This window comes from Pantoea hericii (assembly GCF_014155795.1).
Lineage (GTDB): Bacteria > Pseudomonadota > Gammaproteobacteria > Enterobacterales > Enterobacteriaceae > Pantoea > Pantoea eucalypti.
In genome coordinates this window covers 57,174-114,844 of record NZ_SCKV01000005.1, presented here as the reverse complement: position 1 = coordinate 114,844, position 57,671 = coordinate 57,174, and the positions used below count along the sequence as shown (strand labels likewise).

Annotated in this window: 46 protein-coding genes and 3 tRNA genes (2 of these 49 cut by a window edge); 35 read left to right on the top strand and 14 right to left on the bottom strand. The window is 55.8% G+C overall.

The features are described from left to right. Together H7K52_RS12385 and mutH are read right to left on the bottom strand one after the other, a co-directional pair. Nucleotides 1-619, bottom strand: the 5' portion of a protein-coding gene (locus H7K52_RS12385; RefSeq protein WP_003853954.1) for a TerC family protein. 92 nt of this gene lie to the left of the window's left edge; only the first 619 of its 711 coding nucleotides appear in the window; its start codon is at nt 617-619; its stop codon lies beyond the left edge, outside the window. Between the two features lie 99 nt (nt 620-718). Further along, nucleotides 719-1,396 carry a DNA mismatch repair endonuclease MutH gene (mutH, locus tag H7K52_RS12380; protein WP_078804927.1) on the bottom strand — a complete coding sequence of 226 codons (678 nt, stop codon included), beginning with the start codon at nt 1,394-1,396 and terminating at the stop codon, nt 719-721. A 684-nt stretch (nt 1,397-2,080) separates the two neighbouring features. On the opposite strand from mutH, the gene rppH reads away from it, so the two are divergent. From rppH to recD, 12 genes are all read left to right on the top strand, one after another. Next, on the top strand, nt 2,081-2,608 hold the full coding sequence (gene rppH / locus H7K52_RS12375; protein WP_003853952.1) for an RNA pyrophosphohydrolase: 528 nt from the start codon (nt 2,081-2,083) through the stop codon (nt 2,606-2,608). 12 nt (nt 2,609-2,620) lie between these two features. Further along, the gene (ptsP, locus tag H7K52_RS12370) at nt 2,621-4,867 is read left to right on the top strand and encodes a phosphoenolpyruvate--protein phosphotransferase (protein WP_003853951.1); all 2,247 of its coding nucleotides are present in this window, start codon (nt 2,621-2,623) and stop codon (nt 4,865-4,867) included. 142 nt (nt 4,868-5,009) lie between these two features. Next, nucleotides 5,010-5,891 (top strand): prolipoprotein diacylglyceryl transferase, encoded by an 882-nt coding sequence (gene lgt / locus H7K52_RS12365; RefSeq protein ID WP_003853950.1) that lies wholly within the window; start codon nt 5,010-5,012, stop codon nt 5,889-5,891. Beyond that, nucleotides 5,888-6,682, top strand: a complete 795-nt coding sequence (thyA, locus tag H7K52_RS12360; protein WP_008925655.1) for a thymidylate synthase — start codon at nt 5,888-5,890, stop codon at nt 6,680-6,682. The genes lgt and thyA overlap by 4 nt, the downstream gene beginning before the upstream one ends. Before the next feature lie 191 nt (nt 6,683-6,873). Then, nucleotides 6,874-7,344: a prepilin-type N-terminal cleavage/methylation domain-containing protein gene (locus H7K52_RS12355; protein WP_182630097.1), complete on the top strand. Its 471-nt coding sequence runs from the start codon at nt 6,874-6,876 to the stop codon at nt 7,342-7,344. Continuing rightward, nucleotides 7,335-7,868 carry a prepilin peptidase-dependent protein gene (locus H7K52_RS12350; RefSeq protein WP_008925653.1) on the top strand — a complete coding sequence of 178 codons (534 nt, stop codon included), beginning with the start codon at nt 7,335-7,337 and terminating at the stop codon, nt 7,866-7,868. Before H7K52_RS12355 ends, H7K52_RS12350 begins: the two co-directional genes overlap by 10 nt. After that, nucleotides 7,865-8,269 carry a DUF2509 family protein gene (locus H7K52_RS12345; protein WP_182630096.1) on the top strand — a complete coding sequence of 135 codons (405 nt, stop codon included), beginning with the start codon at nt 7,865-7,867 and terminating at the stop codon, nt 8,267-8,269. The genes H7K52_RS12350 and H7K52_RS12345 overlap by 4 nt, the downstream gene beginning before the upstream one ends. Next, nucleotides 8,220-8,555: a prepilin-type N-terminal cleavage/methylation domain-containing protein gene (locus H7K52_RS12340; protein ID WP_105099873.1), complete on the top strand. Its 336-nt coding sequence runs from the start codon at nt 8,220-8,222 to the stop codon at nt 8,553-8,555. The genes H7K52_RS12345 and H7K52_RS12340 overlap by 50 nt, the downstream gene beginning before the upstream one ends. Before the next feature lie 99 nt (nt 8,556-8,654). Further along, nucleotides 8,655-12,032: an exodeoxyribonuclease V subunit gamma gene (gene recC, locus H7K52_RS12335; RefSeq protein ID WP_182630095.1), complete on the top strand. Its 3,378-nt coding sequence runs from the start codon at nt 8,655-8,657 to the stop codon at nt 12,030-12,032. A gap of 106 nt (nt 12,033-12,138) precedes the next feature. Next, entirely contained in the window at nt 12,139-15,030 is a 2,892-nt protein-coding gene (ptrA, locus tag H7K52_RS12330; RefSeq protein WP_008925650.1) for a pitrilysin, read from the top strand. Beyond that, nucleotides 15,027-18,566, top strand: a complete 3,540-nt coding sequence (gene recB / locus H7K52_RS12325) for an exodeoxyribonuclease V subunit beta (protein ID WP_008925649.1) — start codon at nt 15,027-15,029, stop codon at nt 18,564-18,566. The genes ptrA and recB overlap by 4 nt, the downstream gene beginning before the upstream one ends. Then, nucleotides 18,563-20,404: an exodeoxyribonuclease V subunit alpha gene (gene recD, locus H7K52_RS12320; protein WP_182630094.1), complete on the top strand. Its 1,842-nt coding sequence runs from the start codon at nt 18,563-18,565 to the stop codon at nt 20,402-20,404. The genes recB and recD overlap by 4 nt, the downstream gene beginning before the upstream one ends. 49 nt (nt 20,405-20,453) lie before the next feature. Here the strand turns inward: recD and argA are convergent, their stop codons facing one another. Beyond that, nucleotides 20,454-21,782: an amino-acid N-acetyltransferase gene (argA, locus tag H7K52_RS12315; protein ID WP_003853937.1), complete on the bottom strand. Its 1,329-nt coding sequence runs from the start codon at nt 21,780-21,782 to the stop codon at nt 20,454-20,456. Nucleotides 21,783-22,014: 232 nt separating this feature from the next. Between argA and amiC the strand changes: the two genes are divergently transcribed. Further along, the gene (amiC, locus tag H7K52_RS12310) at nt 22,015-23,259 is read left to right on the top strand and encodes an N-acetylmuramoyl-L-alanine amidase AmiC (RefSeq protein WP_003853935.1); all 1,245 of its coding nucleotides are present in this window, start codon (nt 22,015-22,017) and stop codon (nt 23,257-23,259) included. 111 nt (nt 23,260-23,370) lie between these two features. Here amiC and H7K52_RS12305 read toward each other — a convergent pair. The 3 genes from H7K52_RS12305 to H7K52_RS12295 form a co-directional block, all read right to left on the bottom strand. Further along, nucleotides 23,371-23,447: transfer RNA gene (locus H7K52_RS12305), tRNA-Met, on the bottom strand. Nucleotides 23,448-23,501: 54 nt separating this feature from the next. Beyond that, nucleotides 23,502-23,578 (bottom strand) — tRNA-Met (locus H7K52_RS12300). Between the two features lie 65 nt (nt 23,579-23,643). Next, nucleotides 23,644-23,720 (bottom strand) — tRNA-Met (locus H7K52_RS12295). A 203-nt stretch (nt 23,721-23,923) separates the two neighbouring features. On the opposite strand from H7K52_RS12295, the gene mltA reads away from it, so the two are divergent. Both mltA and tcdA read left to right on the top strand, forming a co-directional pair. After that, complete coding sequence (gene mltA / locus H7K52_RS12290; RefSeq protein WP_003854646.1) at nt 23,924-25,072, top strand: murein transglycosylase A; 1,149 nt, start codon at nt 23,924-23,926, stop codon at nt 25,070-25,072. A gap of 48 nt (nt 25,073-25,120) precedes the next feature. Then, nucleotides 25,121-25,933 carry a tRNA cyclic N6-threonylcarbamoyladenosine(37) synthase TcdA gene (gene tcdA, locus H7K52_RS12285; RefSeq protein WP_003854645.1) on the top strand — a complete coding sequence of 271 codons (813 nt, stop codon included), beginning with the start codon at nt 25,121-25,123 and terminating at the stop codon, nt 25,931-25,933. Here tcdA and csdE read toward each other — a convergent pair. Then, nucleotides 25,912-26,367 carry a cysteine desulfurase sulfur acceptor subunit CsdE gene (csdE, locus tag H7K52_RS12280; RefSeq protein WP_182630093.1) on the bottom strand — a complete coding sequence of 152 codons (456 nt, stop codon included), beginning with the start codon at nt 26,365-26,367 and terminating at the stop codon, nt 25,912-25,914. The two genes, tcdA and csdE, sit on opposite strands and share 22 nt — an antisense overlap. 2 nt (nt 26,368-26,369) lie before the next feature. Further along, nucleotides 26,370-27,578, bottom strand: a complete 1,209-nt coding sequence (gene csdA / locus H7K52_RS12275; protein WP_105099867.1) for a cysteine desulfurase CsdA — start codon at nt 27,576-27,578, stop codon at nt 26,370-26,372. A 209-nt stretch (nt 27,579-27,787) separates the two neighbouring features. On the opposite strand from csdA, the gene H7K52_RS12270 reads away from it, so the two are divergent. The 4 genes from H7K52_RS12270 (at nt 27,788) to rlmM (ending at nt 30,802) form a co-directional block, all read left to right on the top strand. Then, nucleotides 27,788-28,009 carry a YgdI/YgdR family lipoprotein gene (locus tag H7K52_RS12270; protein WP_003854643.1) on the top strand — a complete coding sequence of 74 codons (222 nt, stop codon included), beginning with the start codon at nt 27,788-27,790 and terminating at the stop codon, nt 28,007-28,009. 336 nt (nt 28,010-28,345) lie between these two features. After that, nucleotides 28,346-29,263 (top strand): transcriptional regulator GcvA, encoded by a 918-nt coding sequence (locus H7K52_RS12265; RefSeq protein WP_003854641.1) that lies wholly within the window; start codon nt 28,346-28,348, stop codon nt 29,261-29,263. A 50-nt stretch (nt 29,264-29,313) separates the two neighbouring features. Then, nucleotides 29,314-29,709, top strand: coding sequence for a DUF423 domain-containing protein (locus tag H7K52_RS12260; RefSeq protein ID WP_003854633.1), 396 nt, complete (start codon nt 29,314-29,316; stop codon nt 29,707-29,709). Beyond that, entirely contained in the window at nt 29,702-30,802 is a 1,101-nt protein-coding gene (gene rlmM, locus H7K52_RS12255; RefSeq protein WP_140034066.1) for a 23S rRNA (cytidine(2498)-2'-O)-methyltransferase RlmM, read from the top strand. The genes H7K52_RS12260 and rlmM overlap by 8 nt, the downstream gene beginning before the upstream one ends. A gap of 24 nt (nt 30,803-30,826) precedes the next feature. Here rlmM and xni read toward each other — a convergent pair whose 3' ends face one another. The 3 genes from xni to queF all read right to left on the bottom strand — a co-directional run bounded on the left by xni (nt 30,827) and on the right by queF (nt 33,996). Next, nucleotides 30,827-31,582, bottom strand: coding sequence for a flap endonuclease Xni (xni, locus tag H7K52_RS12250; protein ID WP_182630092.1), 756 nt, complete (start codon nt 31,580-31,582; stop codon nt 30,827-30,829). A gap of 34 nt (nt 31,583-31,616) precedes the next feature. Beyond that, on the bottom strand, nt 31,617-32,981 hold the full coding sequence (gene ppnN / locus H7K52_RS12245; RefSeq protein ID WP_003854629.1) for a nucleotide 5'-monophosphate nucleosidase PpnN: 1,365 nt from the start codon (nt 32,979-32,981) through the stop codon (nt 31,617-31,619). Between the two features lie 169 nt (nt 32,982-33,150). After that, a complete protein-coding gene (gene queF / locus H7K52_RS12240; RefSeq protein WP_003854628.1) occupies nt 33,151-33,996 on the bottom strand; it encodes an NADPH-dependent 7-cyano-7-deazaguanine reductase QueF in 846 nt (281 codons plus the stop codon). 62 nt (nt 33,997-34,058) lie between these two features. Between queF and syd the strand changes: the two genes are divergently transcribed. From syd to H7K52_RS12220, 4 genes are all read left to right on the top strand, one after another. Then, nucleotides 34,059-34,607: a SecY-interacting protein gene (syd, locus tag H7K52_RS12235; RefSeq protein ID WP_033743633.1), complete on the top strand. Its 549-nt coding sequence runs from the start codon at nt 34,059-34,061 to the stop codon at nt 34,605-34,607. Nucleotides 34,608-35,194: 587 nt separating this feature from the next. After that, the gene (locus H7K52_RS12230) at nt 35,195-35,524 is read left to right on the top strand and encodes a YqcC family protein (protein WP_008927120.1); all 330 of its coding nucleotides are present in this window, start codon (nt 35,195-35,197) and stop codon (nt 35,522-35,524) included. Next, nucleotides 35,524-36,303, top strand: coding sequence for a tRNA pseudouridine(65) synthase TruC (gene truC, locus H7K52_RS12225; RefSeq protein ID WP_078804918.1), 780 nt, complete (start codon nt 35,524-35,526; stop codon nt 36,301-36,303). The genes H7K52_RS12230 and truC overlap by 1 nt, the downstream gene beginning before the upstream one ends. 12 nt (nt 36,304-36,315) lie before the next feature. Further along, nucleotides 36,316-36,762: a flavodoxin gene (locus tag H7K52_RS12220; protein WP_008927118.1), complete on the top strand. Its 447-nt coding sequence runs from the start codon at nt 36,316-36,318 to the stop codon at nt 36,760-36,762. 67 nt (nt 36,763-36,829) lie between these two features. On the opposite strand, the gene garD is transcribed toward H7K52_RS12220, so the two are convergent. Next, nucleotides 36,830-38,389 carry a galactarate dehydratase gene (garD, locus tag H7K52_RS12215; RefSeq protein ID WP_039660765.1) on the bottom strand — a complete coding sequence of 520 codons (1,560 nt, stop codon included), beginning with the start codon at nt 38,387-38,389 and terminating at the stop codon, nt 36,830-36,832. Between the two features lie 574 nt (nt 38,390-38,963). On the opposite strand from garD, the gene H7K52_RS12210 reads away from it, so the two are divergent. From H7K52_RS12210 to H7K52_RS12185, 6 genes are all read left to right on the top strand, one after another. Beyond that, on the top strand, nt 38,964-40,325 hold the full coding sequence (locus H7K52_RS12210) for an MFS transporter (RefSeq protein ID WP_003854623.1): 1,362 nt from the start codon (nt 38,964-38,966) through the stop codon (nt 40,323-40,325). Beyond that, entirely contained in the window at nt 40,322-41,668 is a 1,347-nt protein-coding gene (locus tag H7K52_RS12205; RefSeq protein WP_033763209.1) for an enolase C-terminal domain-like protein, read from the top strand. The genes H7K52_RS12210 and H7K52_RS12205 overlap by 4 nt, the downstream gene beginning before the upstream one ends. Before the next feature lie 10 nt (nt 41,669-41,678). Further along, nucleotides 41,679-43,010 carry a glucarate dehydratase gene (gene gudD / locus H7K52_RS12200; protein WP_008927115.1) on the top strand — a complete coding sequence of 444 codons (1,332 nt, stop codon included), beginning with the start codon at nt 41,679-41,681 and terminating at the stop codon, nt 43,008-43,010. 45 nt (nt 43,011-43,055) lie between these two features. Beyond that, nucleotides 43,056-43,826 (top strand): 2-dehydro-3-deoxyglucarate aldolase, encoded by a 771-nt coding sequence (gene garL, locus H7K52_RS12195; protein WP_003854622.1) that lies wholly within the window; start codon nt 43,056-43,058, stop codon nt 43,824-43,826. Between the two features lie 19 nt (nt 43,827-43,845). Further along, nucleotides 43,846-44,730: a 2-hydroxy-3-oxopropionate reductase gene (garR, locus tag H7K52_RS12190; protein ID WP_003854621.1), complete on the top strand. Its 885-nt coding sequence runs from the start codon at nt 43,846-43,848 to the stop codon at nt 44,728-44,730. 74 nt (nt 44,731-44,804) lie between these two features. Then, nucleotides 44,805-45,944 carry a glycerate kinase gene (locus H7K52_RS12185; RefSeq protein ID WP_110411048.1) on the top strand — a complete coding sequence of 380 codons (1,140 nt, stop codon included), beginning with the start codon at nt 44,805-44,807 and terminating at the stop codon, nt 45,942-45,944. A gap of 186 nt (nt 45,945-46,130) precedes the next feature. Here the strand turns inward: H7K52_RS12185 and barA are convergent, their stop codons facing one another. Beyond that, the gene (barA, locus tag H7K52_RS12180; RefSeq protein ID WP_110411049.1) at nt 46,131-48,860 is read right to left on the bottom strand and encodes a two-component sensor histidine kinase BarA; all 2,730 of its coding nucleotides are present in this window, start codon (nt 48,858-48,860) and stop codon (nt 46,131-46,133) included. A gap of 94 nt (nt 48,861-48,954) precedes the next feature. Between barA and rlmD the strand changes: the two genes are divergently transcribed. The 6 genes from rlmD (at nt 48,955) to queE (ending at nt 57,540) form a co-directional block, all read left to right on the top strand. After that, nucleotides 48,955-50,271: a 23S rRNA (uracil(1939)-C(5))-methyltransferase RlmD gene (rlmD, locus tag H7K52_RS12175; RefSeq protein WP_003854615.1), complete on the top strand. Its 1,317-nt coding sequence runs from the start codon at nt 48,955-48,957 to the stop codon at nt 50,269-50,271. Between the two features lie 29 nt (nt 50,272-50,300). Further along, nucleotides 50,301-52,532, top strand: a complete 2,232-nt coding sequence (gene relA / locus H7K52_RS12170; RefSeq protein ID WP_003854613.1) for a GTP diphosphokinase — start codon at nt 50,301-50,303, stop codon at nt 52,530-52,532. 158 nt (nt 52,533-52,690) lie between these two features. Beyond that, the gene (gene mazG / locus H7K52_RS12165; protein WP_039660769.1) at nt 52,691-53,479 is read left to right on the top strand and encodes a nucleoside triphosphate pyrophosphohydrolase; all 789 of its coding nucleotides are present in this window, start codon (nt 52,691-52,693) and stop codon (nt 53,477-53,479) included. Nucleotides 53,480-53,709: 230 nt separating this feature from the next. Beyond that, complete coding sequence (gene pyrG / locus H7K52_RS12160; protein ID WP_003854607.1) at nt 53,710-55,347, top strand: glutamine hydrolyzing CTP synthase; 1,638 nt, start codon at nt 53,710-53,712, stop codon at nt 55,345-55,347. A gap of 76 nt (nt 55,348-55,423) precedes the next feature. Beyond that, on the top strand, nt 55,424-56,719 hold the full coding sequence (gene eno, locus H7K52_RS12155; RefSeq protein WP_008927112.1) for a phosphopyruvate hydratase: 1,296 nt from the start codon (nt 55,424-55,426) through the stop codon (nt 56,717-56,719). Nucleotides 56,720-56,868: 149 nt separating this feature from the next. Beyond that, the gene (gene queE, locus H7K52_RS12150) at nt 56,869-57,540 is read left to right on the top strand and encodes a 7-carboxy-7-deazaguanine synthase QueE (protein ID WP_008927111.1); all 672 of its coding nucleotides are present in this window, start codon (nt 56,869-56,871) and stop codon (nt 57,538-57,540) included. A gap of 94 nt (nt 57,541-57,634) precedes the next feature. On the opposite strand, the gene queD is transcribed toward queE, so the two are convergent. Further along, nucleotides 57,635-57,671: the 3' portion of a 6-carboxytetrahydropterin synthase QueD gene (gene queD / locus H7K52_RS12145; protein WP_004571212.1), read on the bottom strand. It continues 323 nt past the right edge of the window; only the last 37 of its 360 coding nucleotides appear in the window; its start codon lies beyond the right edge, outside the window; it ends in the stop codon at nt 57,635-57,637.

The window sequence follows — 57,671 nt, the reverse complement described above, 5'->3', positions numbered from 1 at the left end:
GGACCGCAAAACTCTCCAGAATCAGGGTAAAACCGACCAGAATCAGGAAGGAGAGGGCCAGCATTTTCACCGACGGATGGCGTTCAACAAACTCACCAATGGCGCGCGCGGCGAACATCATCATCAGCACCGCAATGACGACGGCTGCCATCATAATGAACAGATGATCGGAGAGGCCGATAGCGGTGATAACAGAGTCGAGACTGAAAATAATGTCGAGCATCATAATCTGTACAATCGCGCCGAGGAACGAATGAACGCGGGTGTTATGTTCGCCTTCACTGCCTTCGATCGTTTCATGGATCTCCATGCTCGATTTCCACAGCAGGAACAGTCCACCAAACAGCAGAATCAGATCGCGCGCTGAAAACGCATGATCCATCAGCGTAAACAGCGGATTAGTCAGACGGGCAACCCACGCAATAGAGGCCAGCAGGCCAAGACGCATCAGCATCGCGCCCATCAGACCAATGCGACGTGCGCTGGCTTGCTGGTGTTTTGGCAGTTTAGCGACCACCAGCGACAGGAAAATGATGTTATCAATACCCAGCACCACCTCAAGGATGGTCAGGGTGCCCAGCGCCAGCCAGGCGTTGGGATCAGAAATCCACTCAAACATACCGACATTCAATCCTAAACGAAAAGTAAACGGCGATTATACGCATTCAATTCACCGAACTCCCACAAAATTGCGATTGATCAGCGCGAGTGGCGCGATTCATAAGAGAAAATGCCGCGCCAGCAGTGGCCCGGTGAAGCTTTTTTTTAGGTAGAAGCCGCGCGGTAAGGTCATAATTGGCTGGCCCTGATCGCCAATACCTTCTGTCAGCGCCTTACTGTTGGCGGCTTTCGGGCGGATTTGCAACCAGGCGCCATGCCGTGCGGTAATCTGCTCAACGCGTCCCAGTACAATCATATCCATCAACTCTTCCCAGTCCTGACGCAGCATCTCATCTTCTTCTGCATCCGGGCTCCATAACAGCGGCGCGCCCACACGACGTTCCCGCAGCGGAATCTCACGCCCGCCTTCAACCGGAATCCACAACACCCGCGCCAGTTTATGGCGCACATGACTGGTGAGCCAGGTGACGCCGCTGTTGCCGGTCAGCGGGGCGACGCAGACAAAGGTGGTTTCCAGCGGTTTTCCCTGCGCATCAATCGGGATGGTTTTTAGTTCGATACCCAGATGGGCAAAGTCCTGTTCCGCTTTGCTGCCCGCGCTGGCACCAAGATGTAACTCCAGCAGCATGCCGACCCAGCCTTTATCACGTTTAAGATCCGCAGGCATGGGCAGCCCGGCGCGAGCGGCCAGCGTTTCCAGTGTTAATCCGGCTAAATCCTGCGCACGTGCCAGCAGGCTGGCTTCATCGTCAGGTGGTCCTGGCAGATAACTCATGTTGATAACTCGCAATGATTAAAATTTGTACAGTTGCGGGTGAGGAAATCCTTTCACTAAAATTCACCGCATCAGGGATCGATAATAACATGATAGATCGCACTTTTTTTAACGGATAACCCTTGCGCCATCATCAGGCAGGCATTGTTATCCCAGCTTACGCGCAACAATGAACAGGATCTCCATCCCGGTTATCCACAGAAAAATGGGATAACCCCCGTATTGGTGCGGTACTGGTTCCATTTACAGCCTTGACTTTTCTTTGTCTGAGCATAATTTCGCCGCTCTGACCTAACCCTGAGCGATTATCTGTGGATAAAAAAGGGTGTGGTTATCTTTTAATCAATTGTCAGTTGTCGCGAGAATATTGGCAGTTTATGAAAGTCTCAGGGAGAGCCGGAATGATTTATTTTCATTAATTATCATAAGGATGCGTTGTTGTCTCTTTTGAGTCATTCTGCGAGCAGTGAAAATGTTATTCAGTTAACTCCCGCGTTCTGCACAAAGCTATCCACAGAAAAAGTGAATAAGATCGATCTTTTTCACGCTGTTTGTTTATAACTTTGCCGTTTTCTGTGAGTTATCCCGCATTTGATGGTCTGATACCCCATGAATCCAGTGGTTTACCGCCTGTAAGGAGTGTGAAACAATCAGCCCATTCAAATTTTGCTTTGAGGTAGTCCGGTGATCGATGATGATGGCTACCGCCCGAATGTTGGTATCGTAATCTGTAACCGGCAGGGACAAGTGTTATGGGCCAGGCGCTTTGGACAGCACTCCTGGCAATTTCCTCAGGGAGGCATCAATCCCGGTGAAACCGCAGAACAGGCGATGTATCGCGAACTGTTCGAAGAAGTCGGATTGCATCGGAAAGATGTTCGAATACTTGCCTCTACCCGCAACTGGTTACGTTACAAGTTGCCAAAACGTTTGGTGCGTTGGGACACAAAGCCGGTATGTATCGGCCAGAAACAAAAGTGGTTTCTTCTGCAGTTAATGTGTAATGACGCGGATATCAATGTGCAGCGCAGCAGCACGCCTGAATTTGATGGCTGGCGCTGGGTCAGCTTCTGGTATCCGGTGCGTCAGGTTGTCTCCTTCAAGCGCGATGTTTATCGTCGGGTGATGAAGGAATTCGCTGGCGTGGTGATGTCTATGCAGGAGAGTGCGGGGCAGCGAAATAATCCTGCCCATCGTCGTAAGAGAGGATAGGCCACGCCCTTTATGCTCACTCAGTTGCGTGAAATTGTAGAAAAAGTGGCGAGTGCGCCGCGTCTCAATGAAGCACTCGACATCCTGGTCAATGAGATCTGTCTGGCGATGGATACGGAAGTCTGTTCCGTTTACCTCGCCGACCAGGACCGTCGCTGCTATTACCTGATGGCGACGCGCGGACTCAAAAAACCGCGTGGCCGCACCGTAACGCTGGCTTTCGACGAGGGTATCGTCGGTTTAGTGGGCCGTCTGGCCGAACCGATTAACCTTGCTGACGCCCAAAGCCATCCCAGCTTCAAATATATCCCCGCAGTGAAAGAGGAGCGCTATCGCTCCTTCCTCGGTGTGCCTGTTATCAGCCGCCGCCAGCTCCTTGGCGTGCTGGTGGTGCAGCAGCGCGAACACCGTCAGTTTGATGAAAGCGAAGAGTCATTTCTGGTCACGCTGGCTACGCAGATGGCGGCTTTGCTGTCGCAATCTCAAATGGGCCAACTGTTTGGCCAGTTCCGACAGACCCGGGTGCGTGCGATTGCGGCAGCGCCTGGCGTGGCGGTAGCACCAGGCTGGGTCGATGAGACGCAGCCACTGCTTGATCAGGTCTCAGCCGCCTCAACGCTGGATGTTCATCGTGAACGTGAGCGTCTGTCGCTCGCCATGAGCGAAGCAACCAATGAATTTCGCCGTTTCAGCAAACGTTTCAGCGCCAGCGCACAAAAAGAGAGCGCGGCCATTTTCGATCTCTACTCTCACCTGTTAACCGATGCCCGTCTGAAGAAAGATCTGTTCGATGAGATCGAGCGCGGATCGGTCGCGGAATGGGCGGTGAAACAGGTGATCGAGAAGTTTGCTGAACAGTTCGCCAGCCTGACTGACAACTACCTGCGTGAACGTGCAGGCGATCTGCGGGTGCTGGGCCAGCGCCTGCTGTTCCACCTCGATGACACCCTGGTCGGCACCAATGCCTGGCCGGAACGCTTTGTGCTGGTGGCCGATGAGCTGACCGCCACGACCTTAGCTGAGCTGCCGCAGGAGCGGCTGGCGGGCGTAGTGGTGCGTGACGGTGCAGCCAACTCCCATGCGGCGATCCTGACCCGCGCGATGGGGATCCCGACAGTCATGGGCGCTGACATCCAGCCTCATCAGCTCAACAAACGCCTGCTGATCGTCGACGGTTATCGCGGTGAGCTGCTGATCGATCCTGAGCCAGTGCTGGTCCAGGAGTATCAGCGGCTGATCAGCGAAGAGAACGCGCTGAGCAAAATGGCGGAAGGCGTGGTCGATCAGCCGGGTGAGCTGAAAAGTGGCGAGCGCGTGCAGGTGATGCTCAACGCTGGCTTAAGCCCGGAACATGAGCAGACGGTGGGCGACTGGGTGGATGGCATCGGTCTCTACCGCACCGAAATCCCGTTTATGCTGCAGAATGGCTTCCCGTCGGAAGAGGAGCAGGTGGCTCAGTATCAGGGTATGTTGCAGCTGTTTCGCAACAAGCCAGTGACGCTGCGAACGCTGGATGTGGGTGCCGATAAACAGCTGCCTTACATGCCGATCAGTGAAGAGAACCCCTGCCTGGGCTGGCGCGGCATTCGCCTGACGCTGGATCAGCCGGAAATCTTCCTGGTGCAGGTACGCGCAATGCTGCGCGCCAACGCCGCCTCGGGCAACCTCAGTATTCTGCTGCCGATGATCAGTCATATCGACGAAATCGATGATGCAAAAGAGCTGATCGATCGCGCCGGTCGCGAAGTGGAAGAGATGCTGGGCTTCCCGATTCCCAGACCGCGTATCGGGATCATGATCGAAGTGCCGTCGATGCTGTTTATGATCCCGCATCTGGCGTCACGCGTCGATTTTGTCTCGGTCGGCACCAACGACCTGACGCAGTATCTGCTGGCGGTGGACCGCAATAACACCCGTGTTGCAAACCTTTATGACTCGCTGCATCCGGCGATGCTGCGCGCGCTGAATGCGATTGCACAGGAAGCCCGCCTGGCCAATCTGGAATTGTGCCTGTGTGGTGAAATGGCGGGCGATCCGATGTGTGTCGCACTGCTGGTTGGCCTGGGGTATCACCATCTCAGCATGAACGGTAAAAACGTACCGCGCGTTAAATACCTGCTGCGCCATCTGGATCACGAAGAAGCGCAGAAGCTCAGCGAGCAGGGGATGAAGGCCGACACCGCCACGGAAGTGCGCCATCTGGTCTCGGCCTTTATGGAGCGGCGTGGATTAGGCGGGCTGATTCGCGGTGGTCGTTAGTACCACACCGGCTCAGGCTTTGCGCGTTATCCGCCTTTACATTTGCAAGACAATTCAGAAAACCGGCTGTGCTATTATGCGCAGCCTTAATTTATGTGCCTGACAACGCCCCTTTTCAGGGTTGAAAAATAGACGGTGAATGATGAATAACGGCTATATTGCATTTCCGCAGTTCGATCCAGTGATCTTCTCGCTCGGACCGGTTTCGCTTCACTGGTACGGTCTGATGTATCTGGTGGGCTTTGTTTTCGCCATGTGGCTGGCTGTACGTCGTGCCAATCAGCCTGGCAGCGGCTGGAAAAAAGAGGAAGTTGAGAATCTGCTTTATGCAGGTTTCCTGGGTGTATTCCTGGGCGGACGTATCGGCTATGTGCTTTTCTACAACTTACCGCTGTTTCTGGAAAATCCACTCTATCTGTTTAAAGTCTGGGATGGCGGCATGTCGTTCCACGGTGGCCTGATCGGGGTGATTGTGGTGATGCTGGTCTTTGCCCGCCGTACCAAACGACATTTCTTCCAGGTTGCTGATTTCATTGCGCCGCTGATCCCGTTTGGTCTGGGTGCTGGTCGTCTCGGTAACTTCATTAACGGCGAGCTCTGGGGCCGTGTCGATCCGGGCTTCCGTTACGCTATGCTGTTCCCGGGCTCCCGCAGCGAAGATGTCGCGCTGGCCGCCACCAATCCACAATATCAGGCGCTGCTCAACACCTATGGCGTACTGCCGCGTCATCCTTCCCAGCTCTATGAACTGGCGCTGGAAGGCGTGGTGCTGTTCATCATCCTGAACCTGTTTATCCGTAAGCCACGCCCGATGGGTAGCGTCTCTGGCCTGTTCCTGATTGGTTACGGCGCTTTCCGTATTATCGTTGAGTTCTTCCGCCAGCCGGATGCCCAGCTTGGCCTGTTTGAAGGCGGAATCAGTATGGGACAGATCCTCTCTGTGCCAATGATTGTTGCCGGTATTATTATGATGATCTGGGCGTATCGTCGTCGCCCGCAGCCACAATTTCGCGAGGAAAAATGAAACAGTATCTGGATTTAATGCAACATGTGCTGCACGAAGGCACACCAAAAGCTGACCGTACCGGCACCGGTACGCTTTCAATTTTTGGCCACCAGATGCGTTTCAATCTGCAGGATGGTTTTCCGCTGGTCACCACCAAAAAATGCCATATCCGCTCCATTATTCATGAGCTGCTGTGGTTTCTGAAAGGTGACACCAACATCGCTTATCTCAGGGAAAACAAGGTCTCAATCTGGGATGAGTGGGCGGATGAGAACGGCGATCTCGGCCCGGTCTATGGTAAGCAGTGGCGTAGCTGGGGAACAGCCAGCGGTCAGGAAATTGACCAGTTAAGTCAGGTGATGGAGCAGCTAAAGCGCGATCCTGACTCTCGCCGGATTATCGTGTCAGCCTGGAACGTCGGTGAACTCAGTGAGATGGCGCTGGCTCCCTGCCACGCGTTCTTCCAGTTCTACGTGGCGGACGGCAAGCTCTCCTGCCAGCTTTATCAGCGCTCGTGCGATATCTTCCTGGGCCTGCCGTTTAACATTGCCAGCTATGCGCTGCTGGTGCATATGGTGGCGCAGCAGTGCGATCTGCAGGTGGGCGATTTCGTCTGGACCGGCGGTGATACGCACCTCTACAGCAACCATCTGGAACAGGCGCGTCTGCAGCTGACTCGTGAGCCACGTCCGCTGCCAAAACTTGTTATCAAACGCAAACCGGCATCACTGTTTGATTATCAGTTCGACGATTTCGAGATTGAAGGCTACGATCCCCATCCTGCGATCAAAGCCCCTGTCGCTGTCTGATTTGCGATAGATAGAAAATAACGCCCTGGCAACCTCGCCGGGGCTTTTTTTTGCCTGCAAACCGGCAAATCTGCGGCACCGCTCGTTCTTTTTTGCCACTGTCTGCTGATGGGGCATATTCTCTGCAATGCGCTTTCCAGTCTGCTACAACACGCCTTGTTTCACCTTTTCATACCCCGCACTCTGCAGTGATGAAAACAGCATACTTACGTGGTTTTACTCTGCCGGAACTGCTGCTGGTGATGGTCATTGCTGGCATGCTGAGTCTTGCCGCAATCAATGGCTGGCAGCGCTGGCAACAGCGGCAGGCGCTACTTGACAGCGCTCAGCAACTGCAGGGATTTCTGCTACGGCTGCGCGCCCAGGCCAACCGGCAGAATAGCGACCTGGTGCTATGGTCACAGCCTGGCGAGCCCTGGTGTATCGGTGCCGGAAGCCGCCCTGTGACGGGTTGCGGTCACGGGAAACGGCTGCATTTCATCGCGCCGCACCCGGATGTTGTGTTCTATGGCATCCGGGGTGAACCGGGTTTCTATGGCCGCCGCAATGTCGCCAGAGCGGGCAGCATTGAACTGGGAAATCGCGCCGGACGCATACGTCTGATTATCTCAGCCAGAGCCCGTATTCGCCTCTGCATGATCGATGAGGAAACATGCCGTTGAAAATCGCAGGATTCAGCCTGCTGGAGATGCTGATCGCCATGGCAATCAGCGCCGTCATCATGCTCAGCGTTGGCCGTTTTCTGCCATTGCTGCTGGCAGAGAACGCGGGTGTGCTGCAACGGGCACAGCTGCGTCAGGAGTTACAGCAGATGATGGCAACGCTGGAAAAGTCGGTGCGGCGTGCGGGTTATTGTCACGGTGAATGTGCCAGGGAGGTACTGAAAATCAGTGAAAATTGCCTGCTGCTGCGCTGGGATGAAAACAGCAACGGTCAATGGGAAGGGGTGAGCCATGCAGAAAGTGACTATTACGGTTATCGCCTGCGACAACAGCAGCTTGAGATGCAGCGTGGTGTTGATCAGTGTCAGTCAGCAGGCTGGGAGCGGCTCTCCGATCCCGCGTTTATGACGGTGGAGCAGTTCAGCGTGAGCCAGCAGGGCAGGCAGGTCAGGATAGTGTTGCAGGGTCGGGCTGGTCGCTGGCTTGAAACCGTGGAGAGCTGGATTGAGGGAGAGAACCTGTGAAGCAGCGAGGCAGCAGCGCCATGGGCATGGTGTTAATGATTATGGTCATCGGGAGTTTTACGCTGCACGCCAGCCGAAAGATGTCAGAGCAGGGAATGCGACTGCTGGCCGATGAGCAGCAGTTTGTGCAGGATTTCTGGCGGGCGCAGTCGGCGCTGCAATGGGGTTTATCCCTGAGCTGGCCAGCCAGTGAGGCGGCCCGCTGTCAGCAGGATGATCGCCAGGGCTGGCGCAGCTGTTTACAACGAGGAGAAAAGGATGAAGGTCTGCTTAAAGGTGAGGCAAGCGGCAGTGGCATGGCGGTCTGGCATTGGGTCCGGCTACGGGGCAATCAGATTACCGCGTTGCCGCATGGCTGGATCGACTATTGCCCGCTCACGCCTCCGGCAGCCTGTTTGTAAGCGCGATGGATTCAGCCTGCCGGAAGTGTTGTTTGCTCTGCTGTTAATGGCATTAAGCAGCAGCACCCTGTTTCACTATCATCGCGCACTGGCAGTGGGATTCAGCCAGCAATGGTATCAGCGTGAGGCATGGCGGGTTGCTGAGCAACGTCTGGCAGGGCATGAAGTGGCAGGCTGGAAATCCACGCTGCAAGAGCAGAGCAGTCCCTCAGGCTGCACTCTGGAGCGGGCTGACGTAACGGGGCCTTATCAGCGTAGTGCCAGCCTGACACGCCTGCGTTGTTAAACGTCGCGGGTCGCCCTTTTGATGGGTTTCAACGGCGATACGCGGTAAAGTGAGTGCCGCAATACCGCAGTCATGTTCTGAGTTATCACAGGAGTTTTCATGTTTCACGTTTATCACTCAAATCAGCTTGATGTTCTGAAAATTCTGGCGGCTGCGGTGATTAAACATGATCCTCTTGATGATCCTTTCGCCTCAGAAATGGTGCTGGTGCAGAGCCCGGGGATGGCGCAGTGGCTGCAAATGGAGCTGGCGCAAACCTTTGGTATTGCGGCCAATATCGAATTCCCGCTGCCTGCCAGTTTTATCTGGGAGATGTTCGTCCGCGTTCTGCCTGATGTTCCGGTTGAAAGTGCCTTCAGTAAGGCCAGCATGGGCTGGAAGCTGATGCACCGGCTGCCGGTGATGCTGGAGCAGGAAGAGTTCACCTCTTTACGCCACTATCTCCATGACGACGGGGATAAGCGAAAGCTGTTTCAGCTCAGCGCCCGCGTAGCCGATCTGTTCGACCAGTATCTGGTCTATCGCGCCGACTGGCTCAATAGCTGGGAGCGTGGCGAAACCATTGAGGGGCTGGGCGAGGCGCAGCGCTGGCAGGCCGCACTGTGGCGCGATCTGGTGAGTTATACCCAGGCGCTGGGGCAGCCTGAATGGCACCGTGCCAACCTCTATTCACGATTTATCCAGACGCTTGAGCAGGCGAAAAGCACGCCGGAAAATCTGCCCAAACGCGTCTTCATCTGTGGCATCTCTGCGCTGCCGCCGGTTTACCTGCAGGCGTTGCAGGCGCTGGGACGGCACATCGACATCCATCTGCTGTTCACCAATCCCTGCCGCGATTACTGGGGCGACATTCAGGACTATGCGTTTCTGGCAAAACTGCAAAGCCGTCAGCGCCGGCGTCATGGTGCTGATGAATCTCGCGGACTCTTCCGGGATGCAGAGCAGGCACCCGCGCTGTTTAACGACGCGGGTGAACAGCAGCTGACCAATCCGTTGCTCGCCTCATGGGGCAAGCTGGGGCGCGATAACCTGTTTCTGCTCAGTCAGATGGACTCTAACGACGATATCGATGCGTTTGTGGATGTCGAGCCAGACAACCTGCTGCACTGCATGCAGCACGATCTTCTCAATCTGCAGGATAACGCCGTTATCGGCTTGAATGCGGCGGAACTGGCGCACAGCGATCAGAAGCGCTGCCTGGATCCGGCGGATCGCTCAATTGCGGTGCAGGTCTGTCACAGCGCCCAGCGTGAAGTTGAAGTATTGCAGGATCATCTGCTGGCGATGATGGAGGCCGATCCGACGCTGAAAGCGCGTGACATCATCGTCATGGTGGCGGATATCGACGCCTACGCCCCGTTTATTCAGGCTGTGTTCGCCAACGCACCTGCCGATCGCTATCTGCCGTTTGCCATTTCAGATCGCCGTGCCAGTCAGGCGCATCCGGCCATTGTCGCGTTTCTTCATCTGCTGGCACTGCCGGACAGCCGTTTTGTCTCAGAGGATGTACTGGCGCTACTGGATGTTCCGGCGCTGGCCTCCCACTTCGCCATTGATGAAAGCGGCCTGCGCTTACTGCGGCGCTGGGTCAGCGAATCGGGTGTGCGCTGGGGGCTGGATGATGCCAGTGTTGAAGCCCTGTCTCTTCCTGTCACCGGGCAGCACACCTGGCGTTTTGGCCTGCAGCGTATGCTGCTGGGCTATGCGATGGAGAGCCACAATGGAGACTGGGAGGGGATTCTGCCTTATGACGAGTCGGGTGGTCTGGCAGGCGAACTGGCGGGCCATCTCGCAGAGCTGCTCTCCCGGCTTAATCACTGGCGACAGCGGCTGGCTGAACCGCGGCCACTGGCGGCCTGGCTGCCCCTGTGCCGGGAACTGCTGAACGCCTTTTTCAGCCCCGATGCAGAAACCGAGGCCGCCTTGCAGCTGGTGGAAGAGCAGTGGCAGCAATTGATTGAATATGGCATGGATGCACGGTTTGAAGAGGCGATTCCGGTGGCGCTGTTGCGCGATGATCTGCGTAGCCGGCTTGATCAGCAACGCATCAGCCAGCGATTCCTGGCAGGACAGATTAACTTCTGTACCCTGATGCCGATGCGCTCCATCCCTTTTCAACTGGTCTGTTTGCTGGGCATGAATGACGGCGTCTATCCGCGCACCCTGGCGCCATTAGGCTTTGATCTGATGCAGCAACAGTCCCGCAAAGGCGATCGCAGTCGCCGCGATGATGACCGCTACCTCTTCCTGGAAGCGATGATTTCGGCACAGCGGCAGCTCTATATCAGCTACATCGGCCGGGCGATTCAGGATAATACGGAACGCTACCCTTCGGTGCTGGTCACAGAATTACTGGAGTACATCGGACAGAGTTTTTATCTGGACGGTGATGGGCACCTTGAGCTGGATGAGAGTGCTGAACGGGTGCGGATGCATTTGCAGCACCTGCACAGCCGGATGCCCTTTGCTGCGGAGAACTTTAAGCCGGCGGCCAGACTGCAGAGTTTCGCGCGTGAATGGCTGCCTGCCGCGCAGGGGATGGGGCAGCCCCAGCCCGATTTTGTTCAGCCACTTGAGGCGCCGGTAACGGATGCGCTGACACTGGAGGCACTTCTGCGCTTCTGGCGGCATCCGGTGCGTGCCTGGTTTCATCAGCGGCTTGGCGTGAGCTTCTGGCTGGAGGAGGACGAACTGCCCGACAGCGAGCCGTTTTCGCTCGACAACCTGGAACGTTATCAGATCAACGCACAATTGCTGAATGCTCTGGTCGAAGGCGAGGATACGCAGCGGCTCTATACATACCATCGTGCGGCCGGCAATCTGCCTTATGGCGCCTTCGGTGAGCTGTTCTGGCAGGCGCAGCGTGATGAGATGCAGGAAGTGGCGGCAGAAGTCGTGACGCAACGCAGCGACGGCGAGAGCTGGGAAGTGAATCTGCAACTTGAGCAGGTCAGCTTAACCGGCTGGCTGACACAGGTGCAGGGTGATGGATTACTGCGCTGGCGACCTGGCGTGCTCAATATGAACGACGGACTGCTGCTCTGGCTGGAGCACCTGGTTTACTGCGCGCTGGGAGGCACAGGCAGCAGCCGGATGTTTGGCCGGCAGCAAAGCCGCTGGTGTTTCCTTGCCGTATCGCAACAAGAGGCGATCGCTGCCCTGAATGAGTATGTCGCTGGCTATCTTGCCGGTATGCGTCAGCCGCTGATGCTGCTTAACAGGAGCGGCGGCGCATGGCTCACCGCCAGCTACGACAAAAAAAGTCAGCAGTTGCTGACTGATGAGGCGACTCAGCTCAAGGCGCGCAATCGCCTGCTGACGGCCTGGTCTGGCAACTATCAGGTTGAGGGTGAAGGCAGCGATCCCTATCTGCAACGTCTTTGCCGGGTACTGGATGTGCCCCAATTACAACAGATAACTGAGGCGGCACAGCGCTGGTATTTACCGGTGCTGGCTGCACATCAGGATGATGAATAGCCATCAGAAAGCGTTTTGCTAACTGATTCATTACACAGCAATTTTGCTCTGCTTTGAGCCGCCGTGTCCGATATTGGCGGCTTATCGGGAAATGAAAGGGGTTTACATGCGGGTACACGCACGCTGGATAGCGGCGCTAATGTTAAGCCTGGTGGCTTGCACGGCACAGGCGCAGACATCTTCAGGCTGGCAGCCAGTTAACGACACCATTCACAAAAGTGAACAGGATCCTCGTCATTATCAGGCTATCCGGCTGGACAACGGGATGACGGTATTACTGGTTTCCGATCCTGTGGCGCCGAAATCGCTGGCGGCGCTGACGCTGCCGATAGGATCGCTGGACGATCCCGATCAGCAGGCGGGGCTGGCGCACTACCTTGAGCATATGGTGCTGATGGGCTCAAAACATTATCCGCAACCCGACAATCTGGCTGAATTCCTGAAAAAGCATGGCGGCAGCCACAACGCCAGCACGGCCTCTTACCGCACCGCTTTTTATCTGGAAGTGGAAAACGATTCGCTGGAGCCTGCGGTGGATCGCCTGGCGGATGCCGTGGCCGAGCCGCTGCTGGATCCGGTTAATGCCGACCGTGAGCGCCATGCTGTGAATGCGGAGCTGACCATGGCCCGCTCGCGTGATGGCCTGCGTATGGCACAGGTCGGTGCTGAAACCCTGAACCCGGCACATCCGGCATCACGTTTCTCGGGCGGCAATCTTGAAACCCTGAAAGATAAACCCGGCAGCAAACTGCACCAGGCGCTGCTCGATTTTTACCATACTCATTACTCCGCCAACCTGATGAAGGCGGTGATCTACAGCAATAAACCGCTGCCGGAAATGGCGTCAATTGCAGCTAAAACCTTTGGGCGGGTACAAAATCATAATGCCAGCGTGCCAGACATTACGGTGCCGGTGGTGACCGATGCCCAGCAGGGCGTCATTATTCATTACGTTCCTGCACAGCCGCGCAAGCAGCTTAAAATTGAGTTCCGCATTGCCAACAACAGCGATCGCTTCCGCAGTAAAACCGACACGCTGATTAGCTACTTAATCAGTAATCGCAGTAAAAACACGCTCACCGACTGGCTGCAAAAACAGGGACTGGCCGATGGAGTGAATGCAGGCGCGGACCCAATGACCGAGCGTAATAGCGGCGTGTTTGCTATTACCGTCTCACTCACGGATAAAGGCCTGGCACAGCGTGATGACGTGGTGGCGGCGATCTTCAGCTATATCAACCTGCTGCGTCAGCAGGGCGATGATAAGCGTTATTTCGACGAAGTTTCACACGTGCTGGCACTCGACTTCCGCTACCCCTCTATTACCCGCGATATGGATTATATTGAATGGCTGGTTGATACCATGCTGCGCGTACCGGTGGAAGATACGCTGGATGCACCTTATCTGGCGGATCAGTACGATGCCGCGGCGATCAAATCCCGGCTTGAAGAGATGACCCCGCAGCATGCGCGAATCTGGTACATCAGTCCGCAGGAGCCGCACAATAAAACCGCCTATTTTGTGGAAGCGCCTTATCAGGTTGAGAAGATCACGCCACAAACGTTTGCCGACTGGCAGCAGCGCGCCAGTCAGATTTCGCTGGCGATGCCGGTGCTGAACCCCTATATCCCGGATGACTTCACCCTGTTGCCATCAGACGGTAAAACGTATCAGCATCCGGTGAAGCTGGATAACGAAGACGGTATGCGTATTTACTGGATGCCCAGCCGCTATTATGCCAGCGAGCCCAAAGCGGCCATAACCCTCGCGTTACGTAACCGGCATGCGATCAGTGACGCCCGCCAGCAGGTGCTGTTTGGCCTCAATGACTACCTCTCAAGTCTGGCACTGGACACGTTAAACTCACAGGCCTCGGTGGGCGGCATCAGCTTCTCAACCGGTGAGGATGACGGGCTGGTGTTTAGCGCCAGTGGCTTTACTCAGCGCCTGCCCACGCTGCTGAAGAAACTGGTAGAGGGCTATGCCACCTTCCAGCCGACAGAACAGCAGCTGGCGCAGGCTAAATCCTGGTATCTGGAGCGGCTGGACGCGGCGGAGAAAGGCAAGGCGTTTGAACAGGCGATTCAGCCGATGCAGTTGCTCTCACAGTTGCCTTATACCCAGCGCGAAACCCGTCGCAAGCTGGTGAGCACGCTCACACTGAAGGATGTAACGACCTATCGCGACTCGCTGTTCCGCGACGCGACCCCGGAGATGCTGGTGGTGGGTAATCTCAGTGCGGAGAGTGTGAAGCAACTGGGACATGAGCTTAAACAGCAGGTGCAGAGTAATGCGACCCGCGACTGGCACAGCCAGTATGTGGCCATTAAAAAACCGATGAAAGCCAACCTGCAACAGCAGGGCAGCAGCACTGACTCCGCCCTTGCCGCGCTCTATGTTCCACTGGGATACAGCGAATATCAGAGCATGGCGCACAGTTCTATGCTGAGTCAGATTGTGCAGCCCTGGTTCTACAATCAGTTGCGCACCAAAGAGCAGCTCGGTTATGCCGTCTTTGCCTTCCAGATGCCAGTGGGCCGTCAGTGGGGCATCGGTTTCCTGCTGCAGAGTAATAGCAAGCAACCGGGCTGGCTATTGCAGCGCTATCAGGCCTTCTATCCGCAGGCAGAAAAGCGTCTTCGCAGCATGAGTCAGGCAGACTTTGTTCAGTATCAGCAGGCGATGATCAATGATTTGCAGCAGCGTCCTCAGACGCTCTTTGAGGAAGCGGACCGTTATAGCCGCGACTTTGATCGACAGAATGATCTGTTTAACACCCGGCAAAAAATGGCCGAGCAGGTGGCGCGGTTAACCCCGGCCAGCCTGGCTGACTTTTTCCGGCAGGCGGTGATCGAACACAAGGGCATGGTGATGACGTCACAGATTGCCGGCACCGGCAACGGCAAGGTTGAATTTGCCCGCCAGCCTGGCTGGAAAACCTGGAAAGAACTGGCGAAACTGCAGCAGTCGCTGCCGGTTAAGAGTGAGACCCAATGACGCAGTTACCGCCCGTATCGCTGAATCCCTTAACGCTGCCGCTCAGAGGCGAGCGGCTGATTGAGGCATCAGCAGGCACCGGAAAAACCTTTACCATTGGTCTGCTCTATCTGCGCCTGCTGCTGGGGCTGGGCGGCGAAAACGCGTATAGCCGGCCACTCTCGGTAGAAGAAATTTTAGTGGTGACCTTCACCGAGGCCGCGACGGCGGAGTTACGCGGCCGCATCCGCGAAAATATTCATCAGCTGCGGCTGGCCTGTATTCGCGGCGAAAGCCGCAATCCGATGCACCAGTTGCTGCTGGCGCAGATGCCCGATCTGAGTCAGGCCGCTGCGCAGCTGCTGGCGGCCGAACGCCAGATGGATGAAGCCGCCATCTTCACCATTCACGGCTTCTGTCAGCGAATGCTGAATCTCAACGCGTTTGAATCGGGCATGCTATTCGAGCAGGAGTTGATAGAAGATGAACAGGCACTGCTCAAGCAGTCCACTGCCGATTTCTGGCGGCGTCAGTGCTATCCACTCAGTCTGGATGTGGCACGGATTATCGCCGCAGAGTGGAGCGGACCCGACAGCCTGCTGACGACACTGCGCCCCTGGCTACAGGGTGAGTCGCCAGTGCTCAAACGGCCGCCCGCTGCCGATGAGGATCTGGCGTCACGTCACGCCCGCAATCTGGCGCGCATCAACGCCATGAAGCAGCAGTGGCAGGCGCTGAGCGCCGATGTTGAAGGGATGATCAGCGCATCTGGCGTTGATAAGCGTAGCTATAGCAGTAAACACCTGCCCAACTGGGTCGCCCGCGTCACGCAGTGGGCCAGCAGCGAAACGCGTGATTATCAGTTGCCTAAAGAGCTGGAGCGTTTTGGACAGCAGGTGCTTGATGAGAAAACGAAAAAGGGTGAAGCACCGCGCCATTCGCTGTTTGAGGCTGTTGATCAGTTTCTGGCAGAACCGCTGTCGCTGCGGGATGTGATCATTGCGCAGGCGCTGACCGATGTACGAGCCACAGTTCAGCGCGAGAAACGGTTACGTGCGCTGTTAGGTTTCGATGACCTGCTCAGTAAGCTGGATGAAGCGTTGCAGCAGCCGGGCGGCGTGTTGCTGGCTGAAACTATCCGGGCGCGTTTCCCGGTGGCACTGATTGATGAATTTCAGGATACCGATCCACAGCAGTATCGCATCTTCCGTACGCTCTACATTAATCAGCCAGAACAGGCGCTGTTTCTGATCGGTGACCCCAAGCAGGCCATCTATGCGTTTCGCGGTGCGGATATTTTTACCTACTTGCGGGCCAGAAACGAAGTCAGTGCTCACTACACACTTGATACTAACTGGCGTTCTTCACCTGAGATGGTCGAGAGCGTCAATCGCCTCTTTTCTCAGATCGATTCGCCTTTTCTGTTTTCGGCGATCCCCTTTCAGCCGGTAATGCCCGCTGCGCCCAACCAGTCACTGAAGCTGATTTTTGACGAGCAGCAGCAACCGGCGTTACGGTTCTGGCTGCAGCCCGGTGAGGGCGTCGGCAACAGCGATTACCAGCAGTTTATGGCGCAACAGTGTGCGGCAGATATCAGCCGCTGGCTGGTGGCCGGACAGCAGGGACGTGCCTGCCTGGGCAAAGGCGACGCGCTACAGCCAGTGCGGGCTTCTGATATTACCGTGCTGGTGCGCAGTCGCAATGAGGCCGGTTTGATCCGCGACGCGCTGAATGCGTTGTCAATTCCCTCGGTCTATCTCTCCAGCCGGGACAGCGTTTACACCACGCCGGAAGCGCGCGAATTACTCTGGTTACTTCAGGCGATTCAGGCTCCTGAACAGGAACGGCTGCTGCGTAGCGCACTGGCCACCTCTATTTTTGCTATTGATGCCGCGACGCTGGATGCGCTGACGCAGAATGAACGCGAGTGGGATGCGCTGGTGGAGCAGTTTGCCGTCTGGCAGCAGTTGTGGCACCAGCGCGGCGTGTTACCGATGCTGCGTGATGTCATGATCAAGCGGCAGCTGGCGGAAAATATGCTGGCCTCGGAGAACGGGGAACGTCGCCTGACGGACCTGATGCATCTGGGTGAACTGCTGCAGGAAGCCTCAGTACAGCTGGAGAGTCCTCACGCTCTGGTGCGTTTTCTGGCGCAGCAGATTGCCCGACCAAACAGCCAGGCCGCCAGCCAGCAGCTGCGTCTGGAAAGCGACCGCCATCTGGTGCAAATCGTCACCATCCACAAATCGAAAGGGCTGCAGTATCCCCTGGTATGGCTGCCGTTTGCTGCCGGATTCCGCGAGGCGGCCAGCGCGCTTTATCACGATCGTGACAACTTCATGGCGCTGCTTGATGTGCAGGGCGATGCACAGAGTCTGGCGTTAGCCGAAGAGGAGCGTCTGGCGGAAGATTTGCGTCTGCTCTATGTGGCGCTGACCCGCTCGATCTATCACTGCAGCGTCGGCATTGCACCGCTGATTAAAGGCACGCGAAAAAAAGAGGGCGAAAGCGATCTGCACAAAAGCGCGCTCGGGTATCTGGTGCAGCAGGGTGAGGCGGCGGATGCGCAGCAGCTCAGCCAGAAACTGAATGCGCTAACCGGTGAGGGGATTGCGCTGGTTGAAGCCGATCTGATGCCGGGAGAAAGGTGGCAGGACGCTGAGCAGGGCGATGAGGTATTGAGCAGTCGCGACGTGACCCGCGCACTGGCGGATGCCTGGCGGGTCACCAGCTATTCCGGCCTGCAACAGCATCACAGCTCGTCACTTCTTGATGCATTGCCAAACTTCGATATTGATGCGGCGGGCGAGGACGAGAGTGGTGAAGAGGCTGCATTGACACCGCACCATTTTCCGCGCGGTGCGGCGCCGGGCACCTTCCTGCACGGTTTGTTTGAGTCGATCGACTTTACCGAACTGCCGGATCGCGTCTGGCTGGAGGATCAGCTGCAGCATAATGGCTATCCGTCAGACTGGTTACCGGTCCTGGAACAGTGGATTGAGCGGGTATTGCATACGCCGCTTAACGCGGAAGGGCTGACGCTATCGGCAATTAAAAGCAGCGAACGACTGATCGAAATGGAGTTCTATTTGCCGATCAACAATCTGCTGACGGCGGCCGATCTTGACGATCTGCTGCGCCAGCACGACAGCCTCTCTCTGCAGGCCGCCCCGCTGGATTTTCGTCAGGTGCGCGGCATGCTCAAGGGGTTTATCGATCTGGTTTTCCGCTGGCAGGGAAAATATTATCTGCTCGATTACAAATCGAACTGGCTGGGCGATAGCCATGCCGCTTACACACCCGAGGCGATGGCGCAGGCCATGATCGGCCACCGTTATGATCTGCAGTATCAGCTCTATACGCTGGCGCTGCATCGCTATCTGCAACATCGCCTGCCGGACTACCACTATGAGCAACATTTTGGCGGCGTCTTTTATCTGTTTTTACGCGGGATGGACGGCAGCTCGCCGGACAACGGCATTTTTGCCACCCGACCTGGCGAAGCCTTTGTGGAAGCGATCGATGCACTGTTTGGTGAAACCGGAGAGGTGTTATGAGTGACATGCTGAGTCTGCTGCAGCAGGCAGTAGAGAAGCGTCTCCTGCGCCCGCTCGATATTCAGTTTGCACAACTCGTGGTGCCGGAATCACAGCCTGCGCGGCTGCTCGCTGCCGCCTGCGTCAGCGCTGAGGCAGGTGAAGGGCACGTCTGTTTTCCGCTGAGCAATCTCTGTGAGGCGCACCTGTTTGCCGGACGTCAGCCTGCGCTGGCCCAGGCGATCTGGCAGGCTGCTGGCGCGCCGGATGACTGGTTATCACACTTCGCTGACTGGCCGGCGGTGAGTGATGGAAGCCGGGTGACGCCACTGGTTCTAAGCAACCAGCGTTTATATCTGCATCGGCTTTGGCAAAGCGAAGGTCGCGTTGTCGATTTTTTTGCTGCCCAGGAAGTGAAAACCGCGTTTGATATCCGTGCCGCAGGAGATGTCCTTAACAGCCTGTTTGACGACCAGCCAGAGAACTGGCAGAAAATTGCTGCAGCAGTGGCGCTGACCCGCAAAACAGCAGTCATTTCCGGCGGGCCAGGCACAGGCAAAACCACCACCGTAGCGAAACTGCTCGCCGCCCTGATTCGCCTGAATCCGGGCGCGCTGCGCATCCAGCTGGCGGCACCGACGGGCAAAGCTGCCGCGCGGCTGACCGAGTCACTGGGCAGGGCACTGCAGGATCTGGCCGTCAGCGACGAAGAACGGCAGCGTTTTCCTGCCGAAGCCACTACGCTGCATCGCCTGCTGGGCGCTCAGCCGGATACCCAGCGGCTACGCTACCATGCCGGTAATCCGCTGCATCTGGATGTGCTGGTTGTCGATGAAGCGTCGATGGTCGATCTCTCAATGATGGCAAAACTGATCGCCGCGCTGCCTGCCCATGCCCGCGTGGTGTTTCTGGGCGATCGCGATCAGCTGGCCTCTGTTGAAGCCGGTGCGGTGCTGGGCGATATCTGCCGCTGCACGGAAAGCGGCTACAGCCTGGCGCGGGCAGAACAGCTCGCCCTGCTGACCGGCTGCACGTTACAGGGCAGTGATGATGCGCAGGCACCGGCAGTGCGCGACAGCATCTGCCTGCTGCAAAAGAGTTATCGGTTTGACGCCGCATCCGGCATCGGCCAGCTGGCAAAAGCGATTAATCAGGGTGATGCCGACCAGGTCAGAGCGGTGTTTGCAGCGGCCCATAAAGATGTCAGTTACCAGCCGCTGAACAGCGCGGAAGCGTATCAGGGGATGCTGGACGAAGTCGCACAGGGCTACCAGCCCTTCCTGCAGCTCATCAGGCAGCACGCACCACCCGCTGAGATCATAACCGCTTTTGGTCGTTATCAGCTGTTGTGCGCGTTACGTGACGGACCCTTTGGCGTTCAGGGTCTGAACCAGCGTATTGAGCAGCGACTGATGCAACTGCAGCGCATCCGGCGTCCTGGAATGGGTAGCCGCTGGTATGAAGGTCGTCCGGTGATGATTACCCGAAACGACAGCGCACTCGGCCTGTTTAATGGCGATATCGGCATTACGCTGCGGGATGAAGAGGGCAACCTGAAAGTCTTTTTCCCGCTACCCGATGGGTCGATCAAGGCAATTCAGCCGAGCCGGTTGCCTTCACATGAAACCGCCTGGGTGATGACGGTGCACAAATCGCAGGGGTCGGAGTTTGATCACACCGCGCTTGTGATGCCCACGCAGTTGCTGCCGGTTCTGACCCGTGAACTGGTCTATACCGCGATTACCCGTGCGCGTAAACAACTGACTATTTACAGTGAACCTGGCGTGTTTCAGCGTGCCGTGCAGCAGCAAACGCAGCGGCGCAGCGGTCTGGTAGAGCGACTGGCGGAAACGCGCTGAGAAGAGAGGGACAGATCACGATGTGGGTGATTGTCCCTTCTGCGGTGAATCAGGTGAGGTCGGCCATCAGCACTTTTGAACGGCGCTGATAGTTATACATCTCTTTTTTACTTTCGGGCAGTGACTCAATATCAACCGGCGTAAAGCCGCGCTCCTGGAACCAGTGGATACTGCGCGTGGTCAACACAAACAGCTTTTCCAGTCCCATCTGCTTTGCCTGCAACGCCACGCGCTGCAACAGCATCTCTCCGCGTGAGGAGCTGCGATAATCAGGATGAACCGCCACACAGGCCATCTCGCCAATCTTCTCATCCATAAACGGATAGAGTGCGGCACAGGCGATGGTCAGATTGTCGCGCTGAATAATCGTGAACTTATCGATCTCCATTTCCAGCTGCTCGCGAGAGCGACGTACCAGAATGCCCTGTTGCTCCAGCGGCCGGATCAGTTCGAGGATGCCGCCGATATCGTTGATATTGGCGCGGCGGATCTGCTCTGCCGACTCCATAACGATCTGCGTGCCGATACCGTCGCGTGAGAAGAGTTCCTGCAACAGTGCGCCATCTTCCTGATAGCTGATTAAATGGCTGCGGCGCACACCACTTCGGCAGGCTTTCACCGCGCCACGCAGAAAGCGAACAGTGCCGGAAAGATAATCGCCTTCCTTTTCAATCTCGTCGATACGGGCCTGCGCGTCATTCGGGAACAGCTCAGAGATAATTTCACCTTCGCTATTCAGGACGCCTTGCTCAGAGCAGAAGCCGATCATTTTTTCCGCTTTCAGCTTAATCGCCAGCTGCGTGGCCACTTCTTCCGAGGTGAGGTTGAAGCTCTCGCCCGTAACAGACACCGCCACCGGGCCCATCAGCACAATGGCATCGTTATCCAGCTGGCGATGAATCGCCTCTTCATCGATACGACGGATACGCCCGCTATGGCAGTAATCCACGCCATCATCCACGCCCAGCGGCTGTGAAATAATGAAGTTGCCGCTGACCACATTGATATGTGCGCCCTGCAGCGGGGTGTTGTTGAGACTCATAGAGAGGCGGGCAGTGATATCCAGCTGCAGCCGGCCGGCGGCCTGTTTGACCAGCTCCAGCGATTGCGCGTCGGTCACCCGGGTAAATTTATGATAAACCGGCTCCAGCTGCTGCTGCGCCAGGCTGGCATCAATCTGCGGTCGGGCACCATAAACCACCACCAGGCGGATGCCCAGGCTGTGCAGCAGGCCGATGTCATTAACGATGCCAGAGAAGTTCTCATGCTCAATCGCTTCGCCACCCAGCATGATGACAAAGGTTTTACCCCGGTGGGCATTGATATAGGGAACGGTATGGCGAAAACCCTGAACCAGTTCGGTACTACGTTCCTTCACGGCCAACCCTCAGTGAATGTTTATTCGTATTTTTTGTATTTTTATGCTTTTACGCCCGGTTTTGCAAGTCTTAATCCTGACGAAAATTTACGTTTTTATGGGTGTCAAAGCCGCTAACAGCCTGCATTATTTAGGGTTTCCGGGGTGACATCATGCTACGGATTGGATAAAGTTTTCGCCGCCATTTTATTAACTGGCGCTTTTTTAGACATAACACAGCAGCTGGAGCGGCATGTCAGACGTTAATTCCCATTTTTCACGCAGACGATTTTTACAGGGGACGGGCGCCTTACTGCTGTTAAGCGTCAGCCGCACAGGACTGGCGGCAAAAAACCACATTGTGGCGGTGCGTATCTGGCCCTCATCCACTTACTCGCGGATGACGCTGGAGTCAAACGTCGCGCTGAAATACAAGCAGTTTGCGCTGAGCAATCCCGAACGGCTCGTAATAGATATTCAGGGCCTGCATCTCAATTCGGCCCTGAAAGGGGTGGATAAGCAGGTACGGGTCGACGATCCTTTTATTAAAAATGCCCGGGTCGGCCAGTTCGACAGCAATACAGTGCGCGTCGTTCTGGAGTTAAAGCGCAACGTTGCGCCAAAGATTTTTAACCTTTCGCCGGTCGCCGGGATCAATCACCGGCTGGTGGTCGACCTCTATCCGAGTCAGAACCCGATAGAAGATGATCCTCTTCTGGCCCTGCTGAAAGACTATAACCAGGGTGATCTGGAGAAAGATGAAGGCGTGCAGGCACCCTTGCCAGGTAAAGCGGGGCGCGATCGTCCGATCATTATCATGATCGATCCCGGTCACGGCGGGGAAGATCCGGGTGCGCACGGCAAATATAAGACCCGCGAGAAGGATATTGTGCTGAAGATTGGACGGCGGCTCAAAGCGCTGATCGACAAAGAGTCCAATATGAAAGCCTATATGACGCGTAATGAAGATGTCTTTATTCCGCTGCGCGTCAGGGTTGCGAAAGCCCGTAAACAGCGCGCTGATCTTTTTGTCTCGATCCATGCGGATGCCTTTACCAGCCGTGCAGCTCGCGGCTCGTCAGTGTTTGCCTTATCAACCAGCGGTGCGACCTCGGCGGCAGCCCGTTTCCTGGCGCAGACCCAGAATGAATCCGATCTGATTGGTGGCGTCAGCAAAAGCGGCGACCGCTATCTTGATCACACCATGTTCGATATGGTGCAGCGCCAGACGATTCATGACAGCCTGAAGTTTGGTAAAGAGGTGCTGCATCGCATGGGGCGCATCAATCATCTGCACAAACGTACCGTGGATCAGGCTGGGTTTGCGGTGCTGAAAGCCCCGGATATCCCGTCTATTCTGGTCGAGACCGCGTTTATCAGTAATGTGGAAGAGGAGCGTAAGTTGCGAACCACCCGCTATCAGCATCAGGTTGCGGAGGCGATTCTGGACGGCATTAAGGCTTATGTGAAGAGTGGGGCGGCGCTGGCCCATCGGTAACGGTTTGCGGGTAGTTACGGCTATCCGTGCACTTTTCAGGGCAGGAGAGAGACTAACGAGGTTTCAGGAACGTCAGAAACAAAAAAACACCCTTTCAGGTGTTTAAATGATTGGTTGCGGGGGCCGGATTTGAACCGACGACCTTCGGGTTATGAGCCCGACGAGCTACCAGGCTGCTCCACCCCGCGTCCGTATCATACTTTTTTCACATTGTGACTTCTGTAAAACAACTGCAGAAGTATTGGTTGCGGGGGCCGGATTTGAACCGACGACCTTCGGGTTATGAGCCCGACGAGCTACCAGGCTGCTCCACCCCGCGTCCGTATTGCTTCTATTACTTTTACTTCTCACACTGTGACTTCTGTAAACCTGCTGCAGAAGTATTGGTTGCGGGGGCCGGATTTGAACCGACGACCTTCGGGTTATGAGCCCGACGAGCTACCAGGCTGCTCCACCCCGCGTCCGTGGAAGCGCACTATACTCTCCGCGCTAATTCATGCAACCCCTTTTTGAAGATAAAAGCCAAATTAACAGCCAGTTGCTGAAGGATTCAACCATCTGATTAATTATTGAACTGATATGCACCAGGTCAAAGCGGATGCATTTCATTCTGTCGGGGGCTTTGCTATCGTCGCGGGGCGAACAGTTATAAAAAGAGAAGATAATGAAATCACATTGGGTGAAGTATGCACTCACCGGCGCGTTAATTACGCTGCTGGCGGCCTGTAGCTCTAAACCGACCGATCGCGGTCAGCAATATAAAGATGGCAAACTGGAACAGCCGCTGGCGCTGGTAAATCAGCCCAATGCCAAAGGTGCGCCAGTTAATGGCAAAGACTTTGGCGATCAGGTGCGCCAGATTCAGTCCGCCTCATCTGCCCTTTATAGTCGTCAGAACGGCACCTATAGTGCAATTGAAAGCTGGCTGATGGCGGGAGCCGATACCCGACAGCTTCGTCAGTATGGCCTGAACGCGTGGCAGATGGAGGGCACGGACAACTACGGTAACGTGCAGTTCACGGGTTACTACACGCCGGTCGTGGAAGCGCGCTACACCCGTCAGGGTGAGTTCCAGTATCCGATCTACCGCATGCCGCCGCGCAAACGCGGAGAAAAATTACCGAGCCGCGCTTCTATCTATAGTGGCGGACTCGATGACCGCTATGTCATTGCCTACAGCAACTCGCTGATTGATAACTTCATGATGGATGTGCAGGGCAGTGGTTATGTCGACTTTGGCGATGGCCGCCCGATGACCTTCTTCGGTTACGCCGGTAAAAATGGCTGGGGCTACCACAGTATTGGTAAAGAGCTGATCGATCGCGGCGAAGTGAAACGCGAAGATATGTCGATGCAGGCCATTCGCCAGTGGGCGCAGGAGCACTCACCGCAGGAAGTTCGCGCACTGCTGGAAACCAACCCATCGTTTGTCTTCTTTAAAGCTGAACCGTTTACGCCGGTGCGTGGAGCCAGCGCCGTTCCGCTGGTAGCAAAAGCCTCGGTTGCCTCTGACCGCTCAATTATTCCGGCGGGCACCGTACTGCTGGCTGAAGTGCCGCAGTTAAATGAGAAGGGCAAATTCAACGGCAAATATGAGATGCGCCTGATGGTCGCACTCGACGTGGGTGGCGCGATTAAAGGCCAGCACTTTGATATCTATCAGGGTATCGGCCCGGACGCTGCGCATCTCGCCGGCTTCTATAATCACTATGGCCGCGTCTGGGTACTCAAAGCTGCACCGGGTGCCGGACAGCCGCTGTTCTCCGGCACGCAAAACGGTAATAATGGTTCACTGCTTCTCGGCGCTAACTAATTTCTTCTCTGCGGGCCTTCGGGCCCGCACGACGTAACAGGTTCAACTATGAAAGTGTTAAACGACGCCTGGCATCAGCGCTTTGGCGGCACGGCGCGTCTCTATGGTCAGAATGCGCTGCAACGTTTTGCTGACGCACACTTCTGCGTCATCGGTATTGGCGGCGTCGGTTCCTGGGCGGCGGAAGCACTGGTGCGCACCGGGATTGGTAAAATTACCCTGATTGATATGGATGATGTCTGTATCACCAACACCAACCGGCAGCTTCATGCGCTTCAGGGCAACGTGGGCAAAGCCAAAACGGACGTGATGGCAGAGCGGCTGCGTGCGATCAATCCTGACTGCGAAGTGATCTGCATAGATGACTTTATTACGCCGGAGAACACTGCTGAACTGATGGCTGCCGGTTTTGACTACGTGATCGACGCTATCGACAGCGTGCGGCCTAAAGCGGCGCTGATCGCCTGGTGTCGCCGGAATAAGATCCCGTTAATCACCACCGGTGGTGCGGGTGGGCAGATTGATCCGACGCAAATTCAGGTCGCCGATCTGGCGAAAACCATTCAGGATCCCCTGGCGGCGAAGCTGCGCGAACGATTGAAAAGCCTGGGCGTGGTGAAAAACAGCAAAGGTAAACTCGGCATCGACTGTGTTTTTTCAACTGAAGCGCTGGTTTATCCGCAGGCAGATGGCAGCGTCTGTGCTTCACGCAGCACGGCGGAAGGTCCGAAGCGGATGGATTGCACATCCGGCTTTGGCGCGGCAACCATGGTTACCGCTACGTTCGGCTTTGTTGCCGTTTCACATGCGCTGAAGAAGTTTCTGGCGCGCGCTGTTCGTCAGGATGCCGTCAGCGCCTGACGCGCGGCGTGCTCCACGGCGGTAGCCAGCGCCTGCAGGCCGCTGCTGCGGGAAGCGCTGAGCTGGGCGCGCAGGCCCAGTTCGTCAAACAGCGTTAAGGGATCGCTGGCCAGTAACTGTTGTGGCGTCTGGCCCTCAACCGCAGTCAGCAGCACGGCCAGCAGGCCGCGCACAATCCGTCCTTCACTGTCACCATAGAAATGCAGCGTGCCATCCTCGCATAACTGGCTGCCCAGCCAGACCCGATTTTCACACCCGCTGAGTTCAATTTCTGCGGTTTTCAGTTCCTCCGGCAACGCAGCTAACTGTCGGCTCAGCTGAATCAGCTGACGATAACGATCCTCCCATTGATGAAAGCGGCCAAAGCTCTCTTTCAGGCTGGCAACGGTAATCTGTTCGCCAAACGGGTGTGGCGCTAACAGCGATGAACACATAATCAAAACTCCGATAACAGCGAGATGGCACCTTTCATGGCGCGCACCAGCGCATCAACATCCTGCAAACTATTATAGGGTGCAAAAGAAGCCCGCAGCGTGCCGCTGACGCCCAGCGCTGCCAGCAACGGCTGCGCACAATGCTGGCCAGCGCGCAGGGCGATTCCCTGCTCAGCCAGCAGCGTCACCAGATCGCTGTGATGCAGGCCAGCAAATTCAAAGGCCAGCAGGCTGGCGTTGCCACTGCGGAAGCTGCGGAAGCCAGGCAATTCTGCCAGCTGCTCCTCCGCCAGTGTCGCCAGATGCTGACTCCAGCGCTCCGCTTCGGCCAGATCGTACTGCGCCAGCCAGCTCAGTGCTGCACTCAGGCCCACTACGCCCGCCACATTCGGAGTACCTGCCTCAAAACGCCAGGGCACTGGCTGTGGTGTGAAGCCACTGAAATCGACATCCGTTATCATTTTTCCGCCACCCTGCCAGGGTGACATCGCTTCCAGCAGGTCCGCTTTGCCATATAACGCGCCAATGCCCATCGGGCCGTAAATCTTATGGCCGGAAAAAGCGTAAAAGTCGATATCCAGCGCCTGTACGTCAGGCGGGCAATGCACCACCCCCTGCGCGCCATCGACCATCACTTTCGCACCCACGGCGTGTGCCAGCGGAATCGCTCTGGCGAGATCGGGACACCCTCCGGTGACGTTCGACATCTGGCCTATAGCCAGCAGGCGGGTACGGTTATTAAGCAGGTTGGGTAGCAGGCTGATATCGGGCAGGCGATCTGGCCCTAACGGCCATTTTATGACGTGGGCACCGCATGCCTGTGCAGCCATCAGCCAGGGGACCAGGTTGGCGTGGTGCTCAGCCTCACTCACCACAATCTCATCACCGGGTTGCAGGCGCGGGCGCAGCCAGCTGTTCGCCACCAGGTTTATCGCTTCGGTGGTGCCGCGCGTCCAGATAATCTCACGATCGTCTGCGGCATTCAGCCAGCGGCCAACCTGATGACGCGCCTGTTCATAGCGATGGGTTAAGGCCTGCGCAGCGGCAAACTGGCTGCGATGAACCGTCCCTGCGCTGAGGCTGTAAAACTGCTGTGTACTGTCAATGACGGCCTGCGGCTTCAGCGTGGTCGCGGCGCTATCGAGATAAACGCCGGCGTCGGCGAGCGCGGGAAACTGCTGGCGAAAGTCGCTAGGGTTAAATGGGATCATGCCGGGTCCATGATAAGAAAAATTAGGACCACACTGAAAGAATGGTCTGCGTCTGGCAAAGCTGGAAAAGCGCGTTATGCTGAATATTGCAAGGTTTGAACCAAACCCGCATAACGAGTGGACGTTTAATAGTCGATCTCACTTATCGGCTGCCTCTGGTTAGCGTAGCGCGGGTGGTTTGATGCAATCAATCTACAAGGAGATAGCAGATGAAAAAACTTACCGCAGTTCTGGCCGTGTGTACTCTTGCTTTTACACTGAGTGCCTGTTCAAGTAATTACGTGATGCATACCAACGATGGCCGCACTATCGTGGCTGCCGGCAAGCCTAAAGTTGATAATGATACCGGCATGATCAGCTATAAAGATGCGAATGGCAACGAGCAGCAGATTAACCGCTCAGACGTCAAAGAAATGGTCGAGTCAAAGTAAGCAGCAAAAAAAAAGCACCGCAATTTGCGGTGCTATTTAAAAATCACTATGGACAGACAGGGTAAATCTACAGGAATTAAGCGCTCGATCCGCAATCGTCGGATCAAAAATTTGCAAACACAACATCACGACCACAAGCCAAAAGCTTTCAGAAAATCTGCGAACTCACTCACAAATCTAAAAAACTTTTCGTTCCGGCTCAGGAAGTGTGGCAACTATAGGTATTTGCTGGAGGTTCCTCAACGGACAAATTATAATGCCTCGGATTAAAAATTCTAATACGTAAACGCTTTGTATTATCCTGCGTATTTTTCGCCGATCCGGATACGGAAAACCATGTCGAAACGCCTTCCTCCTCTTAACGCACTGCGTGTTTTTGATGCAGCTGCACGCCATTTAAGCTTTACCAAAGCGGCTGAAGAGCTGTTTGTCACCCAGGCTGCTGTAAGCCATCAGATAAAATCTCTGGAAGATTTTCTGGGGTTAAAGCTGTTTCGCCGGAGGAATCGTTCGCTATTACTGACCGAGGAAGGACAAAGCTACTATCTCGACATCAAAGAGATTTTCTCGGCGATAAACGAAGCGACGCGCAAATTGCAGGCGCGCAGTGCCAAGGGGGCGCTGACGGTCAGTTTACTGCCAAGCTTTGCCATTCAGTGGCTGGTTCCCCGCCTCTCCAGCTTTAATATGGCTTATCCGGGAATTGACGTGCGCATCCAGGCGGTTGACCGTGACGAAGAGAAACTGGCAGACGATGTCGATGTGGCGATTTTTTACGGGCGGGGCAACTGGCCCGGACTGCGGGTGGAAAAACTCTATGCCGAATATCTGTTGCCGGTCTGCTCGCCGTCACTGATGACCGGGGATAATCCGCTGAAAACGCCGATGGATCTGTCGCGTTTTACCCTGCTGCATGATGCCTCCCGCCGCGACTGGCAATCCTATATCCGGCAGCTGGGCCTGCAGCATATTAATGTGCAGCAGGGGCCAATTTTCAGCCACAGCGCGATGGTTCTGCAGGCGGCGATTCATGGTCAGGGCGTGGCGCTGGCCAACAATGTTATGGCGCAGAGTGAAATAGAAGCCGGACGATTAATCTGCCCATTTAATGATGTATTAGTCAGTAAAAACGCTTTTTATCTGGTTTGTCATGACAGTCAGGCAGAACTGGGTAAAATAGCCGCCTTCCGACAGTGGATTCTGGAAAAAGCTGCAACCGAACAAGAAAAATTCCGCTTTCGCTATCAACAATAACGTATTGATTTATTTGCATTCAGATGCAAAAGCACCCTGAGGGTCAGTTCATGTCCAGTCGTGCCATGTTTGTTTTTGCGGCTATCAGCGGATTTCTGCTGGTGGCTTTTGGCGCATTTGGTGCCCACGTGTTGAGTCAGTCGCTTGGTGCGGCTGAAATGGCCTGGATTCATACCGGGCTGGAGTATCAGGCTTATCACACCTTAGCGGTGATGGGGCTGGGCGCTGCGATGTTACGTCGCGCCAATATCTGGTTTTACTGGAGCAGTGCGTTAATGGCGCTCGGCACCGTGCTGTTCAGTGGCAGCCTCTATTGTCTGGCGCTGTCACATCTTAAGTTTTGGGTTTTTATCACACCTGTGGGTGGAGTCTGTTTCCTCGCCGGTTGGGTATTGATGTTGATTGGCGCTTTGCGTCTTAAACGAAAGGCAGAACGCCATGAATAAAGTTTTACTCTATTGTCGCCCCGGTTTTGAAAAAGAGTGCGCGGCAGAAATCAGCGCTAAAGCGGCGGAACGCGAAATCTACGGCTTTCCCCGCGTTAAAGATGACTCCGGCTACGTGTTGTTTGAGTGCTATCAGTTCGAAGATGCTGATCGCCTGGCGCGTGAGCTGCCATTTGACGAGCTGATCTTTGCCCGTCAGATGCTGGTCGTCGGCGAAATGCTGCGTGACCTGCCACAGGAAGATCGTATCACCCCGATTGTCGGCATGCTGACCGGCGTAGTGGAGAAGGGTGGCGAACTGCGTGTTGAAGTGCCTGACACCAACGAAGCCAAAGAGCTGACCAAATTCTGCCGCAAGTTCACCGTGCCGCTGCGTTCAGCACTGCGTGAAAGCAAAATCCTGCTGAACTATGAAAGCCCGAAACGCCCGGTTGTGCATGTGTTTTTCATCGCACCTGGCACCTGTTACGTCGGTTATTCCATCCGGGAAAACAGCTCGCCGTTTTATATGGGTATTCCACGCCTTAAGTTTCCTTCTGATGCGCCAAGCCGTTCCACGCTTAAGCTGGAAGAGGCATTCCACGTCTTCATCCCTGCGGATGAGTGGGATGAGCGTTTAGCCAGCGGCATGTACGCGGTGGACCTGGGAGCCTGTCCGGGCGGCTGGACCTATCAACTGGTCCAGCGCAGCATGATGGTTTATGCGGTAGACAACGGACCGATGGCACCGAGCCTGATGGATACCGGCCAGGTGATGCACGAGAAAGCGGATGGATTTAAATTCCGTCCGCCACGCACCAACATCAGCTGGCTGGTGTGTGACATGGTGGAGAAGCCGGTTCGCGTGGCTAACCTGATGACCGACTGGCTGGTCAACGGCTGGTGCCGCGAAGCGATCTTCAACCTTAAGTTGCCGATGAAAAAGCGCTATGAAGAGGTCACGCAGAATCTGTCCATGATGCAGGAGCGGTTTGATGAGAATGGCATCAACGTGCAGATTCGCGCCCGTCAGCTCTATCATGACCGCGAAGAGGTAACGGTTCATGTGCGTCGTATGTGGGCTGCGACCGGTGGCCGTCGCGACGAGCGCTAATCGACCGGCTGAGTGCCGTTGCACTCAGCCGGTATAACGCAGCGTGTTCAGATTTCCCTGCAACACCAGATCCTGCTTCAGTGTGGCCACCTGACGACTAATCTCTGCCATATGCTGCCCTTCAGCGAGTTTTTCACGCCATTTGGCGGGCACCTGGTCCAGTTGCTGGTAGATCCCCTCAAGCGTGTGAAAGGTTGTCAGCAGCTGTTTTGCGCTTTTAGGGCCGATACCGGTGATGCCCGGAATTTTACTGCTGCTGATGCCGCACAATCCCCAGTAGTCAGGTAACCGCTGGGGCGCCACGCCAAACTCTGCCTCGATAAAAGGCAGGTCGAGCCACCGTTTCTGGAAGTAGTCGCGGATGCGGATCTCGGGTGCCAGCAGCTGGCAGTAGCCTTTGTCAGTGGAAACAATGGTGGCCTGATGTCCGGCCTGGGCCATTTTAACCGCCAGCGTCGCCGCTAAATCATCCGCTTCATCCTCGCCCGCAATCCAGCAGCTTACGCCTGCTGCGCGAAAAGCTTCCTGTAACGCCGGCATCTCTGCCTGTAAATCGTCTGGCATCGGCGGACGACCGCTTTTGTAGTCGGGAAGCAGCTGATGCCGCCAGCCCTGATGACGCGCTTCGCCATCAAATACCGCCACGGCATGGGTCGGACGGGCGTGACCCAGTACCTGGCGCAGCGCAGCCACACAGCCGTCGACACAGGGGGAGCCTTGTACCGCATGCAGACGGCGAATCAGATTCAATGCGTCAACAATAACAAGATGAAAAGCCATGAGAGTCTGGGCAGCCCGGGGGCTGCCTCCTGGTTTATTTGATAATTTCGTAGCAGGGGATGTAAGCAGTGCCTGGCAGCTTCATGCGCTGCTGGGCAACGAATCCCTGCAGCAGTTCATCCATGCGGTGCATGATGTCGGGGTCGCCATGCAGTTTAAAGCGTCCCTTCTCACGGATTTCGCGGATGCCCATCTCTTTAACGTTACCCGCGACGATGCCTGAGAAGGCGCGGCGCAGGTCGGCGGCCAGCTTCTCAGGAGGCTGATTCGTGTAGAGATTGAGGTTCGCCATATTTTCATGGGTGGGCAGGAACGGCACCTGCAGATCGGGTTCAATGCGAATCGACCAGTTAAAGCTGTAAGCATCGCCGGTTTCGCGACGATTCTCTTTAACCTGCGGCATCGCTTTCTTCATCAGACGCGCCACTTCTGCCGCATCATCGATAATAATCTGATAATGCTTACGCGCCTGTTCACCCAGCGTGTTGACGATGAAATCATCCAGCACACGGAAATAATCGGCGCTCTCTTCTGGTCCGGTCAGAATCAGCGGCAGCACCTGGTCGTTGTTCTGCGGATTCATCAGAATGCCCAGCAGATAGAGCAGCTCTTCTGCCGTGCCGACCCCGCCCGGGAAAATAATGATGCCATGGGCGATACGCACAAACGCTTCCAGACGTTTTTCGATGTCTGGCATGATGATCAGCTCATTCACCAGCGGATTTGGCGGTTCAGCCGCAATGATCGAGGGTTCTGTCAGGCCGATAAAACGGCTGTCACGATAGCGCTGCTGGGCGTGGCCAACGGCGGCCCCTTTCATTGGCGCTTCCATCACGCCCGGCCCGCAGCCGGTACAGATATTCAGCTCGCGCAGTCCCAACTGCGTACCAACATTGCGGCAATACTGGTACTCAACGGCGTTGATTGAGTGTCCACCCCAGCACACTACGGTGTTGGGATACTCGCCAATGTGCAGTGCCCGTGCATTACGCAAAATGGAAAACACGGTGTTGGTGATCGTGGCGGAATCGTTCTCTTCGGCTGCCGTGAAACGGCCCGGCATGTTGAGCTGGCCGCTGACAAACAGGATGTCACGCAGCACCGCAAACAGATTTGCCTGCAGGGAACGGATGATGCGGCCATCAACGAACGCCTCTTCCGGTGGATTGATCAGTTCCAGTTTGACGCCGCGCTCACGGCGCAGCACGTTGATATCGAAGTTCTCAAAGCGGGAGAGCAGTTCGTGGCTGCTGTCAGTCTGGCTGCCGGAGTTGAGTACTGCCAGAGAGCAATTGCGAAACAGCTGGTAGAGGTCGCTGCTGGCTGTGCGCTTAAGCATATCGACTTCCAGTTGCGAGAGCAGATCCATTGAGCCAAGTGGACTGATATGGGTAATCAAATGAACTCCTTTACACCCGCCTGGGTGCCTGTTGGCACTGCAACCGCAGTGACGAAAATCCCTGGTCGGCAATCCGCAGATTGCCGCCTTCATCAGAGTAGCCTTGTCGGCCTGCACAGCTCAAGCGGAACTGCGCATACAGCACGCAGCCTGCGAGAAGTCTCGCAAACTACTGACGAACCAGCCGTGAAAAACCGGGTGAGAAGGGCACATTGGTGCGCCACGGGTTAATATCCAGTCCGCCACGGCGGGTGTAGCGTGCATAAACGGTCAGCGCTTCAGGATGACAAAAACGCATCACATCATTAAAGATGCGCTCGACGCACTGCTCGTGAAATTCGTTATGCTGGCGGAATGAGACCAGATAGCGCAGCAGCGCTTCACGGTCGATACGCGGGCCTGTGTAGCGGATCATCACCGAGCCCCAGTCAGGCTGATTGGTGATCAGGCAGTTTGACTTGAGCAGATGGCTGACCAGTGTCTCCTCAACGATTTCGCTGCCTGCGGCATCCGCCAGATAGTCGGCATTGAAGCGATAATCGTCGATAGCAATATCCTGCTCATCAATACAGCAACCGTCAAAATGACCGACAGGCTGACCTTCAATTTCACTAAGACGGAACAGCGCAACCTGCACTTCACCTTCTGCACAGGCGCTCAGATCCCGCTCCAGCGTCTGACGGACCTCGCCCCAGTCCGCAAAGCGGGTCTGGTTAAAACTGTTAAGGTAAAGCTTAAAGCTTTTCGACTCGATCAGATTGCGGCTCTGTGCATCCAGCACCACTTCGCCGACGGCAACCTGGGGTAGCCCTTTACTGTTGAGCCACGAGAGTTCATACAGGGTCCAGATATCGCTGCCGGTAAAGGGCAGGCTGTCGGGAAACAGGCCCAGCGGTTCACGGTTCAGACTGCGTGGCACCGACTGCAGTAAGCTGTTGTCATACTGATCGTGATAGGCTGTGGGTTTGCCCAGCGTCAGGTTACTGAGTGCCTGATCCTGTTCGTGAGTAGTCATTGCGGTTACCACCAAAATTAATCAAAGTGGCTAAGTGTAACCCATCAGAAGTGAGAATATGAATGATGCAGCAAACTGCCGCCGCGTTGCGCGACTTTACTACCCGATACTGCCAGCACTGGCTTCAGCAGGCGGGACATGCGCCGGCCAGCAGCGATCTTTATGGCGTTCCTTCGCCCTGCGCACTTGAGGATCGCGATCAGCGTGTGCTCTGGCAGCCGCAGCCTTTTAGTCTGCCACCGACGCTGGATGCAGTTGAACGGGCGATCGATATCCAGCTTCAGCCGTCAGTCACAGATTTCTATACCGCGCAGTTTGCCGGGGATATGCAGGCCACTTTTGGCGAGAATCAGCTGACACTGTTGCAGGTGTGGAGTGAAGAGGATTTCCTGCGGTTACAGGAGAACCTGATTGGCCATCTGGTGATGCAGCGCCGCCTCAGGCAGTCGCCTACGCTGTTTATTGCCACAACCGATTCAGAAGAGGAGATCATCTCGCTTTCTAATCTCAGTGGTGAAGTGATTCTGGAGCAGCCTGGCCGCAAACAGCGTGCGGTATTAGCCGAAAGTCTTGAGATATTTCTTAAGTCATTACAACCGGTTATCAACTGATTTGCAGTGATCGGCTGCTGACTTTGTGAGATATCTCTTACATCTTCTGTGAGAGATCGCCATATAACAGATAAGATATTCGGAAAACTGAAATGTAAAAATATTGTGAATCATAAACTTAATGGCGTTTATCTGAATATCTGCAGCACATTTCGTAAAGTTCCCTTCTGAGTACCTTGTTTGCGTAACGGTTTCTGTCAAAATGTTTCTCACTGCAGGATGCTCAGGAAACAGATATCGTCAGGATGATGGTAAGCCATGAGGCAGGAACGTAACGGAGCTTACGGCACAGTGAAGGTTTCAGGACGAAACAGGATCGCTCAGGATTGAGTAAGGGACACCTCCAGGATGGAGAATGAGAACCCCTCAGAAGAGGCGGTGGGCCAGGAGGCTAAGGATACATCAGGACGATGCGCGACAGGAGTTCGCACTGGACAAGTTGTCATGGAAGAGCAGGGAGCATAAACGTAGCAGGATAGCTGCAAACGAACCGGGAGCACTGTTTATACAGTGCTCCCTTTTTTTGTGCCTGTGCCAACAAGTGATATGCTTGCCGCCCATTTTTGACTGCTCGCTGGAGGTGGCGCATGGCGCCTGAACAATTAATTACGCAACGGCTGGAGCAACTGGAAGCGGTGATGCGTGAGCACCATCTCTGGCAAAGTACTCCTCCGGCCGAGGGTGCGCTTAAGAGCCAGGAACCTTTTTGCGTGGATACACTGGAACCGCTGCAGTGGCTCCAGTGGGTCTTAGTCCCGCGGATGCATGCCCTGATTGCCGCGGGACATCCGCTGCCGCAAAACTTTGCCGTTGCCCCCTATTATGAAGTGGCGCTGGTACCTGACCAGCCCGGCATTGCGCCGCTGCTGCTGACCCTGCGTCAGCTGGATGCTTTGATGAAGGATGCTGCCCACTGATGCTGGAGATACTCTATCAGGATGAGTGGCTGGTTGCCGTTAACAAGCCCAGCGGCTGGCTGGTTCATCGCAGCTGGCTGGATCGCCATGAAACGGTGTTTGTGATGCAGACTGTTCGTGATCAGATCGGACAGCATGTCTTTACCGCGCATCGACTGGATAAACCCACGTCAGGCGTGCTGCTGATGGGGCTTTCGAGTGAAGTCGGACGTCTGCTTTCCCTGCAGTTTGAACAGCACCAGATGCAGAAAACCTACCACGCCGTGGTGCGTGGCTGGCTGGAGAGCAGTGGAACGCTCGATTATCCGCTGGTGGAAGAGCTGGATAAAATTGCCGATAAACACGCCACTGAAGCGCGCACCGCACAGCCCGCCGTCACCGATTATCAGTCACTGGCCACCGTTGAGATGCCGGTCGGCATTGGTCGTTATCCCACGTCGCGCTACAGTCTTGTAGAGATGGCCCCTAAAACCGGTCGTAAGCATCAGCTGCGCCGCCATATGTCACACCTGCGTCATCCGATTATTGGTGATTCTGCGCACGGTGATCTGCGTCAGAACCGGGGTGCTGCCGAACATTTCGGCGCTAACCGACTGATGCTGCACGCCAGCAGTCTGGCATTGACCCATCCGGTGACCGGTGAACCATTGCTGATACGCGCCGGACTGGATGGCGTCTGGCAGAATCTGATGAATCAGTTTGGCTGGCAGGATCAGATTCCTGAGGTGCCGCGGGTTGAGTTTAACGCAGCGCCAGGACAGGATAGCGTTTCAGAATAAGGGAGAAAGCAGATGGCAAAGATTGGCATTTTTGTAGGTACGGTATACGGCAATGCATTGCTGGTGGCGGAAGAAGCGGAGCCGTTACTGCAACAGCAGGGGCACAGCGTCACCGTATTTGATGATCCGACGCTGGCAGACTGGCAGAACGGTGCCGGCGATGTGGCGTTAATCGTCACCTCAACCACCGGCCAGGGCGATTTGCCCGATTCGATTTCCGGTCTGTTCCATGCGATCAAGGATAAGCTGGGTCATCAGCCCGCGCTGCGCTACGGCGTGATTGCGCTGGGTGACAGCAGTTATGACCATTTCTGTGGCGCGGGCAAAGCGTTTGATGCGCTGCTGCAGGAGCAGGGCGCTCAGCGGGTTGGCGAAGTCTTACTGGTTGATGCCACTGAAAACCCTGAGCCAGAAGCGGTCACCTCTCCATGGGTTGAAGTCTGGGGCGCGCAGCTCTGATTGTGGTGCCAGGCTTATCTCTGCCTTCGCAGCGTAATGATAAGCCTGGCCTGCACTGGCGACGATATCAGGTGACAGGCGCCGGGTTAAACACAGCCAGCTGATTACGGATACCCCAGCGATCGGACCAGGTCTGCTTCCTGCCGCTGGCAATGTCCAGAATCAACTCAAACAGTCGCCAGCCCACCTGCTCAATACTCTCTTCACCCGTCGCAATCGTTCCGGCATTGATGTCCATCAGATCGTGCCAGCGCTCTGCCAGCGCATTGCGCGTCGCCATCTTGATCACCGGAATCGCGGCCAGACCGTAAGGCGTTCCGCGCCCGGTCGTGAACACCTGTAACGTGATACCGGATGCCAGTTGCTGCGTGCCGCAGACAAAATCGCTGGCGGGCGTCGCCGCATAAATTAATCCACGCCGCGTAGGCCTTTGACCCGGCGAGAGCACTTCGACAATGGCGCTGCGTCCCGATTTGGCGATCGATCCCAGTGCTTTTTCCACTACGTTGGCCAGGCCGCCTTTTTTGTTGCCGGGAGACGGGTTTGCGCTGCGATCAGTCTGGCCCTGGTCGAGGTAATTGTCATACCAGGCCATCTCCTCCAGTAAGCGCTTACCAACTTCCTGATTGATCACCCGTGGCGTCAGCAGGTGAATGGCATCACGCACTTCAGTGACTTCAGAGAACATCACGGTCGCCCCGCAGCGCACCAGCAGATCAGAGGCGAAGCCCACCGCCGGATTCGCCGTGACGCCTGAGAACGCATCGCTGCCTCCACACTGCATACCCACAATCAATTCTGCAGCGGAGCAGGTTTCGCGCTGGCGCGCATTGAGCCGCTGAAGATGACGTTCTGCGACCTGCAGAATCTCATTCACCATCGCACCGAAACCCACCAGCTTTTCATCCTGCAAACGCACGATGTCATGGTCGTCCAGTGAAATGGCCTGCACGTCAGGCGTGCCGGTCAGCAGGCGCTCAGGCTGCAACTTTTCGCAACCCAGACTGACGATCATCACTTCGCCGCCGAAATTGGCATTCAGTGCCAGATTATGAATGGTGCGAATCGGCACCACCGCAGCAGGCGCGTTGATCGCCACACCACAGCCATAAAGATGGTTCAGGGCGACGACGCCATCCACATTCGGAAAGCGTGGCAGCAGATCCCGTTCAATGATCTGCACGACATGATCCACCACACCCGCCACGCAGTGGACGCTGGTGGTGATGCCGAGGAGATTACGCGTACCCACGCTGCCATCCGCATTCCGGTAACCTTCAAAGGTGTAACCTTCTAACGGCGGCAAATCAGGCGGAACCTGCGTGGCTAACGGCAGGCTCTCCAGCGGAGGGGCTTCTGGCAGCGCAACAAGAGATTCATCAATCCAGCTGCCCTGGGCAATATCCCGCAGCGCATAGCCGATAACTTCACCATATCGCACGATCTCTGCACCCTGGTTAATGGCGCTTAGCGCCACTTTATGGCCCTGCGGCACATGTTCAGTAAGCGTCAGGCCATCCGCAAACTGCGTGCCGGCTGGCAGACCCATGCTGTTGACCACAATCGCGACATTGTCATGCTCATGGACTTTGATATAGAGCGGTTGTTCATCTGTATTGGGTTTCATCGCTCACCTTCCTGTCTGTCGTGCCGTACTTGTGCGGCACGTTGTAATGTTCTGATCTGTCACACGCGTGTTTGCCAGCTTCAGTATAGGGAGGCGTCGCACGTGGCGCATTGTGCAAATGACCACCATTGAGGTATTTCACCGCGTTGTTTTGGGTCGCTTATCCAAAAGCAAGTGAAGAGCCTCACAAACAGCGGGGTAAAGCGTCGTCAGCGGCTAATTTCGCCATGGTATTTGCCACTTTCGTGAGCCACACCGCAGCCTTTTGTGCATCCGCAAGATAATCACTTCATTAATAAGTTTATTCCAGGGCGATACGCCAATGTGATCGCTGCGGGCTGTTCTTATACTGAGTTTCGTTAGCCAAAGTCAGGTTATCTGTCACGACGTATTCCTCATCTGATGCAGGGGCAAAGGCGCGTTAATGACCGCAGCTGTCAGCAGCCGGATGAATAAATAAAAGTTTGCCAAAACAAAAAGATCGCCGTGTTTAACCCAATTTCTCTCTGATACCCAACGCGATGTGTATGCAGTCAGAGCGGATGTAGCTCACGCTATATTTCAGGAGTGCATCATGAATAGTTTCAGCCAGACCGCGGAAACGGTGCAGAAGCGCACCAATGCCCGTTACTGGATTGTGGTGATGTTATTTATCGTCACCTCATTCAACTACGGCGACCGCGCAACCATTTCAATTGCCGGTTCGGCGATGTCCAAAGATATCGGCCTCGATTCAGTCGGACTTGGCTATATCTTCTCAGCGTTCTCATGGGCGTATGTCATTGGTCAGATTCCGGGCGGCTGGCTGCTCGATCGCTTCGGCTCAAAACGCGTCTACTTCTGGAGCATCTTCACCTGGTCGCTGTTTACCTTTCTGCAAGGGTTCGTCGATCTGTTCAGCGGCTTTGGCATCATCATGTCGCTGTTTATTCTGCGTTTCCTGGTCGGCCTGGCTGAAGCACCTTCTTTCCCGGGCAACAGCCGCATAGTCGCAGCCTGGTTCCCGGCGCAGGAACGCGGCACGGCGGTGGCGATCTTCAACTCGGCCCAATACTTTGCCACCGTGATCTTCGCACCGATTATGGGCTGGCTGGTCTCTTCCGTGGGCTGGGCGCACGTGTTCTGGTTCATGGGCGGCCTGGGCATCATCCTCAGTTTCATCTGGCTCAAAGTGATACACGATCCCACCGATCATCCTGGCGTGAATAAAGCTGAACTGGAGTACATGGAACAGGGCGGCGCGCTCATCAACATGGATGTCAAAAAGAACACCCGAAAAGTGAGCTGGAGCGAGAAGTGGTTCCAGATCAAACAGCTGCTGACGTCACGCATGATGCTGGGCATCTATCTCGGTCAATACTGTGTTAACGCCTTAACCTACTTCTTTATCACCTGGTTCCCGGTCTATCTGGTGCAGGCGCGCGGCATGTCGATTCTTAAAGCGGGCTTTGTTGCGTCGATTCCGGCGGTGTGCGGCTTCCTCGGCGGCGTACTGGGCGGAGTGATCTCTGACTGGCTGATGCGTAAAACCGGCTCGCTGAATATCGCACGTAAAACGCCAATCGTTCTCGGCATGCTGCTCTCTATCTCAATGGTGATGTGTAACTACACCAATACCGAATGGATGGTGGTGTTCTTTATGGCACTGGCCTTCTTTGGTAAAGGCATCGGCGCGCTGGGCTGGGCGGTGATGGCAGATACCGCGCCGAAAGAGATCAGCGGCCTGAGCGGTGGTTTGTTCAACATGTTCGGTAACTTCTCCGGCATCGTCACGCCTATCGCCATCGGTTACATCATTGCCACCAGCGGTTCATTTGAAGGCGCGCTGGTTTATGTGGGGATTCACGCCTTTGTCGCGGCATTCAGCTTCCTGGTCATTGCCGGCGATATCAAACGTGTCGAACTGAAAACCTGGCCTGGTAAGGATGCATCATGAATACGCAAAGTTCGCCGGTGATTACTGACATGCGGGTTATCCCGGTCGCCGGTTACGACAGTATGCTGCTCAATATTGGCGGTGCACACAACGCCTGTTTTACCCGCAACATTGTGGTGCTCACTGATAGTGCCGGTCACACCGGCGTCGGTGAGGCGCCGGGCGGCGACACCATCTATCAGACGCTGGTGGAGGCGATTCCGCAGGTGAAAGGCCAGCAGATTGCCCGAATGAATCGTCTGGTGCAGCAGGTGCACAAAGGCAATCAGTCCGCCGACTTCACCACTTTCGGTAACGGTGCATGGACCTTTGAATTGCGGGTCAATGCGGTGGCCGCACTTGAAGCCGCGCTGCTCGATCTGCTGGGACAGTGTCTGGGCGTACCGGTGGCTGAACTGCTGGGGCCGGGCAAACAGCGTGATGAAGTCACGGTGCTGGGCTACCTGTTCTATCTTGGCGACCGCCGTAAAACCGATCTTCCCTATCTGAGCGGTGATCAGGCCAGCCACGACTGGTATCACCTGCGTCATCAGGAAGCACTGACCAGCGATGCTGTCGTGCGCCTGGCTGAAGCGGCACAGGATAAATATGGCTTTAAAGATTTCAAGCTCAAAGGTGGCGTGCTGCCGGGTGAGCAGGAGATCGCCACGGCGGCGGCGCTCAAGCAGCGTTTTCCCGATGCCCGTATCACCGTCGATCCCAATGGAGCCTGGCTGCTGGATGAAGCCATCGCGCTGTGTAAAGGAATGCATGATGTGCTGAGCTACGCCGAAGATCCCTGTGGCGCGGAGCAGGGCTATTCGGGCCGGGAAGTGATGGCTGAGTTCCGGCGCGCAACCGGCCTGCCCGTCGCCACAAATATGATCGCCACCAACTGGCGCGAGATGAACCACGCGGTGATGGTCAATGCGGTCGATATTCCGCTGGCCGATCCGCATTTCTGGACGCTGAGCGGTGCTGTTCGGGTCGCGCAGCTGTGCGATGAATGGGGCCTCACCTGGGGCTGTCACTCCAATAACCACTTTGATATTTCGCTGGCGATGTTTACCCATGTGGGTGCAGCAGCGCCAGGCAACCCGACCGCGATTGATACCCACTGGATCTGGCAGGAGGGCGATCAGCGCCTGACGAAAAATCCGCTGCAAATCCGCAACGGCAAAATTGCCGTACCGGATGCGCCTGGCCTGGGCATTGAGCTCGACTGGGAGCAGGTAAACAAAGCCCATCAGCTTTATCAGTCACTGCCCGCCGGTGCGCGTAACGACGCCACGGCGATGCAGTATCTGGTCCCTGGCTGGACTTTTGATCGCAAGCGTCCGGCATTTGGCCGTGCAACAGCATAAGGAGCAAGAGATGAGTTCAACACCGAAAGTGACCGCCATGCAGGTTATTCCGGTCGCAGGCTATGACAGCATGCTGCTAAACCTCAGCGGCGCTCACTCACCATTCTTTACCCGCAACATTGTGATTATCAAAGATAACGCCGGACACACTGGTGTTGGCGAAATTCCGGGCGGCGAGAAGATTCGCCAGACGCTGGAAGATGCGGCCTCGCTGGTGATCGGCAAAACGCTGGGTGAGTACAAAAATACCCTCAGCCTGGTGCGCAGCACCTTTGCTGACCGCGATGCGAACGGGCGCGGTAACCAGACCTTTGATCTGCGTACCACGATCCATGTGGTGACCGGTATCGAAGCGGCGCTGCTTGATTTGCTGGGTCAGCACCTGGGCGTCAACGTCGCCTCGCTGCTGGGTGACGGTCAGCAGCGCGACCGCGTGGAGATGCTCGGCTACCTGTTCTACATCGGCGACCGCAATAAAACCTCGCTCTCTTATCAGAACCAGCAGAACGATCCGTGCGACTGGTATCGCCTGCGCCATGAAGAGGCGCTCACGCCGGATGCGGTCGTGCGTCTGGCGGAAGCGGCTTATGAGAAATATGGCTTTAACGATTTCAAACTCAAAGGCGGCGTGCTGCGCGGCGGCGAAGAGGCTGAAGCCGTTACCGCGCTGGCAAAACGTTTTCCTGAAGCCCGTATCACCCTCGATCCCAACGGAGCCTGGTCGCTCAACGAGGCGATCATGCTCGGCAAACAGCTTAAAGATGTGCTGGCCTACGCAGAAGATCCTTGTGGAGCCGAACAGGGCTACTCCGGTCGCGAAGTGATGGCTGAGTTCCGCCGCGCCACCGGCATGCCAACGGCCACCAATATGATCGCCACCGACTGGCGGCAGATGGGCCATACCCTGTCGCTGCAGTCAGTCGACATTCCGCTGGCTGACCCACATTTCTGGACCATGCAGGGTTCGGTGCGCGTGGCGCAGATGTGTCACGACTTCGGTCTGACCTGGGGCTCGCACTCCAATAACCACTTCGACATTTCGCTGGCGATGTTTACTCACGTTGCCGCTGCCGCGCCGGGTGCGATTACCGCCATTGATACCCACTGGATCTGGCAGGAGGGCAATCAGCGTCTGACCAAAGAGCCGTTCCAGATTAAAGGCGGTATGGTGCAGGTGCCGCAGAAACCGGGTCTCGGCGTAGAGCTGGATATGGATCAGGTGATGCAGGCCAATGCGCTCTATCAGAAGCAGGGACTGGGTGCACGTGACGATGCTGAAGCGATGCAGTTTTTAGTGCCGGGATGGACGTTCGACAATAAGCGCCCATGCCTGGTTCGTTAACCTTTTCGGCTCCCCAAGCGGAGCCATCGTCACAGGAGTTCAACCATGAGTAATGCAGCCTGGCCCAATGGATTTCGTCGTCGCCTGTTAGCGGGCGATACCCTGATTGGCAGCTGGTGCGCGCTGGCCAGTCCGATCTCGACTGAAATTCTGGGGCTGGCCGGTTTCGACTGGCTGGTCCTGGATGGAGAGCACGCGCCCAACGACATCACCACCTTTGTACCGCAGCTGATGGCGCTGAAAGGCAGCCACAGTGCGCCCGTGGTGCGTCCGCCCTGCAACGAGCCGGTGATCATTAAGCGTCTGCTGGATATCGGGTTTAACAATCTTCTGGTGCCGTTTGTCGAAACCGAAGAGGAAGCCCTGCGGGCTGTTGCCTCAACCCGTTATCCGCCAGCCGGGATTCGTGGTGTTTCGGTGTCGCATCGCAGCAACATGTACGGCACGCTGCCGGATTACAACAGCACCATCAATGACAACATCACGGTGCTGGTGCAGATCGAAACTCAGCAGGCGGTTGACAACATTGATGCCATCGCAGCGGTGGACGGTGTCGACGGCATTTTTGTCGGGCCGGGCGATCTCTCCGCTGCACTGGGCTATCTCGGTCAGCCCGCACATCCTGAAGTACTGAAAGTGATTAAGCACATTTTTGAACGAGCCAAAGCCGCCGGTAAGCCGAGCGGCATTCTGGCACCGGTAGAAGCGGACGCGCGTCGCTATCTGGAGTGGGGCGCCACCTTTGTGGCTGTCGGCAGCGATGTCGGGATGTTCCGCAACGCCTCGCAGGCGTTATGCGACAAATTTAAGCGCTAATCGATTAAGGGGAAACGTCATGAAAATTGGATTTATCGGCCTGGGCATCATGGGCAAACCCATGAGTAAAAATCTGGTGAAAGCCGGGTATTCGCTGGTAGTGCGCGACAACAACACCGAAAACGAAGCGGAACTGGCTAAACTGGGTGCAACCGTGGCGAAAACGCCAAAAGAGGTGGCTGAGCAGTGCGATGTGGTGATTACCATGGTGCCTAATTCACCGCAGGTTATTGACGTCTGCCTGGGGAAAAACGGCATTATCGAAGGGGCGAAGCCAGGTCTGGTGGTCATCGACATGAGTTCCATTGCGCCGCTGGCGAGCCGTGAGGTACACGATGCGCTGGCAGAAAAGCAGATCAAAATGCTCGATGCGCCGGTCAGTGGCGGCGAACCCAAAGCGATTGAAGGAACGCTTTCGGTGATGGTCGGCGGTGATAAAGCCGTGTTCGATTCCTGCTACGACATCATGAAAGCGATGGCGGGCTCGGTGGTGCATACCGGCGACATCGGTGCGGGCAACGTGACTAAGCTGGCTAACCAGGTGATTGTGGCACTGAACATTGCGGCGATGTCCGAAGCGTTATCGCTGGCGACCAAAGCGGGTGTGAATCCGGATCTGGTTTATCAGGCGATTCGTGGCGGCCTGGCGGGCAGCACGGTGCTGGATGCCAAAGCGCCGATGGTGATGGATCGTAACTTCAAGCCCGGTTTCCGGATTGACCTGCACATCAAAGATCTGGCGAACGCGCTGGATACGTCGCACAGCATCGGTGCGCACCTGCCGCTGACGGCAGCAGTGATGGAGATGATGCAGGCGCTGCGCAATGACGGGCAGGGTAACGCCGACCACAGCGCACTGGCCTGCTATTATGAGAAGTTAGCGAAGGTTGAAATCGCCCGCTAAAACCCGATGCCGGTCTCCCCAACACCGGACTGGTTCAGAGCCGTTTCAATCACCCAACTGCGCTCGGATTGCCTATGAAAATCGTAATCGCACCGGATTCATATAAAGAGAGTTTATCCGCCCTGGATGTGGCATCGGCGATTGAAGCGGGTTTCCGTGACATCTTCCCCGATGCACATTACGTGAAAATACCGGTCGCCGACGGTGGCGAAGGCACGGTAGAAGCGATGGTGGCGGCGACGAAGGGAAAAATCGTCAGGCTGAAGGTGACCGGACCGTTGGGCACGCAGGTTGATGCCTTTTATGGCCTGTCCGGCGATGAGTCCACGGCCTATATCGAAATGGCCGCGGCCAGCGGACTGGAACAGGTTCCGGCAGCACAGCGTGACCCGCTGATAACGACCTCATTCGGCACCGGCGAGTTGATCAGGCATGCGCTGGATAAGGGCGTCGGCCATATCATCATTGGTATCGGCGGCAGCGCCACCAATGATGGCGGTGCCGGGATGATGCAGGCGCTCGGCGCCCGACTGCTGGACGCCCAGGGCGGCGAGATTGGTCACGGAGGCGGCGCACTCTCTGCGCTTGCCAGCATTGATATTGATGCACTGGATGCCCGCATTCATCAGTGCCGCATCGAAGTGGCGTGTGATGTTTCTAATCCGCTCACCGGAAAAGAAGGCGCATCGGCCATCTTCGGTCCGCAGAAAGGCGCGACACCGGCGCTGGTGCAGCAGCTCGATCAGGCATTGGTGCATTACGCCGCCATTATTCATCGCGATCTGGATATTGATGTCCTGCACATTCCTGGCGGTGGTGCAGCGGGCGGGATGGGGGCGGCACTGCACGCCTTTTGTCGGGCGGAACTGCGACGCGGCATTGAAATTGTCACAGAGGCGCTGGGGCTGGCTGACCAGGTGAAAGATGCTGATCTGGTGATTACCGGTGAAGGGCGTATCGACAGCCAGAGTATTAATGGCAAGGTGCCAATTGGTGTCGCCAGCGTGGCAAAACGTTTTAACAAGCCAGTGATTGGTATTGCCGGCAGCCTGACGGCGGATGTTGGCGTGGTGCATCAGCATGGAATCGATGCGGTATTCAGCGTGCTCTACACCATCTGTTCGCTGGAAGAGGCACTGGCCAGTGCCGGAAAAAATGTTGAGATGACGGCACGTAACGTGGCTGCCACGCTGAAACTGGCCGGATTCAGGTAACCGGCAGGCGCACCTGATTATTAAGCCCAGCCGGATTGAGCGGACATTGAGCAGACTGAAAAGGGCGTTGATATTCAGAATGTCTGTTTAAGCACCACGCTCTTTTTGGCCAGCCCGCGGTCAGTTAGCCCTGCAAGCCGGTCAGCGTTTGCGACAGTGGCAGGTTGGCGGCAACTGCCGCCAGCCTTACTCTATCCCTAACAGCTGACGGGCTTCTCTGGCGACGTTTTCCATCTCATCCTGCAACTCCAGCAGCTCCGGTTCCAGTGCCGCGATGTCGCTGGCCTCCAGCAGTCCTCGCTCCAGCTGATGGCAGAGTTGTTTCATGCGCGGTACGCCGCTGTAGCTGGCGCTGCCGTGCAGCTTGTGAATAATCTCACGCAGGGCGTTGACCTCATTGGTCGCCATAAACTGCGCCATCTTCGCATGCACTTCCGGTAAAAATTCCAGCAGCATCCGCAGCAGATCACGTGCCAGATCGGGTTTATTCGCCGCCTGTCGCAGCGCCAGTTGCCAGTCGAGCGTGGGTAATATTGGCAGCAGTTCAGGCACAGGGACCACCGGCGGCGGCGTATAGCGCGCCAGCAGCTGTCTTAACTTGCTCTCATCAATTGGCTTCGCAAGGTAGTCATTCATGCCTGCCTTGATCAACTGCTCGCGCTCGCCATCAATGGCATGGGCGGTCACTGCTACAATCGGCGTACTGGCGTGTTGAGGCAGGCTACGGATAATTTCGCTGGCGCGAATGCCATCAATCTCAGGCATCTGAATATCCATCAGAATCACATCCAGCGGCTGCTGACGAGCCTCGCGAATAGCGTGTTCAGCGCTGCTGCACAGCAGGATATTCTGCACCTGCTCCTCGAGCAGCGCGCCAATCAGTTTAAGATTGGCAGGATTATCATCCACCGCCATCACCGTCAGCGGCAGGCGGGGAGATGGCGGCAGTTCACTCATCTGACGGGTATGGAGATCCAGTAACATCGGCAGGAGTCGCGTCAGAGAGATTGGTTTCGCAATGCAGCCGTCAATGCCCCGCGCCTTCAGCTCATCAGCCAGCAACATCATCGGGCTGGGAAGCGCCATCAGCACATTGTCAGCCCGATCCAGCAGCCCATTAATCCTGCGCTCGTTGAGCAGTTCGGGCTGGCTGATATCGACGGGCATCGCCATCAGCAGCAGCGGATAGTGAGGTGCTTTTAATCCCTCCAGCGTTTCGCTGTAGTCAATCTGCAACGGTGTCGCGCTCAGCATCTCCAGCGCTGCGCTGGCAACATAAGCATCCGGTTCCACGTAGGCAATGCGCGCATGTGACAGCGCATCCAGCACGCGCGGCATGCCGGGTGCATTAGGATTAAGATCCAGCTGTACGCGAATGACAAACACAGAGCCTTGATCCGGCTGGCTGCTAAAGGTTATTTCGCCGCCCATCTCCCGTACCAGTTTCTGGGTGATGACCAGCCCCAGCCCGGTACCGCCATGACGGCGCGAAATACTGGCGTCAGCCTGACGAAACGCCTGAAACATCTGGGTCTGTTGCTGCTCAGAGATGCCGATGCCGCTGTCCTCAACCTGAATCTCCAGCTCGACGCGCGACTGCGTAATCACCCGCTGTCCGACGCGCAGGCCGATGTATCCCTTCTCGGTAAACTTGATGGCGTTTCCGATCAGGTTGATCAGGATCTGTTGCAGGCGCAGCGCATCGCCAATCACGTTGTCCGGCACGCTGCTGTCACACACCACCGTCAGCTCCAGCCCTTTGTCATGTGCTGACGGCGCCAGCAGCACCAGGGTTTCATCCAGCGTGGCGCGTAGCGGGAAGGGGATGGCCTCCAGCATCAGCTTGCCCGCTTCCAGCTTCGAGAAATCGAGCACGTCATTGATGATGCTGAGCAGGTTATTAGCCGAACGTTCAATGGTCTGCATATAGTCACGCTGCGTCGTGCGCAGCTGGGTTTTCAGCATCTGGCGGGTAAAGCCCAGCACGCCATTCAGCGGCGTTCGCAGCTCATGGGACATATTGGCCAGAAACTCAGATTTGATGCGCGCCGCTTCCTGGGCGCGTTTCTTCGCCAGATCCAGCTCAACGTTCTGAATCTCCAGCTGTTCCAGTGTTTCCCGCAGATCGTAGGTCGCCTGATCGATATTGTGCTGCATCTCTTCGTGATAGGCGGTCAGCGACATGGCCATCGCGTTAATCCCGTTTTTCAGAATGCTGAGTTCACCCAGCATGTAACCCTCAACGCGGCTATCAAGCTGGCCGCGACGGATGCGGTCAACGGTGGTGACCATATTGCGGATCGGGCCGGTGACATCGCGCATCAGACGGTAAGCAAACAGCATGGCGAGGCAGAGGCAGAAGAGCAGCATCAGCGTGGCGACAAACACCTCTTTATACTGCTGTAAACGCACCGACTGCAGATCCAGCTCTATTGCCACATAGCCCAGCGGATTGCCCGATGGCTTGGCATCTTCATCCGGTAATTCATCCACATCGTAACGTTCGGTGGTAATCGGCGTGCGCAGAATCAGTATGCTGCCGTGACGTTCCATAGAAACATCGTCGGGCAGACCGCGGATGTCATCCTGTTGCAACAGGCTGAGGTTTTGCTTGTGATTGGAGGTGACATAGAGCTGATTGTGGTTATCAAACACCGAGATCGCCCGAACAATGGCGGAGTGGCGACGATGCAGCAGGCTGACCAGTTCACGCATGGCATCACGATTGTGCCAGGTCATGCTGTATTCGCTGGAAATCGCCAGGGGTTCGATGATGTTGGCCCCGGCATCGATTACCTGTCGCTGTAGCTCATTGTAGCGGTGCACCACAAAAAATGAGCTGAGCAGCAGGCCAACCATCAGCGTGGGTGCCAGAATTAAAATCATCATTCGCGCCCGAAGGCTGTATTTGGTCATAATAGTCGCCTGGCTACTCCGGCATTAACGTCCCTGTGCATGCTGTCGATAAAGCTATGCAGGTCGTTTTTCGATAAAGAGAATGAATAACACTATGGCGCAATTCTACGTTGCAAAACAGCGCGTGACGACGCAACAACGCCTCACCGTCACCATTGAGGAGCTTGACCCGTTTGGACAAGGTGTGGCACGCCACAAGGGCAAAACCCTGTTTGTCGCGGGTGCCCTGCCGGGTGAACAGGCTGAGATTGTGCTGACAGAGGATAAACGTCAATTTGCCCGGGCGAAAGTGACTCGGCTGATTAGCCGCAGTCCGGCTCGGGTGACACCGCGCTGCCCGCACTATGATCGCTGCGGCGGTTGCCAGCAGCAGCATGCCGATGTGGCACTGCAACAGCAGAGCAAAGCGCAGGCACTGAGCCGGATGCTGAGCCAGGCCGCCTCACAGAGTGTCGCGGTGGATGAGGTGATCGCCGGTCAGCCCTGGGGTTACCGCCGTCGTGCGCGTCTGGGTCTGCAATGGCAAAATAAAGCGCAGCGATTGCAGATGGGATTCCGGCAGGAAGCCAGCAACGATCTGGTCGATATACAGCACTGCCCCGTTTTAGTGCCCGAACTTGAGGCATTGCTGGTTCCGCTGCACCAGTGTCTCAGCGACCTGCGAGCTGTCAGGCGTCTCGGGCATGTGGAACTGGTGCTGGCGGACAATGGCCCGCTGATGATTCTGCGCCATCTTGATGCGCTGCATACAGATGACCGTGAAAAACTGGAACAGTTTTCGCATAAACATCAGCTGATGCTGTTCCTGGATGCGGGCGATGAAAATCTGACGGCGTTAAGTGAATCGATGCCCTTTTATCACTCTCATCAACTTAAGCTAACCTTCAATCCACAGGATTTTATCCAGGTTAATGATGGGGTGAATCAGCAGATGGTCGCGAAGGCGATCGCCTGGCTGGATTTGCAGCCGGAAGACCGCGTGCTGGATCTGTTTTGTGGCATGGGAAACTTCACACTTCCTGTAGGAATCTTCGTACAAAATGTGGTTGGTGTGGAGGGGATTGCAGCATTAGTGCGGCAGGCAGCGTATAATGCTGATTTGAATAATCTTAAAAATGTAAGTTTCTTTCAGCATAATCTGGAAGAAGAGGTGTCGCGCCAGCCGTGGGCGACACAGGGGTTTAACAAGGTATTACTCGATCCGGCACGCGCCGGGGCTGCGGGCGTAATGGCGCATGTGGTTAAACTTGCACCAGAACGTGTGGTCTATGTTTCGTGTAATCCCACAACACTCGCCCGCGACAGCCAGATATTGCTGTCAGCAGGCTACCAATTGGAAAGGGTCGCGATGCTGGATATGTTTCCTCATACCCGTCATCTCGAATCCATGGTGCTGTTCAGAAAAACATAAGCGATGAATGTCGTTGTGCAGGAGAGGTTATGGTTGCGGTCAGAAGTGCGCATTTAAATACCGAGGGAGATTTCGCCCTCGACCAGTGGATCGCCAGTCTCGGTATTGCCAACCCGCAATCATGTCAACGCGTTGCCGAGACCTGGCGCTACTGCGAAGCGCAGACGCAGGGCCATCCCGATCAGTCGCTGCTTCTGTGGCGCGGTATCGAGATGGTGGAAATCCTCTCAATGCTCAGCATGGATATTGAAAGCCTGTGTGCAGCGCTGATTTTCCCGCTGGCTAACGATGAAGTGGTCAGTGAAGAAGAGCTGGAAACCGCCGTCGGTAAAGGCATTGTCTCGCTGGTGCACGGCGTGCGTGACATGGACGCCATTCGCCAGCTGAAAGCGATTCACAACGACTCCATGGCCTCTGAACAGGTGGATAATGTCCGCCGCATGCTGCTGGCAATGGTGGAAGATTTCCGCTGCGTAGTGCTGAAGCTGGCCGAACGCATCATGAACCTGCGCGAAATGAAAGATGCGCCGGAAGATGAGCGGGTGCTGGCGGCCAAAGAGAGCACCAACATCTATGCACCTCTGGCCAACCGTCTGGGCATCGGTCAGCTCAAATGGGAGCTGGAAGATTATTGCTTCCGCTATCTCCATCCCGACGAATACAAGCGCATTGCCAAACTACTGCATGAGCGGCGAATTGATCGTGAGCAGTACATCGACAATTTTGTCAGCAACCTGCGCAAAGAGATGGCGAAAGAGGGCGTGCGCGCCGAAGTTTATGGTCGTCCGAAACATATCTACAGCATCTGGCGCAAGATGCAGAAAAAGTCGCTGGCCTTTGATGAGCTGTTTGATGTGCGTGCGGTGCGTATCGTCGCCGACCGCCTGCAGGATTGCTACGGCGCACTGGGTACGGTACATACGCTTTATCGCCATCTGCCCAGCGAGTTCGATGACTACGTGGCCAACCCCAAGCCCAACGGCTACCAGTCGATTCATACCGTCGTGCTTGGGCCGCAGGGCAAAACGGTGGAGATCCAGATCCGTACCCGACAGATGCACGAAGATGCCGAACTGGGCGTTGCGGCACACTGGAAGTACAAAGAGGGCCCCACCTCCAGCAGCGCGCGTGGCGCAGCGGGTCACGAAGAGCGCATTGCCTGGCTGCGTAAGCTGATCAGCTGGCAGGAAGAGATGGCTGACTCTGGCGAGTTGCTGGAAGAAGTCCGTAGCCAGGTGTTTGATGACCGGGTCTACGTCTTTACGCCAAAAGGCGACGTCGTGGATCTGCCCGCAGGTTCGACACCGCTCGACTTCGCCTACCACATTCACAGTGACATCGGTCACCGCTGCATCGGCGCAAAAATTGGTGGCCGCATCGTGCCGTTCACCTACCAGCTGCAGATGGGCGACCAGGTTGAAGTGATTACCCAGAAACAGCCGAACCCGAGCCGTGACTGGCTCAACCCGAACCTGGGCTACATTACCACCAGCCGTGGACGCTCGAAGATCCACAACTGGTTCCGCAAGCAGGATCGCGACAAGAACATTATCGCCGGACGACAGATTCTGGATAACGAACTGAATCAGCTCGATATCAGCCTGCGCGAAGCGGAAAAACTGCTGCTGCCGCGCTATAACGTGACCTCGCTTGAAGAGTTGCTGGCGGCGATTGGCGGCGGCGATATTCGTCTGAATCAGATGGTTAACTTCCTGCAGGCGAAGCTGAACAAGCCGAGTGCTGAAGAGGAAGATCGCGAAGCGCTGCGCCAGCTGACTCAGAAAGCCTACTCTCAGCCTGCGCGCAAAGAGAGTGGTCGCGTGGTCGTGGAGGGCGTAGGCAATCTGATGCACCACATCGCCCGCTGCTGCCAGCCGATTCCGGGGGATGACATTGTCGGCTTCATCACCCAGGGGCGCGGCATCTCGATTCACCGCGCGGACTGTGACCAGCTGGCTGAACTCACGTCGCACGCGCCGGAACGTATCGTCGATGCGGTATGGGGCGAAAGCTACTCCAGCGGTTACTCGCTGGTGGTGCGTGTCACCGCCAACGATCGCAGCGGCTTACTGCGCGACATCACCACCATTCTCGCCAACGAGAAAGTGAATGTACTGGGCGTCTCAAGCCGCAGCGACACCAAAAAGCAGCTGGCGACTATCGATATGGATATTGAGATCTACAACCACCAGGTTCTGGGACGTGTCCTGGCGCGACTGAACCAGGTCTCTGATATCATTGACGCCCGCCGCCTGCACTGATATTCAGTCAGGCTCTGAAGCAACCGGCAACAGGAGGTTGCGCGGGCGTTTTCTGCACCCTGAAACCCGGCCGGATGCTGTTCACCACATCCGGCCGGGTTGCACGCCTTGCTTCTCTGATCGTTGCCCATCACCTGACTCATCAAGGAACCGCCTGAATGAACGCTATTGAGCGCCTGCTTGGCATAATGAAAACGCTGCGCGATCCACAGCATGGTTGCCCATGGGATCGTGAACAGACCTTTGCCACTATTGCGCCCTATACCCTGGAAGAGACTTACGAAGTGCTGGACGCTATTCAGCGCGAAGATTTTGACGACCTGCGCGGCGAGCTGGGCGATCTGCTGTTTCAGGTAGTGTTCTATGCGCAGATGGCCAGCGAACAGGAACGCTTCAATTTCGAGGATATTTGTCACGCGATTAGCGACAAGCTGGAGCGACGTCATCCGCATATTTTTGGCGATGCCACAGCAGAAACCAGCAGCGACGTGCTGAAAAACTGGGAAGCAATTAAAACTGCCGAGCGTGCGGACAAAGCCCAGCATTCCGCGCTGGATGATATCCCCAAAGCGCTGCCCGCATTGATGCGCGCCCACAAGATTCAGAAGCGCTGTCACAACGTCGGCTTCGACTGGACCACGCTGGGACCGGTGGTGGCAAAAGTGCACGAAGAGATTGATGAAGTGATGCACGAGGCGCAGCAGAGCGTGGTGGATGGCGAGAAGCTGGAAGAGGAGATTGGCGACCTGCTGTTTGCCACGGTTAATCTCTCGCGTCATCTTGGCAGCAAAGCGGAAACCGCACTGCAAAAGGCGAATGACAAGTTTGAGCGCCGGTTCCGTGAAGTGGAAGCGATTATCAATGCACAAGGTCTCAGCATGCCGGGCGCCACACTGGAGCAAATGGAGGCCGCCTGGCAGCAGGTGAAACAGGGCGAGAAGCGCTGATTATTCCACCGCTGTGCATAAAGTCACCGTTTACGCTTACTCGATTCAGCGCGGCGGCAACTTTGTGACGCACATCAACATTTCATCGGCAGCTATCCGCTATGTTAAGACGCAGCAATGCGTTGGAGGATGGCTGTGATTCATCAATTGTGGCTGATAGCGGTTTCCAGTATACTGTTTTCCCGTCCTGGTTATTCCACCGTCTTTAAACCTAAACTCTCAGGTTCAGCATGACAACGAATTATATTTTTGTGACCGGCGGGGTCGTTTCCTCTCTGGGTAAAGGCATTGCCGCAGCCTCCCTCGCAGCCATTCTCGAAGCGCGTGGTCTGAACGTGACCATCATGAAGCTGGACCCGTATATCAACGTGGATCCAGGCACCATGAGCCCGACACAGCATGGTGAAGTTTTCGTCACTGATGACGGCGCTGAAACCGATCTGGATTTGGGTCACTACGAGCGCTTCATCCGCACTAAAATGTCGCGTCGTAACAACTTCACAACTGGCCGTATCTACTCAGAAGTCCTGCGCAAAGAGCGCCGTGGCGACTATCTGGGCGCAACTATTCAGGTTATCCCGCACATCACCAACGCCATCAAAGAACGCATCATTGAAGGCGGTGAAGGTCATGATGTGGTGCTGGTTGAAATCGGCGGCACGGTAGGAGATATCGAATCACTGCCGTTCCTGGAAGCGATTCGCCAGATGGCCGTGGATGTGGGCCGCGAACACACGATGTATATGCACCTGACGCTGGTGCCTTATATGGCGGCGGCGGGTGAAGTGAAAACGAAACCGACTCAGCACTCTGTAAAAGAGCTGCTGTCGATTGGTATCCAGCCAGATGTGCTGATTTGCCGTTCTGACCGTGCCGTACCGGCCAATGAACGTGCCAAAATCGCCCTGTTCTGTAACGTCCCTGAAAAAGCGGTTATTTCGCTGAAAGACGTTGATTCCATCTACAAGATTCCTGGCATGCTGAAGTCGCAGGGCCTGGATGACTATATCTGTAAGCGCTTCAACCTGAATGCACCGGAAGCTAACCTGGCTGAGTGGGAGCAGGTGATTTACGAAGAAGCCAATCCGGGTGGTGAAGTCACCATCGGTATGGTGGGCAAGTATGTTGAGCTGCCGGATGCCTACAAGTCAGTCATCGAAGCGCTGAAACATGGCGGCCTGAAAAATCGCGTCACTGTGAACATCAAACTGATCGATTCGCAGGATGTTGAGTCACGTGGTGTCGAATTACTGAAAGATTTGGATGCGATTCTGATTCCAGGTGGCTTCGGTTACCGTGGCGTGGAAGGCAAGCTGATGACCGCGCAATACGCACGTGAAAACAACGTGCCTTACCTCGGCATCTGCCTGGGTATGCAGGTCGCGCTGATGGAGTTTGCCCGCAATGTCGCTGGCATGCCTGGCGCCAACTCCACTGAATTTGTGCCAGACTGTAAATATCCGGTGGTGGCATTAATCACCGAATGGCGTGACGAAGATGGCAACGTCGAAGTCCGCAGCGAGCAGAGCGATCTGGGCGGCACTATGCGTCTGGGCAGCCAGCAGTGTCAGTTAACGCCGGGCAGTCAGGTTCGCCAGCTCTACGGCTCTGACACCATCGTTGAGCGCCATCGCCACCGCTATGAAGTGAACAATATGCTGTTAAAGCAGATTGAAGCAGCCGGTCTGCGCGTAGCAGGTCGCTCGGGTGATGATCAACTGGTTGAGATTATCGAACTCCCGAACCATCCGTGGTTTGTGGCTTGCCAGTTCCACCCTGAGTTTACCTCGACCCCACGCGACGGCCATCCGTTGTTTGCCGGCTTTGTTAAAGCCGCGCATGAGCATCAGAAGCGTTTAGCGAAGTAAGTTTCACAGGCAGCGCGCGAACTTTTCGCGCGTTGCCTGTCTTAGGATTGACTAACTTGTACTGAGGAAAATCGTAATGTCCAAAATCGTAAAAGTCATCGGTCGCGAAATTATCGACTCACGTGGTAACCCGACTGTTGAAGCTGAAGTGCATCTGGAAGGCGGTTTCGTTGGCCTGGCCGCTGCGCCATCAGGTGCCTCTACCGGTTCACGCGAAGCGCTGGAACTGCGTGACGGTGACAAATCACGTTTCCTGGGCAAAGGCGTAACCAAAGCCGTTGCTGCAGTAAACGGTCCGATTGCTGAAGCGGTAAAAGGCAAAGACGCGAAAGATCAGGCGAACATCGATAAGATCATGATCGACCTGGACGGTACTGAGAACAAATCTAACTTCGGTGCTAACGCCATTCTGGCCGTTTCACTGGCAGCGGCTAAAGCTGCTGCAGCCTCTAAAGGTCAGCCGCTGTATGAGCACATCGCTGAACTGAACGGCACCCCAGGCAAATACTCTATGCCACTGCCAATGATGAACATCATCAACGGCGGCGAGCATGCCGACAACAACGTCGACATCCAGGAGTTCATGATTCAGCCGGTTGGTGCAGCAAACCTGAAAGAAGCCATCCGTATGGGTTCTGAAGTTTTCCACAACCTGGCAAAAGTGCTGAAAAGCAAAGGCATGAGCACTGCAGTGGGTGACGAAGGTGGCTACGCGCCTAACCTGGGTTCTAACGCTGAAGCCCTGGCTGTTATCGCTGAAGCGGTAAAAGCAGCAGGCTACGAGCTAGGTAAAGACATCACCCTGGCAATGGACTGTGCAGCATCTGAGTTCTACAAAGATGGCAAATACGTTCTGGCCGGTGAAGGCGGTAAAGCGTTTACCTCTGAAGAGTTCACCCACTTCCTGGAAGATCTGACTAAACAGTATCCGATCGTTTCTATCGAAGATGGCCTGGACGAATCTGACTGGGACGGCTTCGCTTACCAGACTAAAGTGCTGGGCGACAAAATCCAGCTGGTGGGCGATGATCTGTTCGTCACCAACACCAAAATCCTGAAAGAAGGTATCGATAAAGGTATCGCTAACTCCATTCTGATCAAATTCAACCAGATCGGTTCTCTGACCGAAACCCTGGCTGCGATCAAAATGGCGAAAGACGCGGGCTACACTGCCGTGATCTCTCACCGTTCAGGCGAAACCGAAGATGCCACCATCGCTGACCTGGCGGTAGGTACTGCAGCGGGCCAGATCAAAACCGGTTCAATGAGCCGTTCTGACCGTGTTGCTAAGTACAACCAGCTGATCCGTATCGAAGAAGCGCTGGGTTCTAAAGCGCCATTCAACGGTCTGAAAGAAGTTAAAGGTCAGTAATGACCCTGTGCTGATGTCGCGTTAAGCGGCATCGCATATTCTGAAAGCCCCGCCTTGTGCGGGGCTTTTGCTTTTTCGTGTCGCGCAGCTGTTGTTGTGCGGCACACGCTGGCATAATCAGCGCCCCGATTTCTCCAGGCGAGTAAAAAATGTTCTACCCGATTAACGAAATGTTCCAGACACTGCAGGGCGAAGGTTATTACACCGGCGTGCCTGCCATTTTCATTCGCTTACAGGGATGCCCGGTGGGCTGTAGCTGGTGCGATACCAAACACACCTGGGAAAAGCGGACAGATCGGGAAACGTCGCTGGGCGATATTTTGATCAAGACAGTGGAAAGCGATGCGTGGGGTGATGCCGACGCGGCGACCCTGGTGAATGCCATTGCACAGCAGGGCTGGACGGCCCGGCACGTGGTGATTACCGGCGGCGAACCGGCGATTTACGATCTGCGTCCGTTAACGACTGCGCTGGAACAGCACGGTTTCCAGTGCCAGATTGAGACCAGCGGAACGCACGAGATTCACTGTTCCGAACAGACCTGGGTGACCGTCTCCCCGAAAGTCAACATGCGCGGCGGTTATGATGTGCTGCCTCAGGCGCTGAGCCGGGCCGATGAAATCAAGCATCCGGTGGCGCGCGAGCGTGATGTGGACGCGCTGGATCTGCTGCTGGCAGGAATAGACGACACTAAAGCCCGGATCATCGCGTTACAGCCGATCAGCCGCAAAGATGATGCCACCCGACTCTGCATCGAGACCTGCATTGCACGTAACTGGCGTCTGTCGATGCAAACCCATAAGTACCTGAATATTGCCTGATTAAGCGTATTGCGTGGTTAATCGCGGGGAAACGAGCGTGAAGGGCGGGACAGAGAGGAAATAGCGTCGGATCGAAGGGTTCGATCCGACAGGCTTAGCCGCGGTAAACGCAGCCTGCAGTGCAGGTTTCT

Coding starts and splice junctions, on each gene's coding strand:
- mutH (WP_078804927.1), bottom strand. CDS start 1,396: ATGAGTTATCTGCCAGGACCACCTGACGATGAAGCCAGCCTGCTGGCA.
- ptsP (WP_003853951.1), top strand. CDS start 2,621: ATGCTCACTCAGTTGCGTGAAATTGTAGAAAAAGTGGCGAGTGCGCCG.
- lgt (WP_003853950.1), top strand. CDS start 5,010: ATGAATAACGGCTATATTGCATTTCCGCAGTTCGATCCAGTGATCTTC.
- thyA (WP_008925655.1), top strand. CDS start 5,888: ATGAAACAGTATCTGGATTTAATGCAACATGTGCTGCACGAAGGCACA.
- H7K52_RS12355 (WP_182630097.1), top strand. CDS start 6,874: ATGAAAACAGCATACTTACGTGGTTTTACTCTGCCGGAACTGCTGCTG.
- H7K52_RS12350 (WP_008925653.1), top strand. CDS start 7,335: ATGCCGTTGAAAATCGCAGGATTCAGCCTGCTGGAGATGCTGATCGCC.
- H7K52_RS12340 (WP_105099873.1), top strand. CDS start 8,220: ATGGCTGGATCGACTATTGCCCGCTCACGCCTCCGGCAGCCTGTTTGT.
- recC (WP_182630095.1), top strand. CDS start 8,655: ATGTTTCACGTTTATCACTCAAATCAGCTTGATGTTCTGAAAATTCTG.
- ptrA (WP_008925650.1), top strand. CDS start 12,139: ATGCGGGTACACGCACGCTGGATAGCGGCGCTAATGTTAAGCCTGGTG.
- recB (WP_008925649.1), top strand. CDS start 15,027: ATGACGCAGTTACCGCCCGTATCGCTGAATCCCTTAACGCTGCCGCTC.
- recD (WP_182630094.1), top strand. CDS start 18,563: ATGAGTGACATGCTGAGTCTGCTGCAGCAGGCAGTAGAGAAGCGTCTC.
- amiC (WP_003853935.1), top strand. CDS start 22,015: ATGTCAGACGTTAATTCCCATTTTTCACGCAGACGATTTTTACAGGGG.
- mltA (WP_003854646.1), top strand. CDS start 23,924: ATGAAATCACATTGGGTGAAGTATGCACTCACCGGCGCGTTAATTACG.
- tcdA (WP_003854645.1), top strand. CDS start 25,121: ATGAAAGTGTTAAACGACGCCTGGCATCAGCGCTTTGGCGGCACGGCG.
- csdE (WP_182630093.1), bottom strand. CDS start 26,367: ATGTGTTCATCGCTGTTAGCGCCACACCCGTTTGGCGAACAGATTACC.
- csdA (WP_105099867.1), bottom strand. CDS start 27,578: ATGATCCCATTTAACCCTAGCGACTTTCGCCAGCAGTTTCCCGCGCTC.
- H7K52_RS12270 (WP_003854643.1), top strand. CDS start 27,788: ATGAAAAAACTTACCGCAGTTCTGGCCGTGTGTACTCTTGCTTTTACA.
- H7K52_RS12265 (WP_003854641.1), top strand. CDS start 28,346: ATGTCGAAACGCCTTCCTCCTCTTAACGCACTGCGTGTTTTTGATGCA.
- H7K52_RS12260 (WP_003854633.1), top strand. CDS start 29,314: ATGTCCAGTCGTGCCATGTTTGTTTTTGCGGCTATCAGCGGATTTCTG.
- rlmM (WP_140034066.1), top strand. CDS start 29,702: ATGAATAAAGTTTTACTCTATTGTCGCCCCGGTTTTGAAAAAGAGTGC.
- xni (WP_182630092.1), bottom strand. CDS start 31,582: ATGGCTTTTCATCTTGTTATTGTTGACGCATTGAATCTGATTCGCCGT.
- queF (WP_003854628.1), bottom strand. CDS start 33,996: ATGACTACTCACGAACAGGATCAGGCACTCAGTAACCTGACGCTGGGC.
- syd (WP_033743633.1), top strand. CDS start 34,059: ATGATGCAGCAAACTGCCGCCGCGTTGCGCGACTTTACTACCCGATAC.
- H7K52_RS12230 (WP_008927120.1), top strand. CDS start 35,195: ATGGCGCCTGAACAATTAATTACGCAACGGCTGGAGCAACTGGAAGCG.
- truC (WP_078804918.1), top strand. CDS start 35,524: ATGCTGGAGATACTCTATCAGGATGAGTGGCTGGTTGCCGTTAACAAG.
- H7K52_RS12220 (WP_008927118.1), top strand. CDS start 36,316: ATGGCAAAGATTGGCATTTTTGTAGGTACGGTATACGGCAATGCATTG.
- garD (WP_039660765.1), bottom strand. CDS start 38,389: ATGAAACCCAATACAGATGAACAACCGCTCTATATCAAAGTCCATGAG.
- H7K52_RS12210 (WP_003854623.1), top strand. CDS start 38,964: ATGAATAGTTTCAGCCAGACCGCGGAAACGGTGCAGAAGCGCACCAAT.
- H7K52_RS12205 (WP_033763209.1), top strand. CDS start 40,322: ATGAATACGCAAAGTTCGCCGGTGATTACTGACATGCGGGTTATCCCG.
- gudD (WP_008927115.1), top strand. CDS start 41,679: ATGAGTTCAACACCGAAAGTGACCGCCATGCAGGTTATTCCGGTCGCA.
- garL (WP_003854622.1), top strand. CDS start 43,056: ATGAGTAATGCAGCCTGGCCCAATGGATTTCGTCGTCGCCTGTTAGCG.
- garR (WP_003854621.1), top strand. CDS start 43,846: ATGAAAATTGGATTTATCGGCCTGGGCATCATGGGCAAACCCATGAGT.
- H7K52_RS12185 (WP_110411048.1), top strand. CDS start 44,805: ATGAAAATCGTAATCGCACCGGATTCATATAAAGAGAGTTTATCCGCC.
- barA (WP_110411049.1), bottom strand. CDS start 48,860: ATGACCAAATACAGCCTTCGGGCGCGAATGATGATTTTAATTCTGGCA.
- rlmD (WP_003854615.1), top strand. CDS start 48,955: ATGGCGCAATTCTACGTTGCAAAACAGCGCGTGACGACGCAACAACGC.
- relA (WP_003854613.1), top strand. CDS start 50,301: ATGGTTGCGGTCAGAAGTGCGCATTTAAATACCGAGGGAGATTTCGCC.
- mazG (WP_039660769.1), top strand. CDS start 52,691: ATGAACGCTATTGAGCGCCTGCTTGGCATAATGAAAACGCTGCGCGAT.
- pyrG (WP_003854607.1), top strand. CDS start 53,710: ATGACAACGAATTATATTTTTGTGACCGGCGGGGTCGTTTCCTCTCTG.
- eno (WP_008927112.1), top strand. CDS start 55,424: ATGTCCAAAATCGTAAAAGTCATCGGTCGCGAAATTATCGACTCACGT.
- queE (WP_008927111.1), top strand. CDS start 56,869: ATGTTCTACCCGATTAACGAAATGTTCCAGACACTGCAGGGCGAAGGT.